The 56120-nt window shown below is 63.6% G+C and carries 53 protein-coding genes (1 of these 53 running past the window's edge); 35 read left to right on the forward strand and 18 right to left on the reverse strand.

Translation table 11 applies throughout. From position 1 onward, the window contains the following. Positions 1-682 carry the 5' portion of an MBL fold metallo-hydrolase gene (locus tag GKC28_RS00495; protein ID WP_174144502.1) on the reverse strand. 182 nt of this gene lie to the left of the window's left edge, so the window shows 682 of its 864 coding nt (coding positions 1-682); its start codon is at positions 680-682; its stop codon lies beyond the left edge, outside the window. 290 nt (positions 683-972) lie between these two features. Between GKC28_RS00495 and GKC28_RS00500 the strand changes: the two genes are divergently transcribed. Further along, positions 973-1188, forward strand: a complete 216-nt coding sequence (locus tag GKC28_RS00500; RefSeq protein ID WP_174144504.1) for a hypothetical protein — start codon at positions 973-975, stop codon at positions 1186-1188. A gap of 34 nt (positions 1189-1222) precedes the next feature. Here the strand turns inward: GKC28_RS00500 and GKC28_RS00505 are convergent, their stop codons facing one another. Further along, positions 1223-1441, reverse strand: a complete 219-nt coding sequence (locus GKC28_RS00505; RefSeq protein WP_174144506.1) for a hypothetical protein — start codon at positions 1439-1441, stop codon at positions 1223-1225. 206 nt (positions 1442-1647) lie between these two features. On the opposite strand from GKC28_RS00505, the gene GKC28_RS00510 reads away from it, so the two are divergent. The 4 genes from GKC28_RS00510 (at position 1648) to preA (ending at position 5446) form a co-directional block, all read left to right on the forward strand. After that, positions 1648-1911: a DUF2312 domain-containing protein gene (locus tag GKC28_RS00510; RefSeq protein ID WP_008553759.1), complete on the forward strand. Its 264-nt coding sequence runs from the start codon at positions 1648-1650 to the stop codon at positions 1909-1911. A 153-nt stretch (positions 1912-2064) separates the two neighbouring features. After that, entirely contained in the window at positions 2065-2463 is a 399-nt protein-coding gene (locus GKC28_RS00515) for a RidA family protein (protein ID WP_174144508.1), read from the forward strand. Positions 2464-2751: 288 nt separating this feature from the next. Continuing rightward, complete coding sequence (locus tag GKC28_RS00520) at positions 2752-4086, forward strand: NAD(P)-dependent oxidoreductase (RefSeq protein ID WP_174144510.1); 1335 nt, start codon at positions 2752-2754, stop codon at positions 4084-4086. Positions 4087-4141: 55 nt separating this feature from the next. Then, complete coding sequence (gene preA / locus GKC28_RS00525; RefSeq protein WP_174144512.1) at positions 4142-5446, forward strand: NAD-dependent dihydropyrimidine dehydrogenase subunit PreA; 1305 nt, start codon at positions 4142-4144, stop codon at positions 5444-5446. 146 nt (positions 5447-5592) lie between these two features. Here preA and GKC28_RS00530 read toward each other — a convergent pair whose 3' ends face one another. Next, entirely contained in the window at positions 5593-6207 is a 615-nt protein-coding gene (locus GKC28_RS00530) for a TetR family transcriptional regulator C-terminal domain-containing protein (RefSeq protein ID WP_174144514.1), read from the reverse strand. 266 nt (positions 6208-6473) lie between these two features. Here GKC28_RS00530 and GKC28_RS00535 point away from each other — a divergent pair, with 266 nt between their 5' ends. The 7 genes from GKC28_RS00535 (at position 6474) to GKC28_RS00565 (ending at position 14377) form a co-directional block, all read left to right on the forward strand. After that, complete coding sequence (locus GKC28_RS00535; RefSeq protein ID WP_174144517.1) at positions 6474-7724, forward strand: Zn-dependent hydrolase; 1251 nt, start codon at positions 6474-6476, stop codon at positions 7722-7724. Between the two features lie 131 nt (positions 7725-7855). After that, positions 7856-9310 (forward strand): dihydropyrimidinase, encoded by a 1455-nt coding sequence (gene hydA, locus GKC28_RS00540; RefSeq protein WP_174144519.1) that lies wholly within the window; start codon positions 7856-7858, stop codon positions 9308-9310. Between the two features lie 60 nt (positions 9311-9370). Further along, positions 9371-10210 carry an ABC transporter ATP-binding protein gene (locus GKC28_RS00545; RefSeq protein ID WP_174144521.1) on the forward strand — a complete coding sequence of 280 codons (840 nt, stop codon included), beginning with the start codon at positions 9371-9373 and terminating at the stop codon, positions 10208-10210. 99 nt (positions 10211-10309) lie between these two features. Then, positions 10310-11227, forward strand: coding sequence for an ABC transporter permease (locus GKC28_RS00550; protein ID WP_174144523.1), 918 nt, complete (start codon positions 10310-10312; stop codon positions 11225-11227). After that, on the forward strand, positions 11224-12069 hold the full coding sequence (locus tag GKC28_RS00555) for an ABC transporter permease (RefSeq protein WP_174144525.1): 846 nt from the start codon (positions 11224-11226) through the stop codon (positions 12067-12069). Before GKC28_RS00550 ends, GKC28_RS00555 begins: the two co-directional genes overlap by 4 nt. Before the next feature lie 148 nt (positions 12070-12217). Next, on the forward strand, positions 12218-13204 hold the full coding sequence (locus GKC28_RS00560; RefSeq protein WP_174144527.1) for an ABC transporter substrate-binding protein: 987 nt from the start codon (positions 12218-12220) through the stop codon (positions 13202-13204). Positions 13205-13528: 324 nt separating this feature from the next. Further along, a complete protein-coding gene (locus GKC28_RS00565; RefSeq protein ID WP_254604119.1) occupies positions 13529-14377 on the forward strand; it encodes an ATP-binding protein in 849 nt (282 codons plus the stop codon). Here GKC28_RS00565 and GKC28_RS00570 read toward each other — a convergent pair. From GKC28_RS00570 to acs, 8 genes are all read right to left on the reverse strand, one after another. Further along, a complete protein-coding gene (locus GKC28_RS00570) occupies positions 14337-14837 on the reverse strand; it encodes a flavin reductase family protein (RefSeq protein WP_174144531.1) in 501 nt (166 codons plus the stop codon). The genes GKC28_RS00565 and GKC28_RS00570 overlap by 41 nt on opposite strands. A gap of 60 nt (positions 14838-14897) precedes the next feature. Next, the gene (locus tag GKC28_RS00575) at positions 14898-16307 is read right to left on the reverse strand and encodes a 3'-5' exonuclease (protein ID WP_174144534.1); all 1410 of its coding nucleotides are present in this window, start codon (positions 16305-16307) and stop codon (positions 14898-14900) included. Between the two features lie 2 nt (positions 16308-16309). Continuing rightward, on the reverse strand, positions 16310-16828 hold the full coding sequence (locus GKC28_RS00580) for a hypothetical protein (protein WP_174144536.1): 519 nt from the start codon (positions 16826-16828) through the stop codon (positions 16310-16312). A gap of 86 nt (positions 16829-16914) precedes the next feature. Beyond that, positions 16915-18738, reverse strand: coding sequence for a DUF294 nucleotidyltransferase-like domain-containing protein (locus GKC28_RS00585; protein WP_174144538.1), 1824 nt, complete (start codon positions 18736-18738; stop codon positions 16915-16917). A 106-nt stretch (positions 18739-18844) separates the two neighbouring features. Beyond that, positions 18845-20629, reverse strand: a complete 1785-nt coding sequence (locus GKC28_RS00590) for a sodium:solute symporter family protein (RefSeq protein ID WP_174144540.1) — start codon at positions 20627-20629, stop codon at positions 18845-18847. Between the two features lies 1 nt (position 20630). Then, complete coding sequence (locus tag GKC28_RS00595) at positions 20631-20915, reverse strand: DUF4212 domain-containing protein (protein WP_174144542.1); 285 nt, start codon at positions 20913-20915, stop codon at positions 20631-20633. A gap of 185 nt (positions 20916-21100) precedes the next feature. Next, positions 21101-21784 carry an adenylate kinase gene (locus tag GKC28_RS00600; RefSeq protein WP_174144544.1) on the reverse strand — a complete coding sequence of 228 codons (684 nt, stop codon included), beginning with the start codon at positions 21782-21784 and terminating at the stop codon, positions 21101-21103. Between the two features lie 7 nt (positions 21785-21791). Continuing rightward, on the reverse strand, positions 21792-23753 hold the full coding sequence (gene acs, locus GKC28_RS00605) for an acetate--CoA ligase (RefSeq protein ID WP_174144546.1): 1962 nt from the start codon (positions 23751-23753) through the stop codon (positions 21792-21794). Between the two features lie 492 nt (positions 23754-24245). On the opposite strand from acs, the gene GKC28_RS00610 reads away from it, so the two are divergent. The 6 genes from GKC28_RS00610 (at position 24246) to GKC28_RS00635 (ending at position 30226) form a co-directional block, all read left to right on the forward strand. Continuing rightward, positions 24246-25262, forward strand: a complete 1017-nt coding sequence (locus tag GKC28_RS00610) for a C4-dicarboxylate TRAP transporter substrate-binding protein (protein ID WP_174144548.1) — start codon at positions 24246-24248, stop codon at positions 25260-25262. An 82-nt stretch (positions 25263-25344) separates the two neighbouring features. Beyond that, complete coding sequence (locus GKC28_RS00615) at positions 25345-25995, forward strand: TRAP transporter small permease subunit (protein WP_174144550.1); 651 nt, start codon at positions 25345-25347, stop codon at positions 25993-25995. 5 nt (positions 25996-26000) lie between these two features. Further along, positions 26001-27404 carry a TRAP transporter large permease gene (locus GKC28_RS00620; RefSeq protein ID WP_174144552.1) on the forward strand — a complete coding sequence of 468 codons (1404 nt, stop codon included), beginning with the start codon at positions 26001-26003 and terminating at the stop codon, positions 27402-27404. A gap of 70 nt (positions 27405-27474) precedes the next feature. Continuing rightward, on the forward strand, positions 27475-28476 hold the full coding sequence (gene dusA, locus GKC28_RS00625) for a tRNA dihydrouridine(20/20a) synthase DusA (protein WP_174144554.1): 1002 nt from the start codon (positions 27475-27477) through the stop codon (positions 28474-28476). An 87-nt stretch (positions 28477-28563) separates the two neighbouring features. Beyond that, positions 28564-29418 carry a sulfite exporter TauE/SafE family protein gene (locus GKC28_RS00630; protein WP_174144556.1) on the forward strand — a complete coding sequence of 285 codons (855 nt, stop codon included), beginning with the start codon at positions 28564-28566 and terminating at the stop codon, positions 29416-29418. Between the two features lie 10 nt (positions 29419-29428). Then, positions 29429-30226, forward strand: coding sequence for a hypothetical protein (locus GKC28_RS00635; RefSeq protein ID WP_174144558.1), 798 nt, complete (start codon positions 29429-29431; stop codon positions 30224-30226). 30 nt (positions 30227-30256) lie between these two features. Here GKC28_RS00635 and GKC28_RS00640 read toward each other — a convergent pair whose 3' ends face one another. From GKC28_RS00640 to ccmI, 4 genes are all read right to left on the reverse strand, one after another. Continuing rightward, positions 30257-30574: a hypothetical protein gene (locus tag GKC28_RS00640; protein ID WP_174144560.1), complete on the reverse strand. Its 318-nt coding sequence runs from the start codon at positions 30572-30574 to the stop codon at positions 30257-30259. A 210-nt stretch (positions 30575-30784) separates the two neighbouring features. Next, on the reverse strand, positions 30785-31018 hold the full coding sequence (locus GKC28_RS00645) for a DUF1289 domain-containing protein (RefSeq protein ID WP_039169861.1): 234 nt from the start codon (positions 31016-31018) through the stop codon (positions 30785-30787). Positions 31019-31021: 3 nt separating this feature from the next. Then, positions 31022-31495 carry a Holliday junction resolvase RuvX gene (gene ruvX / locus GKC28_RS00650; RefSeq protein ID WP_174144562.1) on the reverse strand — a complete coding sequence of 158 codons (474 nt, stop codon included), beginning with the start codon at positions 31493-31495 and terminating at the stop codon, positions 31022-31024. Then, a complete protein-coding gene (ccmI, locus tag GKC28_RS00655; RefSeq protein WP_174144564.1) occupies positions 31492-32730 on the reverse strand; it encodes a c-type cytochrome biogenesis protein CcmI in 1239 nt (412 codons plus the stop codon). Before ccmI ends, ruvX begins: the two co-directional genes overlap by 4 nt. A 188-nt stretch (positions 32731-32918) precedes the next feature. Between ccmI and GKC28_RS00660 the strand changes: the two genes are divergently transcribed. From GKC28_RS00660 to rarD, 11 genes are all read left to right on the forward strand, one after another. Further along, on the forward strand, positions 32919-34163 hold the full coding sequence (locus tag GKC28_RS00660) for a sarcosine oxidase subunit beta family protein (protein WP_174144566.1): 1245 nt from the start codon (positions 32919-32921) through the stop codon (positions 34161-34163). A 33-nt stretch (positions 34164-34196) separates the two neighbouring features. Continuing rightward, complete coding sequence (locus GKC28_RS00665; protein WP_174144569.1) at positions 34197-34538, forward strand: sarcosine oxidase subunit delta; 342 nt, start codon at positions 34197-34199, stop codon at positions 34536-34538. A gap of 49 nt (positions 34539-34587) precedes the next feature. Continuing rightward, the gene (locus GKC28_RS00670; RefSeq protein ID WP_174144571.1) at positions 34588-37620 is read left to right on the forward strand and encodes a sarcosine oxidase subunit alpha family protein; all 3033 of its coding nucleotides are present in this window, start codon (positions 34588-34590) and stop codon (positions 37618-37620) included. Beyond that, the gene (locus GKC28_RS00675; protein WP_174144573.1) at positions 37613-38179 is read left to right on the forward strand and encodes a sarcosine oxidase subunit gamma; all 567 of its coding nucleotides are present in this window, start codon (positions 37613-37615) and stop codon (positions 38177-38179) included. The genes GKC28_RS00670 and GKC28_RS00675 overlap by 8 nt, the downstream gene beginning before the upstream one ends. A gap of 187 nt (positions 38180-38366) precedes the next feature. After that, a complete protein-coding gene (locus tag GKC28_RS00680) occupies positions 38367-38801 on the forward strand; it encodes a hypothetical protein (RefSeq protein WP_174144575.1) in 435 nt (144 codons plus the stop codon). A 141-nt stretch (positions 38802-38942) separates the two neighbouring features. Beyond that, complete coding sequence (locus GKC28_RS00685; protein WP_174144577.1) at positions 38943-39347, forward strand: hypothetical protein; 405 nt, start codon at positions 38943-38945, stop codon at positions 39345-39347. A 51-nt stretch (positions 39348-39398) separates the two neighbouring features. Continuing rightward, positions 39399-39854, forward strand: a complete 456-nt coding sequence (locus GKC28_RS00690; protein ID WP_174144579.1) for a hypothetical protein — start codon at positions 39399-39401, stop codon at positions 39852-39854. Between the two features lie 203 nt (positions 39855-40057). Beyond that, entirely contained in the window at positions 40058-40657 is a 600-nt protein-coding gene (locus GKC28_RS00695; protein WP_174144581.1) for a superoxide dismutase, read from the forward strand. Positions 40658-40802: 145 nt separating this feature from the next. Continuing rightward, positions 40803-41003, forward strand: coding sequence for a hypothetical protein (locus GKC28_RS00700; protein WP_174144583.1), 201 nt, complete (start codon positions 40803-40805; stop codon positions 41001-41003). After that, on the forward strand, positions 41003-41458 hold the full coding sequence (locus GKC28_RS00705; protein WP_174144847.1) for a host attachment family protein: 456 nt from the start codon (positions 41003-41005) through the stop codon (positions 41456-41458). The genes GKC28_RS00700 and GKC28_RS00705 overlap by 1 nt, the downstream gene beginning before the upstream one ends. Positions 41459-41519: 61 nt before the next feature. Next, positions 41520-42431, forward strand: a complete 912-nt coding sequence (gene rarD, locus GKC28_RS00710; protein WP_174144585.1) for an EamA family transporter RarD — start codon at positions 41520-41522, stop codon at positions 42429-42431. Here rarD and GKC28_RS00715 read toward each other — a convergent pair. Then, positions 42368-42919 carry a TIGR00730 family Rossman fold protein gene (locus tag GKC28_RS00715; protein ID WP_174144587.1) on the reverse strand — a complete coding sequence of 184 codons (552 nt, stop codon included), beginning with the start codon at positions 42917-42919 and terminating at the stop codon, positions 42368-42370. The genes rarD and GKC28_RS00715 overlap by 64 nt on opposite strands. 124 nt (positions 42920-43043) lie before the next feature. On the opposite strand from GKC28_RS00715, the gene GKC28_RS00720 reads away from it, so the two are divergent. The 3 genes from GKC28_RS00720 (at position 43044) to GKC28_RS00730 (ending at position 47106) form a co-directional block, all read left to right on the forward strand. Next, positions 43044-44717 carry a LysM peptidoglycan-binding domain-containing protein gene (locus tag GKC28_RS00720; RefSeq protein ID WP_174144589.1) on the forward strand — a complete coding sequence of 558 codons (1674 nt, stop codon included), beginning with the start codon at positions 43044-43046 and terminating at the stop codon, positions 44715-44717. 97 nt (positions 44718-44814) lie between these two features. Beyond that, positions 44815-46644: an ABC transporter ATP-binding protein/permease gene (locus GKC28_RS00725; RefSeq protein WP_174144591.1), complete on the forward strand. Its 1830-nt coding sequence runs from the start codon at positions 44815-44817 to the stop codon at positions 46642-46644. 135 nt (positions 46645-46779) lie between these two features. Beyond that, positions 46780-47106: a hypothetical protein gene (locus tag GKC28_RS00730; protein ID WP_174144593.1), complete on the forward strand. Its 327-nt coding sequence runs from the start codon at positions 46780-46782 to the stop codon at positions 47104-47106. Between the two features lie 75 nt (positions 47107-47181). Here the strand turns inward: GKC28_RS00730 and GKC28_RS00735 are convergent, their stop codons facing one another. Continuing rightward, the gene (locus tag GKC28_RS00735; protein WP_174144596.1) at positions 47182-51018 is read right to left on the reverse strand and encodes an efflux RND transporter permease subunit; all 3837 of its coding nucleotides are present in this window, start codon (positions 51016-51018) and stop codon (positions 47182-47184) included. Continuing rightward, positions 51015-52130 carry an efflux RND transporter periplasmic adaptor subunit gene (locus GKC28_RS00740; RefSeq protein WP_174144598.1) on the reverse strand — a complete coding sequence of 372 codons (1116 nt, stop codon included), beginning with the start codon at positions 52128-52130 and terminating at the stop codon, positions 51015-51017. Before GKC28_RS00740 ends, GKC28_RS00735 begins: the two co-directional genes overlap by 4 nt. A 289-nt stretch (positions 52131-52419) precedes the next feature. On the opposite strand from GKC28_RS00740, the gene GKC28_RS00745 reads away from it, so the two are divergent. The 3 genes from GKC28_RS00745 (at position 52420) to der (ending at position 56002) form a co-directional block, all read left to right on the forward strand. After that, positions 52420-53091 (forward strand): hypothetical protein, encoded by a 672-nt coding sequence (locus GKC28_RS00745; RefSeq protein ID WP_174144600.1) that lies wholly within the window; start codon positions 52420-52422, stop codon positions 53089-53091. Between the two features lie 53 nt (positions 53092-53144). After that, entirely contained in the window at positions 53145-54467 is a 1323-nt protein-coding gene (locus GKC28_RS00750; RefSeq protein WP_174144602.1) for a PQQ-like beta-propeller repeat protein, read from the forward strand. Between the two features lie 71 nt (positions 54468-54538). Beyond that, positions 54539-56002, forward strand: a complete 1464-nt coding sequence (gene der, locus GKC28_RS00755) for a ribosome biogenesis GTPase Der (protein WP_174144603.1) — start codon at positions 54539-54541, stop codon at positions 56000-56002. The last annotated feature ends 118 nt before the right edge of the window (positions 56003-56120 follow it).

Below are 56120 nucleotides of genomic sequence, written 5' to 3' on the forward strand. Positions count from 1 at the left end.
CGTTCAGCGCCTTCTGCTCACCGACAGTGGTTTCCCAGGCATAGTTGTCACGCCCCGGGGCTTTGTAGTCGTGACCTACAAAGATGCGGGTATCATCCGGCAGGGACAGGATCTTCTGGATCGAGTTGTAGAGATCCGCGGAAGAGCCGCCGGGAAAATCGCAGCGGGCGGTGCCGAAATCGGGCATGAACAGGGTATCGCCGACAAAGGCTGCATCGCCGATCACGTAGGTGAGGCAGGCCGGCGTGTGGCCGGGCGTGTGCAGCACCTCGCCGCGCATCTGGCCGATCATGAAGCTGTCGCCCTCGCGGAACAGCCGGTCGAACTGGCTGCCGTCGCGCTGAAACTCGGTGCCTTCGTTGAACACTTTGCCGAAGGTGTCCTGAACCACAGTGATCTGGTCGCCAATGCCGATCTTGCCGCCCAGCTGGTCCTGCAGATACGGCGCTGCGGACAGGTGGTCGGCGTGCACATGGCTCTCCAGGACCCATTCGACGCGCAGGTTTTCGGACGCGATCCAGGCGATGATCGTATCCGCGGAGGCGGTGCAGGTGCGCCCCGCTGCCTGGTCATAGTCCAAAACCGAGTCAATAATGGCGCAGGCGGATCCTTCCGGTTCGCGCACCACGTAGGAAACGGTGTTGGTGGCTTCGTCGAAAAAGGCTTTGACGGCGGGGGTCATCAGGTAGTCTCCCTTGGGTTCGCAATTCATATAAAGATTTGAGAATATGTTTCAAGCCTGCCGGCGGGCGGCGCTGAAGGGTCGTTGAATCATCACCTCCAGCTGATTCAAGTCAAGGCGCAGGGATGCTGCGCTGCGATAAGCTTTCCGGGATGCCGCGAGGCCCTTGAAAACATCATTTGAACAGTAAAACTGCGTAAATAAGCGGCAACATGCTCAAATGGCGCAGGTATTCATACGCCTGTTGTGAAATACCGGGATAACCTCATCATGAGTCAGGGAGGACTGCTATGACACGTGAAGATCTGCTCAGCACCGTCGAGAGCCTGGAAACCCGGATCCGCAAGGAAAGCGGCGCCGAACGGCTGGCCATGCGGCCGGAGTTCATCCGCCTGCTGGACTACATGCGCAAGACCGGTGCCGAGGTTCCCGGCCGGCTGCGCCGCCTGGAGGCTGCGCTGTGCGAAGAAGCGGTTGAGGAGATGTTCGACAACGTGCCGGTCTGACCGGGGGCAGGGCCGCTATGGGGCGGCCCGGGCGTCAGCCCAGGAAAATGCCCACCATCACCAGCATCAGCCCCAGGACCGACAGCAGCAGGGCGCCCAGATTGTACGGCAGCACCGATTGCACGACGGCGCGCAGCGCCTCGTCGTCCAGTTGCTGGCGGCGGGCGCGGGCGACCTTGATGATGCACCAGACCAGTCCCAGCAGGCCGGACACGGACACGGCGGCTCCGGTCCAAACGATGAGATCGAACATGGGTAGGCTCCTGCGGGGTTTCGTGCTGCGATGCGCGTAGCCGATCCGGTCAGCGCGTGCAAGCGCGCGGGCTCCACTTGCGCCAGAGCGGCGCCGGATTTTGCCGCTTTGATCGCCTCTGCCGCTTTCCCGTCTTGCGGCGCAGCGGGCAGGGCGCTATCCCCTTGCTCCGACAGCAACTGACAGCATGTTCGACGGAGCCGCAGATGGACATCACAGAAGACGAAAAAAGCGAAAACTACCGCGTGACCGCTGGCGAGCTGCGCCAGTTCATCGAACGGTTCGAGCGGCTGGATGAAGAAAAGAAAACCATCGCCGAACAGCAGAAAGAGGTGATGGCCGAAGCCAAGGGCCGCGGCTATGACACCAAGGTGATGCGCAAGATCATCGCCCTTCGCAAGCGTGACGAGAACGACATCGCCGAAGAAGAGGCGGTGCTGGAAATGTACAAGGAAGCGCTCGGCATGTAAGCCGCGATTTCCCGTTGAGCTGAACAGCCGCGCAGGTCCCGCACCTGCGCGGCTTTGTTTTTGGGTATTCGCGGCTAGAAATTTTAAGCTTGAAATAAATGCTGCAGCGGCGCTAAAGTCAGCCCAGGCAGTAATCAGCAAAGGAGTTCCGCCATGCCGGCCATCAGCGTGCATCCCGAAGGGTGGAAGCCCGCAAAAGGCTATGCCAACGGCATGGTGGCGGAGGGCCGGCAGCTGTTTGTCGGCGGCCAAATCGGGTGGACTGCAGATCAGGTGTTCGAGGCGCAGGACTTTATCGGCCAGATGAGCCAGGCGCTGCGCAACATTCTGGAGGTCGTCAAGACGGCAGGCGGCTCTGCTCAGGATATCACCCGGCTCACTTGGTATGTGACGGACAAGGCGGAATACCTGGCCCATCAGGCGGAGGTTGGCAGGGCCTACCGTGCGGTAATGGGCTATCACTTCCCGGCGATGACCATGGTGGTGGTGTCCGCCCTGATCGAGGATGAGGCCAAAGTGGAAATTGAGGCCACCGCAGTTCTGCCGTCCTGACCCTGCAGAAAGACCGCGAGGACCTCGTTTGAAGGCGCCGGATTGCCCGGCAAAAGGGCGGAAAACGCGGCCTGAGCGGTCTCCGGTTGCTGGTGCGCCCCTGTTTTTAGAGCATAAGGCCGGAATTGGCCGAAAGGCGTTCCGGCATAAGTGCCTGATTTCAGGCCTTTGCAAGCCGCTCCTTCAGGGGCGGCATTTTTTTGCCCTGCGGAAAAATTTTACCAGTTGATAAAAAACGAGACTGTGGCACTCTGATATCAGAACAACAGAAAATCAGGGAGACACCCAATGGCGACCAGCCATCAGGCATCCGGCATTCAGGCAGCGCGGCTTGACGCTGCCGGGATCGCTGAGAATTTCTCGGACCTTCACCCAGCCTATGACGCTCACGAGGCAGCCGTGGCGGCGGACCGCTGCTATTTCTGCTATGACGCGCCCTGCATGACAGCCTGTCCGACCACCATCGACATCCCCCAGTTCATCCGGGAGATTCAGGCGGGCCACCCCGAAAGCGCAGCCAGGACCATTCTGGAGCAGAACATCCTTGGCGGCATGTGCGCCCGGGTCTGCCCGACGGAAACGCTGTGCGAGGAAGCCTGCGTGCGCGAAACCGCCGAAGGCAAGCCGGTCGAGATCGGCCGCCTGCAGCGCTATGCCACCGACACGCTGATGGAGAAGGGGGTGCATCCCTTCACCCGCGCTGCCGCCACCGGCAAGAAGATCGCCGTGGTTGGCGCCGGCCCCGCGGGCCTGGCTGCTGCGCACCGGCTGGCGATGCTGGGCCACGACGTGGTCGTCTATGACGCCAAGTCCAAGGCCGGCGGGCTCAACGAGTTTGGCATCGCGGCCTATAAGACCACCAATGACTTCGCCGCGCGCGAGGTCGACTGGCTGCTGCAAATCGGCGGCATCACCATGGATTACGGCAAGAAGCTGGGTGCGGAGCTGTCGCTGGACGGGCTGACGTCTGCTTATGACGCGGTGTTCCTGTCCATCGGCCTTGCCGGGGTCAACGCCCTGCGGGCGCCGGGCGAGGACAAGGACGGCGTGCGGGATGCGGTGGAGTTCATCGCGGAACTGCGGCAGGCCGAGGATTTGACCGCGCTGCCGGTGGGCCGCAACGTGGTAGTGATCGGCGGCGGTATGACCGCGGTGGATGCCGCGGTGCAATCCAAGCTTCTGGGCGCCGAAAATGTCACCATCGCCTACCGCCGCAGCCGCGAGGAGATGGGCGCAAGCCGCTTCGAACAGGATCTGGCGGCCTCCAAGGGCGTCAAACTGATGTTCAACGTTATGCCCAAGGCAGTGCTTGGCAATGGGTCGGCAGCCGAGATCGAATTGGAGTATACTGAGGTCGCGGACGGCAAGGTTTCCGGCACCGGCGAGACCGTGCGGCTGGCGGCCGATCAGGTGTTCAAGGCGATCGGGCAGACGCTGGAAGGCCAGCCCGATGCGCTGGCGCTGGAGGGCCGCAAGATCAAGGTGGACGCCAGCGGGCGCACCTCGGTGGCCGGGGTCTGGGCCGGGGGCGACTGCGCCTCGGGTGGCGAGGACCTCACCGTGACCGCCGTGGCCGAGGGCCGCGACGCCGCAATGGACATTCACTCCAGCCTGATGGGCTGAGCCAGTTCGGGTGCGGTTCCACTGCACCCAAGCTAGCCTTAAGAGGAGAGATCAAATGGCTGATCTGACAACAGAATTTCTGGGAATCAAATCCCCCAACCCATTCTGGCTGGCCTCTGCGCCGCCGACCGATAAGGAATACAATGTCCGCCGCGCATTCGAGGCCGGCTGGGGCGGCGTGGTCTGGAAGACCCTGGGCGCCGAAGGCCCGCCTGTGGTGAATGTGAACGGCCCGCGTTACGGCGCGATCTGGGGCGCCGACCGCCGCCTGCTGGGCCTCAACAACATCGAACTGATCACCGACCGCCCCCTGCAGACCAACCTGGAGGAAATCACCCGGGTCAAGAAAGACTACCCGGACCGTGCCGTCATCGTGTCGATCATGGTGCCCTGCGAGGAGCAGGCCTGGAAGGATATCCTGCCGCAGGTCGAGGCCACCGGCGCTGACGGGATCGAGCTGAACTTCGGCTGCCCGCACGGCATGGCCGAGCGCGGCATGGGTTCCGCGGTGGGGCAGGTGCCGGAATACATCCAGATGGTCACCGAGTGGTGCAAGAAATACTACTCCAAGCCGGTGATCGTGAAGCTGACCCCGAATATCACCGACATCCGCAACCCGGCCCGCGCGGCAAATGCGGGCAATGCTGATGCGGTCAGCCTGATCAACACCATCAACTCGATCACCTCGGTCGATCTGGACAATATGGCGCCGGAGCCGACCATCGGCGGCAAGGGCACTCACGGCGGCTATTGCGGACCGGCGGTGAAGCCGATTGCGCTGAACATGGTCGCGGAAATCGCCCGCGACCCGCAGACCCGCGGCTTGCCGATTTCCGCCATCGGCGGTGTTACCACCTGGCGCGATGCGGCGGAGTTCATGGCGCTGGGTGCCGGCAACGTGCAGGTCTGCACCGCGGCGATGACCTATGGCTTCAACGTTGTGAAGGAGATGATTTCCGGCCTGTCTACTTGGATGGACGAGAAGGGCTATGCCTCCACCCAGGACTTCATCGGCATGGCGGTTCCGAATGTGACCGACTGGCAGTATCTGGACCTGAACTATGTCACCAAGGCGAAGATCAGCCAGGACGACTGCATCAAATGCGGCCGCTGCTATGCCGCTTGCGAGGACACCTCGCATCAAGCGATTGCGATGAGCGAAGACCGGGTGTTTACCGTCAAGGACGACGAATGCGTCGCCTGCAACCTCTGTGTGAACGTATGCCCGGTGGAGGGCTGCATCACCATGGAGGAGGTGCCGGCTGGCCAAATCGACGAACGCACCGGCGAGGTGGTCTCGGGCGAATATGCCAACTGGACCACGCATCCGAACAATCCGTCGGCAACAGCCGCGGAGTAACTGAAACGCGCCCGGGCGGGCGCGCTGTCTCCCCGTTGGCTTTACGCCCCGGCTGCCTGGCCGGGGCTTTTTTCATCCGGCTTGGTTTTGGAAATAGGCAGGGCGGCGCAGTCCGTTCCGAAGTGTGAGCACACCGGAAGGCTGCGTCAGGTTTTAGGTGTAAGCATCCGCCGGTAAAGGGTTTCCAGATACTGCGGCGCGGCATCGAATGGGTCTTCGTCCCTCATCAGCGTGCGCACCTGGGCGTCGAAATCGGCGTAATGCTGGGTCAGCGACCAGATCGAGAATAGCAGGTGCTTGGGATGGGCGCGGTTGATCCGGCCGGCGTCCATCCAGCCCTGCAAGAGCTGCGCCTTTTCCTCGACCAGCACGTTCAGATCCGAAGCGATCACATCATGCAGCCGCGGTGCGCCTTGAACGATTTCATTGGCATACAGCCGGCTCTCGCGCGGGAAATCCCGGCTCATCTGCAGCTTGCGCTGCACATAGGCAAGGATCTCCTCCAGCGGCTCACCCTCCGGGTCCAGGGCCCGCAGCGGGTCCAGCCAGGTGTCCAGCAGCCCGGCCATCAGCTCGTTGAAGATCGCTTCCTTGGACGGGAAGTAATACAGCAGGTTCGGCTTGCTGAGCCCGGCCGCCTTGGCGATCTGGTCCACGGTGGAGCCGCGGAAGCCATGGCTGGAGAACACGTCCAGCGCGGCCTCCAGAATGGCGGCGCGATTCTTTTTCTGAATGCGTGTGGGCGCGCGGTCTGCGGGCATGTCCGTCCTTGTCTGATTTTGCCGCAGCCGCCAGCGGAAGCGCGGAATTTCACCTATTTCCGGCAAAAGCACCGATTTTTTCAAGAGCCACGCGGCAATTTCTTGACTGGTGGTGAGCCCGTGATAGCGTGAGTTTGACCAGTTGGTCAAATCAAAGGCGGGCGCGCAAAGACCACAGCTTTGATGAGACCGGCACTCAAAGCCACCTAACACGGCGCCAAGCCGGACAGCCCGCAAAGACGGGCGCACAGGGAAGGAAGCTGTTGATGACGTCGCTTGGACAGAATCTGAAAATCGATGGTGACAGGCTGTGGGACAGCCTGATGGAGATGGCCAAGATCGGCCCCGGCGTGGCAGGCGGCAACAACCGCCAGACGCTCACCGACGAGGACGGCGAAGGCCGCGCGCTGTTTCAAAAGTGGTGCGAGGAGGCAGGCTGCACCATGGGGCTGGACCAGATGGGCAACATGTTTGCGCGGCGTGAGGGCACCGACCCGGACGCGCTGCCGGTCTATGTCGGCTCGCACCTCGACACCCAGCCCACCGGCGGCAAATATGACGGGGTGCTGGGCGTGCTGGCGGGGCTGGAACTGATCCGCTCGCTCAACGACATGAACATAAAGACCAAGCATCCGATTGTGGCCACCAACTTCACCAACGAGGAAGGCACCCGCTATGCTCCGGCCATGCTGTCGTCGGGGGTGTTCGCGGGCGTGCACACGCAGGACTGGGCCTACGACCGGGAGGATGCCGAAGGCAAGAAATTCGGCGATGAGCTGAAGCGCATCGGCTGGCGCGGCGAGGAGGAAACCGGTGCCCGCAAGATGCACGCCTTCTTTGAGCTGCACATCGAGCAGGGACCGATCCTGGAGGCCGAAGGCAAGGACATCGGCGTGGTGACCCACGGCCAGGGCCTCAGCTGGACTCAGGTGACGATCACCGGCAAGGACGCCCATACCGGGTCCACCCCGATGCCGATGCGCCGCAACGCGGGCCTCGCGATGGCGCGCATTCTGGAGGAGGTGGACGCAATCGCCTGGAGCCACGCACCCCATGCAGTCGGAGCGGCGGGCCATATCGACGTCTACCCGAACTCGCGCAACGTGATCCCGGGCAAGGTGGTCTTCACCGTCGATTTCCGCAGCCCGGAACTGGACGTGATCACCGACATGGAAAGCCGCCTGCGCGAGAAGGGCACCCAGATTGCCGAGGCGATGGGGGTCGGGATCGAGTTCGAGAAGGTAGGCGGCTTTGACCCGGTGGCCTTTGACGAGGGCTGCGTCAGCGCGGTGCGCAATGCGGCGGACCGTCTCGGCTACTCGCATCTGGATATCATCTCCGGCGCCGGCCATGACGCCTGCTGGATCAACCGGGTGGCGCCGACCGCGATGGTGATGTGCCCTTGCGTCGACGGGCTCAGTCACAACGAGGCCGAGGAGATCAGCAAGGAATGGGCCGAGGCCGGCGCCAATGTGCTGTTCCACGCGGTGGTCGAAACAGCGGAGATCGTTGAATAGGGGGCGCTGCCCCCGCGGCCCCTTGGGCCGCTCCCCCGGAGTGCTTCGGGAAAGATGAAACAAGCTGCGCCAGACAGCGGAAGAGATAAGTGGAGGCGCCAAAATGCGCCCCGATTCAGGGAGTAATAACCATGAGTAAAGTCATCCGAGGCGGCACCATCGTGACCGCCGATCTGACCTACAAAGCCGATGTGCTGATCGAAAACGGGGTGATCACCCAGATCGGCCCGAACCTGAAAGGCGATGAGGAGCTGGACGCCACCGGCTGTTACGTGATGCCGGGCGGGATCGACCCGCACACCCATCTGGAGATGCCCTTCATGGGCACCTATTCATCGGACGATTTCGAGAGCGGCACCCGCGCCGGGCTGGCGGGCGGCACCACCATGGTAGTGGATTTTGCTCTGCCCAATCCGGGCGAGAGTCTGCTGGACGCGCTGAAACGCTGGGACAATAAATCTACCCGTGCCAACTGCGACTATTCCTTCCACATGGCGGTGACCTGGTGGGGCGAGCAGGTCTTTGACGACATCAAGACCGTGATCCAGGAGCGCGGCATCAATACCTTCAAGCACTTCATGGCTTACAAGGGCGCGCTGATGGTGAACGATGATGAGCTTTATGCCTCGTTCAAACGCCTCTCGGAACTGGGCGGCATCGCACTTGTGCATGCCGAAAACGGCGATGTGGTTGCGGAATTGCAGGCCAAGCTGATGGCCGAGGGCAACACCGGACCGGAAGCCCATGCCTATTCCCGTCCGCCGCAGGTGGAGGGCGAGGCCACCAACCGCGCGATCATGATCGCCGATATGGCGGGGGTGCCGCTGTATGTGGTGCATACCTCCTGCGAGGACAGCCACGAGGCCATCCGCCGCGCCCGGATGCAGGGCAAACGGGTCTGGGGTGAGCCGCTGATCCAGCATCTGACCTTGGATGAGAGCGAATACTTCAACAAGGACTGGGATCACGCCGCCCGCCGGGTGATGTCGCCGCCGTTCCGCAACAAGCAGCATCAGGACTCCTTGTGGGCTGGTCTGCAGTCGGGGTCGCTGTCGGTGGTGGCGACGGACCATTGCGCCTTTACCACCGAGCAGAAGCGCTATGGGGTTGGCGATTTCACCAAGATCCCGAACGGCACCGGCGGCCTTGAGGACCGGATGCCGATGCTGTGGACCCACGGGGTTGAAACCGGCCGCCTGACCCCGAACGAGTTTGTGGCCGTTACCTCAACAAATATCGCCAAGATCTTGAATTGCTACCCGAAAAAGGGTGCGGTTCTGGTTGGCGCCGATGCCGATCTGGTGGTCTGGGACCCGGAAAAGCGCAAGACGATTTCCGCCGCCAGCCAGCAGTCCTCGATCGACTACAACGTGTTCGAAGGGCATGAGGTGAAGGGCCTGCCGCGCTTTACCCTGACCCGCGGCCATGTGGCGGTGCACGATGGGGAGATCCGCTGCCAGGAGGGCCACGGCGAATTCGTTGCCCGGGAGCCCAACACCACGGTGAACAAGGCGCTGTCGACCTGGAAAGAGCTGACGGCGCCGCGCCCGGTGGAGCGCACCGGCATCCCGGCAACAGGCGTGTAAATCAGGAGCGGGCTGCCGGTATCGGCGGCCCGTTTTCCTGTGTGAAATCAAGGCGAAGATATGAATATGGAACCGACCACCCAGGCAATCCGACCCGAGGCCGCCGCTTCCGCTCCTGTCCCCGCAAACTGCGTGATCGAGGCCCGGAACCTGGACCTGACCTTCCAGACCAACGATGGCCCGGTGCACGCGCTGAAGGATGTGAGCCTGGAGATCAGCAAGGGCGATTTTGTCTCCTTCATCGGCCCTTCGGGCTGCGGCAAGACCACCTTTCTGCGCTGTATCGCGGCGCTGGAAACACCAACCGGCGGCAGCCTGAGCGTCAACGGCATGACCCCGGATGAGGCGCGGCGCAACCGCGCCTACGGCTATGTGTTCCAGGCGGCGGGGCTGTACCCCTGGCGGACCATCTCCAAGAACATCAAGCTGCCGCTGGAGATCATGGGATATTCCAAGGCGGAGCAGGAAAAGCGCGTTAACCAAGTCTTGGAACTTGTTGAATTGTCAGGCTTTGGCGGCAAGTTTCCCTGGCAGCTGTCCGGCGGCATGCAGCAGCGGGCCAGCATCGCGCGGGCGCTGGCGTTTGATGCCGACATCCTGCTGATGGACGAGCCTTTCGGGGCGCTGGATGAGATCGTGCGCGACCATTTGAATGAGCAGTTGCTGAAGCTGTGGGCGCGGACCAACAAGACCATCGGCTTTGTCACCCACTCAATCCCTGAGGCGGTGTATCTGTCCACCAAGATCGTGGTGATGTCACCGCGGCCGGGCCGCATTCACGATGTGATTGACAGCACCTTGCCCAAAGAACGGCCGCTCGATATCCGCGACAGCCCGGAGTTCATCGAGATCGCCCACCGGGTGCGCGAGGGCCTGCGGGCGGGGCATGGCGATGACTGATATTGCCAGCACGACCCGCCGGAACAGGGGGGTGTCCTGCGTGCACCCCTTGTGCACCGCCTGTGCACCGGGCGGCAGCCAAATGGGGAGGGCGCGGTCATGAAAAGCCTTGTTGCCGTCCTCACCGTGCTCGCCGCCATCATCGCTTTCTGGTACGCGGCCTGCGTGCCGATGAACATCAAGGGCGTTCTGGACCAAGCAGAGCGGGCAGGGATTGAAGTCACCCCCGCGACCGCCAAGGAACGCCGGGACAGGGGCGAGATCGGGCTGGTGGTGAACAACACATTTGCCATCGGCGAGACCTGGGTGCAGGAGCGCCCGCGGCTGCCCGCGCCGCATCAGGTGGCGGTGGAACTGTGGGAGACCACGGTGGAGAAGAAGATCACCTCCAAGCGCAGCCTGATCTATCACGGGGAGGTGACGCTGAGCGCCACTTTGCTGGGCTTTGCCATTGGCACCGGGCTGGGCATTCTGCTGGCGGTGGGCATCGTGCATAGCCGGGTGATGGATATGTCGGTGATGCCCTGGGCGATTGTCAGCCAGACCATCCCGATCATCGCACTGGCGCCGATGATCATCGTGGTGCTCTATTCTATCGGGGTGCAGGGGATCATTCCCAAGGCGGTGATCTCGGCCTACCTCAGTTTCTTCCCGGTTGTTGTTGGCATGGTGAAGGGGCTTCGGGCGCCGGATGCGATGCAGCTGGATCTGCTGAAAACCTACAATGCCAATACGAACCAGGGGTTCTGGAAGCTGCGGCTGCCGTCCTCGATGCCATACCTGTTTGCGTCGCTGAAGATCGGCATTGCTGCGTCACTGGTGGGGGCCATCGTGGGTGAGCTGCCGACCGGCGCGGTTGCGGGCCTTGGCGCGCGGCTTTTGGCGGGCAGCTATTACGGGCAGACCGTGCAGATCTGGTCGGCGCTGTTTGCGGCGGCAATTCTGGCGGCGGCGCTGGTGGCGCTGCTGGGACTGATTGAAAAGCTGGTGCTGAACCGGATGGGGGTGCGGGCATGATACTGGTGATCCTTGCAATCCTTGTCTGGTGTTTGGGCTGGTGGCTGAACAGCCGGCTGGCAAACAGCCCGGCCTCGAAAACCCGCGCGGTGCAGCTGCTGGTGCCGGCCATCTTCGGCATCACCGTGCTGGTGGTCTGGGAGCTGCTGGTCAGGGGGCTGGCGGTGTCGCTGGTGATCCTGCCTGCGCCCACGGTCATTGCAGCGCGCTTTACCTCCAGCCTGCCGATCCTGTGGGAGGATTTTGCCCAGACCATCCTGAAAGGTGCGCTTGGCGGCTATGTGATCGGCTGCGGCGCGGCGTTTCTGACTGCGATTCTGGTGGACCGCAGCGATTTCCTGCGCCGCGGGCTGCTGCCGGTCGGCAACTTCGTGGCGGCGCTGCCGATTGTCGGCACCGCGCCGATCCTGGTGATGTGGTTCGGGTTCGACTGGCAATCCAAGGCCGCGGTGGTCGTGGTCATGGTGTTTTTTCCGATGCTGGTGAACACCGTGGCGGGGCTGCGTGAGACCTCGGCCATGCAGCGCGATCTGATGCAGACTTATGCGGCGACCTACTGGCAGGCGTTTTTCAAGCTGCGCTTGCCGGCGGCGCTGCCGTTTGTGTTCAACGGGCTCAAGATTTCGACCACCCTGGCGCTGATCGGCGCGATTGTGGCGGAGTTTTTCGGATCGCCCACCGTTGGCATGGGCTTCCGCATTTCCACCAGCGTCGGCCAGCTGGCGCTGGATATGGTCTGGGCGGAGATCGTGGTGGCGGCGCTGGCCGGGTCGGCCTTTTACGGGCTGGTGGCGCTGGTCGAGAAGAGCTTTACCTTCTGGCATCCGTCACAGCGGGGCTGAAAGTTGAACCGTCCCGCCGGCTGCGGGGCGGTTTTTGCGGAAATCTTGCGCGGGGTGCCTGCAAAGGCTGGCCTCATAAAGAAAAAACTTTGAACGAATGGTCAAACCCGGGCAAGCTTCACATCATAATCAATAGGGAGAACGAGACATGAAACATCTGATGACGGCGGCAGCGCTAGCACTGGGGGCCGCGGGGGCGGCGCAGGCGGCGGATGACGTGACGCTGCAGCTGAAGTGGGTGACCCAGGCGCAGTTCGCGGGCTATTATGTGGCGCTGGACAAGGGGTTCTATGAGGAAGAGGACCTGAATGTCACCATCCTGCCGGGCGGCCCGGATATTGCGCCGACCCAGGTGATTGCCGGCGGCGGCGCCGATGTGACGGTGGAATGGATGCCGGCGGCGCTGGCGGCGCGGGAAAAGGGCCTGCCGCTGGTCAATATCGCACAGCCGTTCAAATCCTCCGGCATGATGCTGACCTGCTGGAAGGATGCCGGCATCGAGAGCCCCGAGGATCTGAAGAACCGCACTTTGGGGGTCTGGTTCTTTGGCAATGAGTTCCCCTTCATGAGCTGGATGAGCCAGCTGGGCATCGACACCGATGGCAAGGACGAAAACGGTGTCGAGGTGCTGAAGCAGGGTTTCAACGTTGACCCGCTGCTGCAGCGCCAGGCGGACTGCATTTCGACCATGACCTATAATGAGTACTGGCAGGTGATCGATGCGGGCGTGTCCCCGGATGAATTGGTCACCTTCAAATACGAGGATCAGGGCGTCGCAACGCTGGAAGACGGCCTGTATGTGCTGGAAGAGAACCTGAGCGATGAGGCCTTCACGGATAAGATGGAGCGCTTTGTGCGCGCCTCGATGAAGGGCTGGAAATACGCAGAGGAGAACCCGGATGAGGCAGCGGAAATCGTGCTGGACAATGACGCCTCCGGCGCGCAGACCGAAACCCATCAGAAACGGATGATGGGCGAGATCGCCAAGCTGACCGCAGGCAGCAACGGCGCGCTGGACACGGCGGACTATGAGCGCACTGTGGCGACTCTGATGGGCGGCGGCTCGGACCCGGTGATCACCAAGCAGCCGGAAGGCGCCTGGACCCATGCCATCACGGATGCGGCGCTGAAGTAAACCTTGGGAACGGCCAAAGGCCTTGCAGCCCCGCCGGATCCGGTCCGGCGGGGTTTTGCGTGAAAGGTTCAAGGTTTGGTTAAAATTGCAACAAAATTCCAGCCGAGAGAATAAACGCCCTCAGGTTGTTTAAATTTATGTTAGCATGACCTTATGGGAGAGGTGTGCGAACATATCCCTGAACGGCAAGGGCCTGCTGGCAGTGCGCCGCAGTATTTGTGCCTTTGCTCTCAGCCTGACGCCGCCGAATGCCGGTCCAGGTATGCGGTCAAGGGCCGGTTTGCCTTGCTGGATGTGGCCAGCCGGAGCAGCGCCTTGCCTTTGATGGCGCTGTGCCAGGCGGCGCATGACCGGAAACTGGCGACTGGCCGGGCGCAGATTCTGGTGCTGTATGAGCTGGAGCCGCCGGGGCTGGCAGAGGCTGGCGCAGGACACAGCGATGTTGTGCCTGTTGCGGTGTGCAAGCTTGAAAGAATCGCCCATGCCGACCTGCTGCATGCGCTGGCCAGCGGCTTTGACGTGATCTACTTGCAGGCCTGTTCCGCGCCGCAAGGGCAGGATCTGCAACGGCTGGAAGTGGACCTGGTGCGGACCCTGGGCGGATTGGGCCGGATCCTGCTGTTCAACGGCGCTGCCGGGCTGGACCGACGGCTGGCAGCGCGGCTGCTGCCGTTTCCCTCGGTCGCGCCTGAGGTGCTGGCGGTGGGCAGCCGCCGGGATACGGCCCGTGCAAGCGCCGCAGCACTGCTGCCTGCAAGCACCGGCCATGCTGATCTGCCGGATCAGGCGCCGTACGGCTCTGTCAGCCTGGATGAAGGCCTGTGCAACACCTGCAGCAGCTGTGTCTGGGTATGCCCGTCAGATGCGCTGAGCCTGACCGAGAACGGAGGCGCGCTGAGTTTTGTTGAGTCGCTGTGCACGCAATGCGGCTTGTGCGTTTCGGTCTGTCCGCAGCGGGCGCTGAGCATGACGCCCGGGATGGATCTGACAGCCTATGCCGTGCTGCCGCATCTGCTGACCGGAGAAGACGGGCAAACGGGCGGTCCGGCGGCAGCTGGTGGTGCTGGGGAAGTCACCGCAGCTGAGCCGGATCCTTGCTCTGAGGCTGGTTTGCCCTTTGCCGATCCGGTGGTCAGCCCTGTTCCAGAAACCCGCCATACTGGCCGCGCTTGAAGATCAGTCCCTTGCCCGGACGGGTGGTCACGCGGGCAACTTCGCCGATGACGATGGTGTGGTCGCCTGCCGGATGGGCGGCATGGCGGCGGCAGTCGAACCGGGCGATCACCCCCTCCAGCGCCGGCGCCCCCAGTTCGTTCGGCTGCCAGGCCGCGGCGGAGAAATCCTCGCCGAAGGCGGCAAAATGCTTGGCCAAGGCAAGCTGGTCCTCTGCCATCACATGAATCGCAAAGTTGTCCGCCGCTACAAAGGCATCGTGGCGCAGCGAGGCCTTGGCCGGGCACCACAGCATCAGGGGCGGGTCGAGGGAGACTGAGGTGAAACTGTTGACGGTAATGGCCAGCGGGCCGCGTTCCGTCCGGGTGGTGACAACCGTCACCCCGGTGCCAAAGCAGCCGAGCGCATCGCGGTAGGCCCGGGCGGTGTCCGGCCCGGGAATAAAGCTGGTGTCGGCCATCTCGCGCGCCTTTTGTTCGTTCCGGGCCGTGACCTGCCACGCATGGCCCCGATTGTCTACCTAGTTCATGTCCGCAATGAGGCGGCCGTGCCTGCGGGTTTCCTCCAGCACCGCGCCAAAGGTGGTGAGCCCGCGGGCTTCCAGCATCGGCAGCATCTTGCAGAAGACCTCAGCCGTGGCGCGGGCATCCCCCATGGCGGTATGGCGCAGGGCAGGCGGAATGGTGACATCCAGACGGTCGCACAAGGCATCCAGCGTGTGTTCCTGCGATGCGCCGAACAGCACCGCACTGAGCAGCACGGTGTCCAGAACCGGTTGGTCCCAGGTCACGCCGGTGCGTTTGGCGTGCCGGTGCAGGAACGCCATGTCGAAGGGTGCGTTATGGGCGACGATCACCGCGTCGGAGGCAAACCGGTGAAACTGGCGGGCGGCGCTGGCTATTCCCGGGCGGCCGCGCACCATGGTATCAGTGATGCCATGCACTTTGGTCGCCGCCGCCGGGATTGGACGGCCGGGATTGACCAGGGTCTCAAACCTTTCGCTTTCGATGATCCGGCTGCGCACCACCCGCAGGGCGCCGATCTGCACGATTTCATCCTTGTGCGGCAGCAGGCCGGTTGTCTCGGTATCGAACACCACGTAACTCAGGGCGCTGAGCTTGCGGCCGTTCAGCTCCGTATGCTCAGCATCGAGCAGCGCAAAATCATAGACCAGCGGGCGGGACTCATCCGGTGCAAGGCCAGCATGGGCGCCTTCGAACAGGATGATATAGCCCGGGGCGCCGCCAAGGGGTTTCAGGCGGAGGTCGAACACCTGGCTGCCGCTGGCGCTTTTGACTTCCGCCTCAACCTCCTTGCCGCTGCGCACCAGACGGCCGTAGGCCGCCTCCAGGCCGGTCTGGTCCAGGTAGTCCGACAGCGGCGCATTCAGCCGCGGCAGCGCCTCCTGTGCAAGCACCGCGGCGGCCTGGCCGTCATAGAGCACGATCTGATGCGCCGGGCTGGCCATCACGGTGGCGATGGGAATGTCGGTGAGCAGCGCCGCCAGCCGGGCCTTCTCGGCTTCCAGATGTTCGGTTTCGCGGGCGATAGCCTCTGCCGCGTTCAGCGCCGAGGTGCCCAGCTGTCCAGCCAGGCCTTCGGCGGCGGCGGCCAGGTCGCCCAGGTAGCGGGCGCCGTGGGTATCCAGTTCCTTGCTCACCCCGGCATGGGCGCGGGCCCGCATGCCCGCAGCCAGGCGTTCGATCGGTTTGGCGACGTTTTCGTCGAACAGCAGCCAGATCCCGGCGCAAAGGCCAAGAATGGCAAAGCCGCTGAGCAGGCCGGAGAAGAGGAAGGCGTCGACCAGCGCAGGCTGGCCCGCACGGCTGTAGCCGAGCCACAGCGCGCCGCCGGTGACAGCGATGCCGCCAAGCGCCAGAAGGCAGAAGAACAGGAAGATCCGCAGCCGCAGCGACAAGCGAGTGTGCATGGCTATCCTCCGCAGGCGGTGGTCAGAATGGCATCATCGGCCTCTGCCGCGACCCAGTCCAGCCCCTTGGGCAGCCCGTCGCCGGAGAACGCCGCTGTGCCCGCGGCCAGCGCCCGGCGCCACTTGCCGCAGTCCAGCACTGCGGCCTTCTTGCTGACGGGCGCCCAGCGGCCGAAAAAGTAGAGATTGGCCAGAAAGACCTGCGGGTGCGCCGGGTGGCTTTTCATCGTAGCGGTGTCAACCGCGGCGAAACGGTCCACATAAGGCACCGCGTGCGTCCAGGGTCGGTAGAAGCTGCGGTTCTTGACGGTTTCCGCCACCACCAGCCCTTCGGGCAGTGCGGCCTTGGTGCGCGCGTACCAGCCGTATTCCGACGCGATGGTGACGCCGATCATCGCCAATCCCGCTGCCACCGGTGCAAACCAGCGAGGCAGCCGGCCCTTCAGCGTCCGGTTCAGCAGCATCACCACGCCGGCCGCGGCGATGCCCGCAAAAATCACCGCAATCAGTTCCAGAAACATTCGCTCTCCCCGCAGGCCTCCGGCCTTTTCATCTTTCTCAAAAAAACTCTCCCCGCGGGCTCCCGCATTCTCCGCAGGCGCAGCCGTCAGCTCAGCATTCCCTTACCGTGGCCTACCGCCGATTGCATTGTTTTTACCACAACAAAGGCGTCGCGCAGATGGCTTCTCTCAAAATCCGACAGATCCGAGGGTGCCAGGTAGTTATCCGGCGCCTGGCCGCCGCGGATCTGCGCCGCCTGATGCTCCAGCCGGGTCTGGGCGATCAGGTCGTAGGCATCCAGCAGGTCCCGCGCGCCGGAGGGGCTGAGCACGCCGGCGGCCTCCGCGGCCTCCAGCCGGGCGCGGGTGTTGACCCCGTCCAGCTGGCCTTGCAGGGCATAGACCCGGCCCAGGTCCACCACCGGCACCACGCCGTTGTGCTTCATGTCCAGCGTGTTGCGGTGCTCGCCCGAGCGGATGGTGGCCAGCCCGCGCAAGAGGCCCAGCGGCGGCGTGTGCTTCAGCGAGTTGGCGATCATATGGGCGGTGAAGATCGAATTGGCGCTTGCCGCCTTCAGCGTCTCCTGCTGCAGATCGGCAAACAGCGCCGCGTCGCCGCCGATGGGGCGCAGGTCGAACATCACCGAGGCGAGCATCTGCGCCTCCGGGTCCGGCTTGGCGATCCAGCCGCGGAAGTAGTTGCGCCAGGCGTGCAGCGGCTGCCGCCAGCGGGGATTGGAGGCCATCATGTCTCCGGGGCAATAGACATAGCCGCAGGTGTTGAGCCCGTCGCAGACGAACTTGGCGAGCTGCTCGAAATAGGGTTCGTCGCCCTCGGCCAGATCGTCGGACAGGATCAGGCAGTTGTCCTGGTCGGAGACGCCTGTCTGTTCGCGCCGCCCTTGCGAGCCGCAGGCGAGCCACAGGTAGGGCACCGGGGCGGGGCCCAGTTTCGCCTCGGCCAGCGCCAGCAGACGGCGGGTTGCGGTGTCGGCGATGTCGGTGATCAGGCGGGTGACCACCTCGTGCCGGTTGCCGCCCGCCACCAGCTGCACCAGCAGGCGGGGGATTTCGGCGGTGACCTTGGCCATCTCCCCGGCGGATCCGGCGCGGGCGATGGCAGAGACCATCTCGCCCGAGCTGACAGCCTGGAAACGGGTGAGGTCGGTTTGGGTCACGATGCCGGCGAGCTTGCCTGCCTCGACCACCGGGATGTGGCCGATGCCGTGCTCCATCATCATGTGCAGCACGTCGGAGCCGATGGCGGAGGGCGCCAGCGTCAGCGGGTCCGGGGTCATCACGTTGCAGACCGGGGTGGAGATCGGCTTGCCCTCGGCCAGGATCCTGGCTGTCAGGTCGCGGGTGGTGAGAATGCCTTGCAGGGTGTCCCCGTCGGTCACGCAGACGGAGGAGATGCGGCGGTCCCTCATCAGCTGCGCCGCACCCTGGCAGGTGAGGCCGCCGGAGCAGGTGACGGGATCGCGCGCCATGATCGCCTCGACGCGTGTGGTGGCCAGGCTGCCGGTGTCCGTGCTGCCGGGGCGGCGGCGGTCGAAGAATTTCGCGACCTTCGGCTGGCTGGCCATCAGGGCGTGGAAATCCGCCTTGGGCAGCAGCAGCAGCAAGGTGTCAGCGGTGGCCTGGGCCGAGGTCGCCGCCCGGCCGCCGCGGGTCAGCCCGCGTTCGCCAAAGGAATTGCGGGGGCCGAGAATGGAGACGGGGATGCCGTTCTCATCGGTCACTTCGACCTCGCCGGTGTGGACCAGGTAGAGCCCCTGCAGCTCCTCGTTCAGCGCATAGACGGGGTCGCCCGCGGCGGCCTCGATCTGGCGGAACTTGGGGGCCAGCTCCTGCAGCAGCGCCGGTTCCAGGCTGTCGTAGGGGTGGACCGAGGTCAGGAAGCGGAGCAGTGCGGCGTCAGATAGGGGCATGGTGGTACCTGCGTGAAATCAGGAAAAAAATGGTCCCGCCGAGTGTGAACCGGACGGGACCATGAGGAAAGAGGCGGGCCGCTGGGAGCAGCCCGCCCAGGGGAGTTTAGTGGTCCTGTGCGGCCCCGGCGCCGCGCGGGATGCGGACGCTTTCCACCAGCTCTTCGATCTCGGCGGGGATCGCCTCGGTCGATTTCGACACGAAGTAGGCCACCGCGAAGTTCACCATCGCGCCGATCGCACCGAAGGAGGTGGATTTGACGGTGCCCAGCAGGGGGTCCGCATCGGTGAAGGAGTTGGTGTCCGGGATGAACAGCCAGCCCTTGTGCAGGAAGATGTAGACCAGGGTCACGATCAGGCCTGCCAGCATGCCGGCCACGGCGCCCTTGTTGTTCACCTTGGTGAAGATGCCCATCATCAGTGCCGGGAAGATCGAGGCTGCGGCCAGGCCGAAGGCCAGTGCAACAGTCTGCGCGGCAAAGCCCGGCGGGTTCAGACCCAGGTAGGTTGCCACACCGATGGCCACGGCCATGGCGATACGGGCCGACAGCAGCTCGCCTTTTTCCGAGATGTTCGGGTTGATCGAGCCCTTGATCAGGTCGTGCGACACTGCCGAGGAAATCGCCAGCAAGAGGCCCGCAGCGGTGGACAGAGCAGCTGCCAGGCCGCCAGCCGCCACCAGACCGATCACCCAGCCCGGCAGGTTGGCAATCTCAGGATTGGCCAGAACCAGGATGTCGCGGTTGAAGTTGGTCAGCTCATTGCCGGCCCAGCCGTTGGCGTCGGCAGTTGCCTGCAGATCGGCGTTCTGGTCGTTGTAGTACTGGATCGCACCGTCGCCGTTCTTGTCTTCCCAGCCCAGAAGGCCGGTCTGCTGCCAGGTCGCCATCCAGTCGTACTTGGGATCTTCTTCGATCTGCTGCACGGTCACGGCGCCGCCTTCGATGCCGCCGTTCGGCCACATCATCTCGGTGATGTTCAGGCGGGCCATGGCGCCAACTGCCGGAGCGGTCAGGTAGAGCAGGGCAATGAACACCAGCGCCCAGCCGGCCGACCAGCGGGCATCAGCCACTTTCGGCACGGTGAAGAAGCGCATGATCACGTGGGGCAGGCCCGCGGTGCCGATCATCAGCGACAGGGTGAAGAGCACCATGTTGAAGGTGTCGGCGTGATGCGCGGTGTACTCGTTGAAGCCGAGCTCGGTCACGATGGCGTCCAGCTTGGCCAGCAGCGGCTCACCCGAGGCGGCATGATCGCCGAACAGGCCCAGGGCCGGGATCGGGTTGCCGGTCAGCTGAAGCGAGATAAAGATGGCCGGAATGGTGTAGGCCATGATCAGCACGCAGTACTGCGCTACCTGGGTGTAGGTCACGCCCTTCATGCCGCCGAACACGGCGTAGGCGAAGACCACACAGGCGCCGATCAGCAGGCCCGCGGTGTTGGAGACCTCCAGGAAGCGGCCGAAGGCCACGCCGACGCCGGTCATCTGGCCGATCACGTAAGTGGTCGAGGCCACGATCAGGCAGATCACAGCCACAACGCGCGCGGTGGGCGAATAAAACCGGTCGCCGATGAACTCGGACACGGTGAACTTGCCGAACTTGCGCAGGTAGGGCGCCAGCAGCAGCGCCAGCAGCACGTAGCCGCCGGTCCAGCCCATCAGGAAGGTGGAGTTGTCATAGCCGGTAAAGGCGATGAGGCCCGCCATCGAGATGAAGGAGGCCGCCGACATCCAGTCGGCCGCGGTGGCCATGCCGTTGGTGACGGGGTGAACGCCCCGGCCCGCGGCATAGAATTCAGATGTGGAGCCCGCGCGGGCCCAGATCGCGATGCCGATGTAAAGCGCAAAGGACGCGCCCACAAACAGCAGGTTGATGGTAAACTGGTCCATCTTATTCTTCCTCCACGCCGTATTCGCGGTCCAGCTTGTTCATCCGGAACGCGTAGAAAAAGATCAGCCCCAGGAACACCAGGATCGAGCCTTGCTGGGCGAACCAGAAGCCCAGATCGCTGCCGCCGACCTTGATGCCGGCAAGCATCGGGCGCAGCAGGATGCCGAAGCCGAATGAAACAACAGCCCAGATGATCAGGCTGATGATGATGATGCGTACATTGGCCGCCCAATAGCCCTTATCGGCTTCGGCGGCCTTTGCGGCGTTTGTGGTTTGATCCGCCATGGCGGCTCCTCCTTCTTCCTCCATGCCTGCCGTGCGGGAGCGCAGGGCAGACCTCCTCTGTTTGCCTGCCGCCGGGTTCACGGGCGTGCAGGCATGACTCCTCTGGTCCCGCAAGCGGGTCCATCGGGTATTCCAATGTCAGGGGACGGGGTCCTGCGGGTCAGGCAGGCCCCGTTTCTTGGTTGTTAGCTGGTGGCCTCGGTCACGATGGCCGCCATGTCCTGGGCGATGTCGTCGATACCGCCCATGGCATCTGTGGTCTCCAGAACGTCCTTGCTGCCGTAGTAGGCAATCAGCGGCGCGGTCTGCGCGTGATAGGCCTCCAGCCGGCTGGCAACGGTTTCCGCGTTATCGTCGGCGCGGCGTTTCATTTCGGTGCCGCCGCACTTGTCGCATTTGCCGGCTTCGGCGGGCTGCTTGAAGCTGTCGTGGTAACCCTCGCCGCAGCCAGCGCAGGTGTAGCGGCCGGAAATCCGCTCGACCATCGCGGCGTCGTCCACTTCGAGGCTGATCGCGGCGTTGATCTTCTGCCCGGTTTCCGCCAGCAGACCGTCCAGCGCCTCGGCCTGCACGGTGGTGCGGGGGAAGCCGTCGAGGATCACGCCCTTGGCGCAGTCCGGTTCCACCAGACGGTCGCGCAGGATGTTGATCACGATCTCGTCGCTGACCAGCTGGCCTGCTTCCATCACTGCTTTTGCGGCCAGCCCGGCGGGGGTTCCGGCGGCAACCGCCTCGCGCAGCAGGTCGCCGGTTGAGAGCTGCACATAGCCGAATTTTTCCTCCAGCATCCGCGCCTGGGTGCCCTTGCCGGCGCCCGGGGGGCCCAGCAGGATCAGAACGGCGGGACGGGTCATTACTTCCGTGGTCATCGTTCAATCACCCCTTGTTCGCGCGGTTTTCGATCAGGTCCTCGACCACCGACGGATCGGCGAGGGTCGAGGTGTCGCCCAGGGAGCCGAAGTCGTTCTCGGCGATCTTGCGCAGAATGCGGCGCATGATCTTGCCGGAGCGGGTTTTCGGCAGGCCGGGGGCCCACTGGATGACGTCCGGGGAGGCAATCGGGCCGATCTCGGTGCGGACCCAGGTGCGCAGCTCCTTCAGCAGCTCATCCGACGGCTCGCGGTCGTTCATCAGGGTCACGTAGCAGTAGATGCCCTGGCCCTTGATGTCATGCGGATAGCCCACGACGGCGGCCTCGGCCACGGCGGCATGGGCCACCAGCGCGCTTTCGACTTCAGCGGTGCCCATACGGTGGCCGGAGACGTTGATCACGTCGTCGACACGGCCGGTGATCCAGTAGTCGCCGTCCTCGTCGCGGCGGCAGCCGTCGCCGGTGAAGTAGTAGCCCTTGTAGTCCGAGAAATAGGTCTTCTCGAAGCGTTCATGGTCGCCCCAGACGGTGCGCATCTGGCCCGGCCAGCTGTCCTTGATGCACAGCACGCCTTCGACGCCGTTGCCGTCGATCTCGACACCGGACTGCGGGTCCAGCACCACCGGCTGGATGCCGAAGAAGGGCTTCATCGCGGCGCCGGGTTTGAGCGTGTGCGCGCCCGGCAGCGGGGTCATCAGATGGCCGCCGGTTTCGGTCTGCCACCAGGTGTCGACGATCGGCACGGTGCCTTTGCCGATCACGTTGTGATACCACTCCCAGGCTTCCGGGTTGATCGGCTCGCCCACGGTGCCTAGCACCTTGAGGTCGCTCAGGTCGCATTTCTCGACCCATTTGTCGCCCTGGCCCATCAGCGCGCGCAGCGCGGTGGGGGCGGTGTAGAACTGGTTCACCTTGTGCTTTTCGCAGACCTGCCAGAAGCGGGAGGCATCCGGGTAGGTCGGCACGCCCTCGAACATCAGGGTGGTGGCGCCATTGGCGAGCGGGCCGTAGACGATATAGCTGTGGCCGGTCACCCAGCCCACGTCCGCCGTGCACCAGTAGATGTCACCGTCATGGTAATCAAAGGTGATCTCATGGGTCATCGCGGCATAGGTCAGGTAGCCGCCGGAGGTGTGAACCACGCCCTTGGGCTGGCCGGTGGAGCCCGAGGTGTAGAGGATGAACAGCGGATCCTCGGCGTTCATTTCGGCCGGTTTGCAGTAGTCGTCCGCCTCCAGCGCCATCTCGTTGTAGTCATAGTCGCGCCCGTCCACCCAGGTGGTCTGGCCGCCGGTGCGCTTTACCACCAGGCATTTCACGCTGTCCTTGGTGTGCAGCAGGGCGGCGTCGGCGTTCGATTTCAGCGGGGTCTTACGGCCGCCGCGCGGCGCCTCGTCGGCGGTGATGATCACCTTGGCGTCGCAGCCGTTGATGCGGGCGGCCAGGGCGTCGGGGGAGAAACCGGCAAACACGATCGAATGAATGGCGCCGATGCGGGCGCAGGCCAGCATGGCATAGGCCGCTTCGGGGATCATCGGCAGATAGATGACAACCCGGTCGCCCTTGCGCACGCCCATCGACTCCAGGATGTTGGCCATCCGGCAGGTGCGGCGGTGCAGCTCCTTGTAGGTGATGTGCTGCGCGGCTTCCTCCGGGTCATCCGGCTCCCAGATGATTGCGGTCTGACCGCCGCGGGTGTCCAGGTGGCGGTCGATGCAGTTGGCGGAAACGTTCAGGGTGCCGTCGGCGTACCAGTTGATCGAGACATTGCCGAAGTTGTAGTTCACGTCCTTCACCTGGGTGAAGGGCTTGATCCAGTCGATACGCTTGCCCTGTTCGCCCCAGAACCCTTCGGGATCGGACAGCGAGGCCTCGTACATCTCCTGATACTTGGCGGCATTCACATGCGCCCGGGCAACGGTTTCGTCGGACGGCGGATAGACAGCGTCTGCGTGCAGCGCGTTCATTCGGTTTCCTCCCAGAATTTCATTGGCAAGACAAACGACAACGCTGTGCCGTGGCTGTCAAACCGTTTCCTCCTGAGACCAGATAATACCGCAGTCTGAAAATTTGTGAATAAAATGCCGGTATCAAAGGATTTATCTGTAAACGAATTTCAGGAATCCGGCGCTGGTTGAAAACAAATTTGCATGCGGACGCATACCGGCGCTTGTTTTCAAGGGCTTTTCTGTAAATTCCAGTGCGGCGCAATTGCCGCCTGCCGGCCTGATATTGGCCCGGGGGCGGCGTCCTGCCGCAGGGCGGGGCGGCCAGCCGCCTGCGGCATATTGTGCCCAGGGGCGGAGAAGGCGCCAGCCGCGCCGCGCGAGTCGCTGCGTCATCTTTGCAGCCGGGGGGCTTGGCAGGGCGCATCCCTGCCGCTAGCCTGACTGACAAGCGTCCAGGCCGGATTTCCGTTTGCCGGCAGTCACAAGGGCGCAATTCGGGAGAGTTACATCATGAACAGATTTCTGACTGCCGCCGTGGCGGCTGCTGCGGGTTTTGCCATCGCCGGGGAGGCCGCAGCCACCGAGTGGAACGTGTCCCTGTGGGGCAAGCGCCGGGCCTTTACCGAACATGTGGAGAAACTGGCGGAGCTGGTTTCCGAGAAAACCGGCGGCGAGTTCACCCTGAACATCAGCTATGGCGGGCTGTCGAAGAACAAGGAAAACCTCGACGGCATCTCCATCGGCGCCTTTGAAATGGCGCAGTTCTGCGCCGGCTACCACCGCGACAAGAACCCGACCATCACCGTGCTGGAGCTGCCGTTCCTGGGCGTGAACACGCTGGAAGAAGAGGTGGCAGTGTCCCATGCGGTCTATGCCCATCCGGCGGTGCAGGCGGATCTGGCGCGCTGGAACGCCAAGCTGCTGATGACCTCGCCGATGCCGCAGTACAATATCGTCGGCACCGGCGAGCCGCGCGACGAGCTGGTAGAGTTCAAGGACATGCGGGTGCGCGCCACCGGCGGCATCGGCCAGGCGTTCTCCGCCGTGGGCGCGGTGCCGACCTCGGTGACCGCCACCGAGGCCTACAATGCGATGGAATCCGGCGTCGTCGACACCGTCGCCTTTGCCCAGCACGCGCATCTCAGCTTCGGCACCATCAACAAGGCCGACTGGTGGACCGCCAACCTGAACCCCGGCACCGTGAACTGCCCGGTGGTGGTCAACACCGATGCCTATGACGCCCTGAGCGATGCCGAGCGCGAGGCGCTGGACAGCTCGGTGGATGAGGCGATTGCCCATTACCTGGAAAACTACGGCGCGCTGCTGACCAAATGGGACAGCGTGCTGGAGGAGAAGGGCGTCGAGAAGGTGATGATCTCCGACGAGCAGCTGGCCGAGTTCCGCAAGGTGGCCGCTGACCCGATCCGCGAAAAGTGGATCGAGGATATGAGCGCTCAGGGATTGCCGGCGCAGGAACTCTATGACCTGGTGCAGAAAACCCTGAGCGACGTGCGCTCGGGCAGCTGAGGCTGATAGAACTGGAAGGGGCCGGGCAGGACAGCACCGGCCCTTTCTGTCTTTGGCGATACGGAAATGACGGGGGCAGGGCATGGCAGGCAGCGCGGCGGTGCTGGAGGATGGCAGCCTGATCAGCAGGCTGGACAGGGGATTGCTGAAGGCGGAGCAATTGCTGGCGCTGCTGAGCGGCATTGCGGTGTTCTCGCTGATGATCCTGGCGGTGGTTTCGGTTGGCGGGCGCAATGCGATGAATGCGCCGCTGCCCGGCTATGTCGACTGGATCGAGCAGATCATGCCGCTGATCGCCTTCATGGGCATCGCCTATGTACAGCGTCAGGGCGGCCATATCCGCATGGACATCTTCATCGGCGCTTTGAGGGGCCGCGCGCTGTGGCTGTTTGAGCTGGTCTCAGTCGTCCTGATCCTCTTGCTGATTCTGGCGCTGGTCTGGGGCAGCTGGTCGCATTTCCTGCGCTCCTTCGACTTCGCTGCGCCGCTGTGGAGCCGCGACAGCTCCATCGACATCGGCCTGCCGATCTGGCCCGCCAAGCTGCTGGCGCCGGTGGCCTTTGCGGTGCTGGCCCTGCGGCTGATGCTGCAGGTCTGGGGCTACGGGCGGGCGCTGGTGCTGGGGCTGGAGGCGCCGGTGGCGGTGCCGCTGATCCAKAGCGCGGCAGAGCAGGCGGCAGCTGAGGCGGACCAGCTGGCCGGCCATGACACAAACGGCAGCGGGCAGGGATAGGGCTGATGGAACCGATTGAAATCGGCCTGTGGGTCACGGGCGGTCTGCTCGTGATGGTGGTGCTGGGGATGCGGGTGGCCTTTGCGGCCGGGCTTGCGGGGCTTGCGGGCCTCATCTGGATCTTCTGGGCCAAGTTCGGCTATGATCCGGGGCGGTTCGGCAAGGCGCTGACCATTGCGGTGAAGACCGCAGGCCAGGTGCCGCACTCCAAGGTTTCCAGCCAAGCGCTGAGCCTGATCCCCACCTTCATCCTGATCGGCTATCTCGCCTACTATGCGGGCCTGACCCGCGCGCTGTTCGAGGCTGCGAAACGCTGGGTTGCCTGGCTGCCGGGCGGGCTGGCGGTGTCTACCGTTTTTGCCACCGCGGGCTTTGCCGCGGTGTCGGGCGCGTCCGTGGCCACCTCAGCTGTCTTTGCCCGCATCGCCATCCCGGAGATGCTGGAGATCGGCTATGACAAGCGCTTCGCCGCCGGGGTGGTCGCGGCCGGCGGCACCCTGGCGTCGCTGATCCCGCCCTCTGCCATCCTGGTCATTTACGCGATCATCGTTGAGCAGGATGTGGGCAAGCTGCTGCTGGCGGGTTTCATCCCGGGCGCCTTCTCAGCTGTGGTCTACGGGCTGCTGATCGTTGGCATCGCGGTGATCTTCAAAACCGTCGGCCCGCCGGTCAAGGGCTTCACCTGGGGCCAGCGGTTTGCGGCGCTGCCCGGCGCGCTGCCGATCGTTTTGGTGGTGCTGATTATTATCTGCTTTGTCTACAACCCCTTTGGCGGCGATGCCTGGGGCACCCCGACCGAAGGCGGCGCCATCGGCGCCTTCATCGTGTTCCTTTATGCATTGAAGGAAGGGATGAAATGGGGGGAACTGAAATCAGCGCTTCTGGAGACAGCCAAGCTGACGGTGATGATCTTCACCATCATCTGGGGCGTCCTGATTTATGTGCGCTTCCTCGGCTTTGCCGATCTGCCGGGGGCGTTTTCGGACTGGATCACCTCTCTGGAGATGTCGCCGATGCTGATCCTGATCTGCATCCTCTTGGCCTATGCAGTGCTGGGGATGTTCATGGATGCCATCGGCATGCTGCTGCTGACACTGCCGGTGGTCTACCCGGCAGTGATGGCGCTGAACGGCGGCGAGAGCGTTGCCGCAGTAGACAGCGCCTTTGGCATGAGCGGCACCATGTGCGCGATCTGGTTCGGCATCCTGGTGGTGAAAATGGCCGAGTTCTGCCTGATCACCCCGCCGATCGGGCTCAACTGTTTCGTGGTGGCAGGCGTGCGCCCTGACCTGAGCGTGCAGGACGTGTTCCGCGGCGTGACGCCGTTCTTCATTGCGGATGCGGTGACCATCGCCCTGCTGGTGGCGTTCCCCGGGATTGTGCTCTACCTGCCGTCCTTGGCCGGGTAGAGAAGGGCGCTCAGGCTCTCCGAAGCAGATCGGCTTGGCAGCGGGCGGCGCAGGGCCTATATGGCGCGGCATGAGAGATTTTGCCCCACTGCACCAGGCTGCGCGTTTGAGCGTGGCGCCCATGATGGACTGGACCGACCGGCACTGCCGCTATCTGCACCGGCTGCTGAGCCGCGAGGCGCTGCTGTACACCGAGATGGTGACCGCGCCGGCGCTGGTGCGGGGCGGGGCGCTGCATTTGCTGGAGTTCAACGCCGACGAACACCCGGTGGCGCTGCAGCTGGGCGGCTCGGACCCGGAGGAGCTGGCAGAGGCGGCGCGGCTGGGTGCCGAGGCCGGCTATGATGAGATCAACCTCAACTGCGGCTGCCCCAGCGACCGGGTGCAATCCGGCGCCTTCGGGGCGGTGCTGATGCAGACGCCGGAGCTGGTGGCCGATTGTGTGGCTGCCATGCGCGAAGCGGTGGATGTGGAAGTCACCGTCAAATGCCGTATCGGCGTGGATGAGCAGGAGCCGGAACAGGTGCTGCCGGATTTCCTGGAGAAGATCCGCGCAGCCGGCTGCAAGCGGGTCACCATCCACGCGCGCAAGGCCTGGCTGCAGGGGCTGTCGCCGAAGGAGAACCGGGACATTCCACCGCTGGACTATGACCTTGTACACCTGATGAAGGCGGCGTTTCCGGATCTGCATGTCTCGATCAACGGCGGTATTGCCACGCTGGCTGAGGCCAAGGCGCATCTGGAGCGGGGGCTGGACGGGGTGATGGTGGGGCGTGCGGCCTATCACCAGCCAGCCGATGTTCTCTGTGCGGCGGATCCTGAGATCTACGGCACCGGCGCGGTGAGTGACGCGGGCGAGGCGGTTCGGCAGATGCTGCCCTATATCGAGGCGCGGCTCAGCGAGGGGGCCAAGCTCAACCAGATCACCCGCCACATGCTGGGGCTGTTTGCGGGCAAGCCGGGTGCGCGGCAATGGCGGCGGATGCTGTCCGAGGGCGCCTGCCGGGCCGGGGCCGGTCCGGATCTGGTGCAGGAGGCGCTGGCACAGGTGGAGACCCGCGCCGCAGCGTGACTGTACGCCTCACGCGCTAGTGCCTTGTGCAGGCGGGGAACCGCCGCTAACCCTTTGCCGGAGACGCAAAAGCCCGAGGTACCCCGCATGACCGATCCTGCCATCACCGCAGCCTTGTTGCCAGAGCCCGCGCTGCTGTTGCAGATGGCGGGGCTTCTGGTGGTGATCGGCGCCTTTGCGGGCGTTCTGGCCGGTCTTTTGGGCGTTGGCGGCGGCATCGTGCTGGTGCCTGCTTTCTTTTATGCGTTCCAGACGCTGGGCTATGGCGGCGATCAGCTGATGCAGATCTGCCTGGCCACCTCTCTGGCGACGATCATCGTGACCTCGCTGCGCTCTGTCATGAGCCACAACAAGAAGGGCGCGGTGGATTGGGAAATCCTGCGCGGCTGGGGCATTGGCATCGCGCTCGGCGCCGTGGTGGGCGTGCTGGCGGCCTCCGCCCTGCGCTCCACCGTTCTGCAGGGGGTGTTTGGCGGGCTGGCGCTGGTCATTGGCTGCTACCTGGGGCTGGGCCGGTCTGAGTGGCGGCTGGCCGAAGCGATGCCCAAGGGCGTCAAGCGGATGGCGCTGTCGCCTGCGGTCGGCTTCCTGTCGGTGCTGATGGGGATCGGCGGCGGCAGTTTCGGGGTGCCGTTGATGACCCTGCACGGGGTGGCGGTGCACCGGGCGGTGGCGACCGCTGCGGGCTTTGGCGTGATCATTGCGGTGCCCTCGGTTGCCGGTTTCCTGCTGCTGGAGGTGGATCCGGCCGCGCGTCCGCCCTTGACCATCGGCGCGGTCAATCTGGTGGCGTTCTTCATCGTGATTGCGATGACGCTGATCACCGCGCCCTGGGGGGTGAAGCTGGCCCATGCGATGGATCCGAAGCCCTTGAAGCGGGTGTTCGGGGCCTTCCTGGTGCTGGTGGCGCTCAACATGCTGCGCAAGGCCTTTGGCTACTGAGGGTATGAAGATGCAGGATCCGTTTGCGCAGTATCAGGACAAGGGCTGGGTGCGGTTCGGCCATGATCCGCAGATCGCGGCCTGGGCCGCCGATGCCCTGCCGCACGGAGTGGTCTCGCTGGAGGATCCGGCCTGCGCCGAGTGGTTCCAGTGCGAGCGGACCTGGTTCATCGGCGTTGATGCGCTGCCGAATGATGCGCGTGGCCGATTGCCTGATGGGCCGCCGCTGGCTGGTGCACCTGTCGATTTCATCAGGCGTTACCTCGGCCCTATTCCGGACCTGCACCGGGCGCAGGTGTCGTCAGTGTTTCCGGGCTATCCGCGGCCGCGCCCGGGCGAGGGCGAGGCCGCTTTCCGCTACCGCGTCAAGCGCGATGCGGCGCATGTGGACGGGGTCAAGATGTACGGCGGGCACCGCCGCCGCAAGGTGGAGGAGCCGCATGCCTGGGTGCTGGGCATCCCGCTGAATGAAAGCAGCCCGGATGCGGCGCCGCTGTCGGTCTGGGAGGGCAGCCACAGGATCATGCGCCGCGCCTTTGCCGCCGCGTTCGAGGGGGTATCTCCTGCGGACTGGGCGGAAGTGGATGTGACCGATGCCTACACGGCAGCCCGCGCCGAGGTGTTCGAGACCTGTCCGCGGATCACGGTGCACGCAAGGCCCGGCGAGTCCTACTTGATGCACCGGTTGTGCCTGCACGGGGTCGCGCCCTGGGGTGAGGGGGCAAGCGCGCCGGCAGAGGGCCGCATGATCGCCTATTTCCGCCCGGAGCTGGCGGATTGGACCAAGGGGTGGCTGGCGAAGGGGTAGCCGGCAAAGCCTCACCAGTCTGGAGACATTCTAGCCCTCGATCCACATGAGTGTTCCCCAAAAGGAGAGGCACATCACCGTCCACTCGGCGGATACAGGCAGGGCGTGATTGAAGTTCATCAGCCTGCCAGGCTCTCGGTTTTCTTGCCGTGTTTCGGGCGGCGATTTCAGAAAAAGCGAGAAGTTAGCAAGTGCCCTGATTGAGAATGCTGTAACCCCGATCCAGAAAAGCAAAGGCGCAATACGAAACATGAGGGCCATGGTGAATCCACCAATACAAAGAGCAGTAACAACAAGCAGCTTATTGCCGTAAGACAGAAGTCGGGAGCTGTTTTGTGCAGTCATCATAAATCCATGCCTGTCAATGGAAGTGGCTTCGAAATTGGCCCTGTAGCTTACACAACGCCACAAGTAACCGGTATGACGTGCTGCCAGTTCACGGGAGTGGCCCACTAATTTCAAATAGGTCAGCAATTCTACCCAATGTTTCGCGCGCGAAACATTGGGTCAGTGCTTATTCCGAATGTTTGACAAACGCTTACCCATCCGCGCGCCGCGTTAGCTGCGCTTTAACCTTGCGCCGCGGCCGCCGCGGCGCTTGACCAGTTTGCTGGCGCGGGCGGGCAGGTCGTTCATGATGCCGGCGCGCTCCTCGTTGGTCATCTTGGACCAGTCGCGGATCTCGTCGATGGAGCGGTAGCAGCCGGTGCAGATGCGGGCCTCGGGGTGGACGACGCAGATCTTGATGCAGGGGGACTGGATCTCGTCCCGTTTCCAAACGTCGTCAGTCATCATTCACCCGTTCTTCAAATGCCGCATCCGGTCCAATGCGCCTTGCAAGATATAGGAGGCCGCGACGTGGTCGATAACCTCTGCGCGGCGTTTGCGTGTCGTATCTGCTTCAAGAAGCGCTTTTTCTGCCGCCACGGTGCTGAGGCGCTCGTCCCAGAAGGAGATCGGCAGATCGGTGAGCTGGCCCAGATTGCGGGCAAAGGCGCGGGTGGATTGGCAGCGCGGGCCCTCGGTGCCGTCCATGTTGCGGGGCAGGCCCATGAGGATGCCGCTGATGTCGCGGGCTTGGATGATTTCCAGCAGGCGGTCGGCATCGACGGAGAACTTCTTGCGCTTCACCGTTTCCAACGGTGTCGCCACTGCGCCGATGCGGTCGGAGACGGCGACGCCGATGGTCTTGGTGCCGAGGTCCAGCCCCATCAGAGCGCTCATCGGCGGCAGGGCGGCGGCGAAGTCTTCGAATGCGTCGTGGATCATTCTGCAATCCCTGCCTGGGCGGCGATAGTCTCCAGGAGCGCCAGCGCCTCTGCGTCGGCCTCGAAGGCGCCGCGGGCCTCGTCATAGACGGTGCGGGCGCGGTCGGTTTCGCCCAGCACCGACAGGGCGCCGATCAGGCGGGCCCATTCCTCGGCGCTGCCGCCCTCGGTCGCCAGCCGGTCGGACAGGCGGGTGACCATGCCGCGGATCATTTCCTGCTGCTCTTCGGCAGAAAGTTCGCTTGCACCGGCCATGTCTTCGGCGCTGGGGCCGGGCAGGGCGGGGGCGGTGCCGCCGCCGGGGGTGATGGGCCGGTATTCAACACCGGCGCGGAAGGCCATTTCCTCGATCTGGCCCTGGATGCCCTTGACCCAGGGTGCCTCCGCCGGGCCGTCGCGCAGGGTCGCGGCCCATTCGCGGTAGGCGAGATCGGGGCGGCCGATCTGACCCAGCATCAGACCCCAGTAATAGCGGGCCGGGCCGTGGCTGGGATCGATCGCGCGGGCCTTCTGCAGGTCGGTCTGCGCCTCGGGTGAAACATAGCCGCCTGCGGCCATGATCTTGAGCTCGGCCAGTTCGGTGAAGTCTCGGGCGTTCACTTTGCCCTCTGCCAGCCGGATGTAGTTGGTCTTGGCCTCATAGGCGGCCTTGAAGTTACCGAGGTTGGCCTCGTGCTGGGCCAGCAGGGCCTGGCCGCGGGCGTCACCTTCGCGCTCGCCTGCAGTCTTGCGCAGCTGTTCGACCAGCTTGAGGTAGCCTTCCTCCACCTGCGGGTTTGCGATCTCGGGCACCTCGGCCTCAGCCTCGGCCTGCGAGGGGCGGTTTGCGGCGCGCTCGCCGGCCATCCGGATACGGTCCTGCAGGCCCAGGTCGCTGTAGCCCGGCGCGCCCAACTGCCAGTAAAGCCCGAGGGTGCCCCCGGTGACCAGCAGGGCGGTGGCGATGGCAAAGCCCAGCGACAGTGCGCGGGGCTGGGCGGGGCCGGACTTGCGCTTTTGCAGCTGGGCATCGGCGGCCAGGATGCGGCGCGAGATTTCGGTGCGGATGCGTTCCGCGTCGGCTTCCGCGATGACGCCGCGGGCCAGATCCTTATCAACTTCGCGCAATTGCTGGCGGTAGACGCGCAGGTCGTAGGCCGCGGCAGGTTCGCCTTGCTCACGGGCGCGAATGATGATCATTGCCAGCAGCAGCGCGGCCGCAAAGGCGATTAGGGCGGTGACTGTCCAGAAAATCATGCCGTCTCCGAAGTTTGGTTTTCATCTATATGCGGGGCGGGCTGAACAAAAGGGCCAATCTGCCGCGGGATGCTGCAATGCGTCATTTGGATATGTCGCAATAACGCAGAAACAGGGCGATAAACGGCACTGGTAAGCCATGCGTTTCGGGCATACCCGCTAACAGACACGAACCATCGGATTCGCTCATGAAACGCTATTCAGTCTTTGCTGTTGCGCGGGAAGCCCTGCGCTATCACACCGGATGGGAGCGCGCCTGGCGCTCGCCGGAACCCAAACGCCACTACGATGTCGTCATCGTGGGTGCGGGCGGGCATGGCCTTGCCACTGCCTACTACCTGGGTAAGAACTTCGGCATTACCAATGTCGCAATCATCGAGAAAGGCTGGCTGGGTGGCGGCAATACGGGCCGGAACACCACCATCATCCGCTCGAACTACCTGCAGGATCCCTCGGCTGCGATCTATGAAAAGGCGCGCAGCCTGTATGAGACGATGTCGCAGGACCTGAACTACAACGTGATGTTCAGCCCGCGCGGCGTGATCATGCTGGCCCAGACCGAGCATGAGATCCGCGGCTACAAGCGCACCGCGCATGCCAACCAGCAGCAGGGCGTTCAGACCGAGTGGATCACCCCGGAGCGGGTCAAGGAGATCGTGCCGATCATCAACCTGCACGGTCCCCGCTACCCCGTGCTGGGCGGCCTGTGGCAGGAACGCGGCGGCACCGCCCGTCACGACGCCGTGGCCTGGGGCTATGCGCGTGCGTGCTCCGACATGGGCATGGACATCATCCAGAAGTGCGAAGTCACCGGCGTGCGCACCGAGAACGGCCGCACCGTGGGCGTCGACACCACCAAAGGCCCGATCGACTGCGACAAGATCGGCATGATCGTGGCCGGCAACGCCTCTGTTCTGTCGGAAATGGCGGGCTTCCGCCTGCCGATGGAATCGGTTGCCCTGCAGGCGATGGTGTCCGAGCCGATCAAACCCTGCATGGACGTGGTTGTGATGGCCAACACCGTGCACGGCTACATGTCCCAGTCGGACAAGGGCGAGATGGTGATCGGCGGCGGCACCGACGGGTTCAACAACTACACCCAGCGCGGCAGTTTCCACCATATCGAGGAAACCGTCCGCGCCCTGGTCGAAACCTTCCCGATGGTCAGCCGCCTGAAGATGCTGCGCCAGTGGGGCGGCATCGTGGATGTGACCGGCGACCGTTCGCCGATCATCTCGAAAACCCCGGTGCAGAACTGCTTCATCAACTGCGGCTGGGGCACCGGCGGCTTTAAGTCGATCCCGGGCTCCGGCTGGGCGATGGCGGAACTGATGGCCACCGGCCACTCGCCGCTGACCGAGGAGTTCTCGATTAACCGCTTCAAAGAAGGCAAGTTCATCGACGAGAGCGTCGCCGCCGGTGTGGCGCACTAACGCTGCAAAATTCAATACTATGGAGCAAGCACCATGCTGATCCTTGAATGCCCCTATTGCGGCGTCAAAGCCGAAGAAACCGAACTGGCCGCGGGCGGTGAAGCGCATCTGAAGCGCTATGGCCCCGGCTCCTCGGATGATGAGTTCCATGACTACCTGTTCATGCGCGAAAACCCCAAAGGCGTTCACTTTGAACGCTGGCGCCATGCCAACGGCTGCGGAAAGTGGTTCCACGCCGCCCGCTGCACCATGACGCTGGAGGTCTTTGGCACCTACACCGCCCAGACCAGCGTGCCGACGCAGGAGATCATGGACAAGATCGCTGCCAAACGCCCGGGCTGGACCTGGCGCGAATTTGCGGACGGGAAGAAATGAACCTCCGCCTGACTGAAACACCCGCTTTTCTCTTGAAAGGTCTGCGCCCATGAGCACGCGTCTTGCCAAGCACGGCCGGCTGATCGACCGCTCCAAACAGATCGCCTTCACTTTCAACGGCAAGTCCATGAAGGGCTTTGCCGGTGACACGCTCGCATCCGCCCTCTTGGCCAACGGCCAGGTGATGATGGGCCGCTCGTTCAAATACCACCGCCCGCGCGGCGTTGTCGCATCCGGTTCGGAAGAGCCCAATGCGCTGATGCAGCTGGGTGTGGGCGACCGCTACGAGCCGAACCAGCGCGCCACCACCACCGAGCTGTTCTCGGGCCTGACCGCGCAGTCGCAGAACCACTGGCCGAGCCTGGAGTTCGACGTTCTGGCGGTGAACAACAAGCTGAGCCGCTTCCTGACCGCCGGCTTCTACTACAAGATGTTCATCCACCCGCGTCCGCTGTGGAAACACGTCTATGAGCCGATCATCCGGAAGTCCGCCGGTCTGGGCGCGGCCCCCGACAAGGAGCTGAAGGACGCCGATACCTACGAGCACTTCTACTTCTTCGCGGATGTGCTGGTAATCGGCGGCGGCGTTGCCGGCCTGCAGGCGGCCAAGGCGGCTGCGGCCTCCGGCGCCAAGGTTCTGGTGCTGGAGCAGAACAGCCACTGGGGCGGCCGCGCGCCGGTCGACGGCGGCACCATCGACGGCGAAGCGCCCGAGGTCTGGATCGAAAAGACCCTGGCAGAGCTGAAGGCGATGGACAACGTCACCCTGCGCGACCGCTGCATGGGCTCCGGCGTCTATGACCACGGCTATGCCCTGGGCTATGAGCGCCTGACCGACCACGCGCCGGGCCAGGGCGGCCCGCGCCACCGCCTGTGGCGGATCCGCGCCTCCCAGATCGTCACCGCAACCGGTGCGATCGAACGTCCGCTGTCCTTTGCAGGCAACGATGTGCCGGGCGTGATGCTGGCGGCCTCGATGCGCGACTATGTGGTGAACTGGGGCATCAACCCCGGCCAGAAGGTCGTGGTTGCCACCAACAACGACGATGCCTACCGCACCGCGCTGGTGCTGCATGACGCAGGCGTCGAAGTGGTCCGCGTGGTTGACACCCGCGAAACCGGCGGCGGCGCGCTGATGGAAGCAGTCCGCGAAAAGGGCATCCGGGTCGAATTGGGCCGCGCCATCGCCAAGGTGAAGGACGGCAAATGCGTGACTGAGGTCGCCATCTGCGCCCAGAACGGCGAAGGCGGTGCCCGCGAGACCGTGCAGGCTGACGCGGTTGCCATGTCCGGCGGCTGGTCGCCGGTTGTCCACCTGTGGTCCCACTGCGGCGGCAAGCTGATCTGGGACGAGGTGAACGCCAACTTCCGCCCCGACGCCTCCCGTCCGCCGCTGGGCCACGACGGCAACGGCTTTGTGGTTCCAGCAGGTGCGGCGAACGGCGAGTTCGGCCTGGGCGCGCTGCTGGAAGATGCAGCCGCGGCTGGTGCCAAGGCGGCCGAAGCGGCTGGCTTCCCGGCGAAATCCGTGGCGGCTGCCAAGGGTGAGTCCGAGGAAGAAGCCCGCATGGAAGCGGTTTGGCTGATGCCCGCCAAGGCAGACATCAAGCTGCGCATGAAGTCCTGGCTGGACTATCAGAACGACGTGAAAGTGTCAGACGTGCAGCTGGCTGCGCGCGAAGGCTACGAGAGCGTCGAGCACACCAAGCGTTACACCACGCTGGGTATGGCCACCGACCAGGGCAAACTGTCCAACATCAACGGCCTGGCCATTCTGGCCGACAGCCTGAACTCGGAAATCCCGCAGGTTGGCACCACCACCTTCCGTCCGCCGTACCACCCGATCTCGCTGGGTGCGATCGCCGGTGAGGCACGGGCCGAGATCTTCCAGCCGGTGCGCAAGACGCCGATCTACGACTGGTTCGACAAGAACGGCGCGGATTGGGAACCGGTTGGCCAGTGGCGCCGTCCGTTTTCCATCAACAAGCCGGGCGAGGACCGTCATGCCGCGGTGAACCGCGAGGTGAAGAACACCCGCGAGAACCTGGGCCTGCTGGATGCTTCGACCCTTGGCAAGCTGGTTGTCAAGGGCCCCGACGCAGGCAAGTTCCTGGACATGCTGTACACCAACATGATGTCCACGCTGAAGCCGGGCAAATGCCGCTACGGCCTGATGTGCACCGAGAACGGCTTCCTGATGGACGACGGTGTGGTTGCCCGCATCGACGAGGACACCTTCCTGTGCCACACCACCACCGGCGGTGCCGAGCGCATCCACGGCTGGATGGAAGAGTGGCTGCAGACCGAATGGTGGGACATGAAGGTCTACGTCGCCAACGTGACTGAGCAGTATGCCCAGATCGCAGTGGTCGGCCCCAACGCCCGCAAGGTGCTGGAGAAGCTGAACGCGGCAGCAGGCGGCGGCATGGATGTCTCGAAAGAGGCGCTGCCCTTCATGGAATGGCGTGACGGCAAGATCGGCGAGTTTGACGCCCGGGCTTACCGGATCTCGTTCTCGGGCGAACTGTCCTACGAGATCGCGGTTGCGGCCTCCGAAGGCCAGGCGTTCTGGGACGCGCTGATGGAAGCAGGCAAGGAATTCGGCGTCATGCCTTACGGCACCGAGACCCTGCACATCCTGCGCGCCGAGAAGGGCTTCATCATGATCGGCGACGAGACCGATGGCACCGTGATCCCGCAGGATCTGGGGCTGCATTGGGCGCTGTCCAAGAAGAAGGAAGATTACCTGGGCAAACGCGCGCAGCAGCGTTCGCACATGGTCGATCCGGAGCGCTGGCAGCTGGTTGGCCTGGAAACCGTCGACGGTTCGGTGCTGCCGGACGGTGCCTATGCGGTGGGTGAAGGCGTCAACGCCAACGGCCAGCGCAACATGATCGGCCGGGTGACGTCGACCTACCACTCCGCTACCCTGGGCCGCGGCATCGCAATGGGCCTGGTCAAGCACGGTCCCAAGCGCATGGGCGAAGTGATCGAGTTCCCGGGCACTGACGGCAAGACCTACAAAGCCAAGATCGTTGATCCGGTCTTCTACGATAAGGATGGAGAGAAGCAGAATGTCTAAGGCTGTTTCCGTACTGAACGGCGCCCGTTACTCGGGTCTGGCCACCGTCGAGGATGCCGGTCTGCAGGGGATGATCACCCTGCGCGGCGATCTGGGCTCCAAAGCGCTGAAGGCGGCTGTTAAAGCCGCCACCGGCGCCGAGGTTCCGGCCCAGGGCTCCATCTCGGTTGCCGAAAACGGCGCCGCTGCCTGGATGTCCCCGGATGAGCTGCTGCTGCTGGTTCCTTATGAGGACGCAGTTGCCAAGACCGCGGAAGTGGCTGAGGCGCTGAAAGGCGAGCACGCGCTGGCAGTGAACGTCTCCGACGCCCGGGCCTTCTTCCGCCTGTCGGGCGAGGGCGCGCGCGAAGTGCTGGGCAAGGTGAGCCCGGTGGACTTTGACGCCGCCGCCTTCAAGGCAGGCCAGTTCCGCCGCTCGCGCCTGGCGCAGGTGGCTGGCGCCTTCTGGTTGAACGGCGATGGCAGTTTTTACATCATCTGCTTCCGCTCAGTGGGTGAATATGTGTTCAAACTGCTGAGCGCAGCGGCGCATCCGCAAAGTAAAGTGGGTGTTTATTAAAATTATTACTCGCTTTATGCTTGTGACGCCTTTGCGCGTCATTTACGGTGCCCTGGAGATTTTCCGGGGCACCGTTTTTTGGGTGCCGGTTCCAGGAGGATCGCCATTGCAATAACTGCAGGCGGTTGAATTAGAGCTGGTTCCTAGGGGGGAGGTGGCTTCGTGACGATGTTACAGGGAGCTGCCCATGGGTCTGCGGCTATGCGGGGTCTTTGCACTGTTTTTAACGCTCGGCGTGGCAGACGCGACGGCGGGACCCAGCTTTCATTGCAGCCTGAAACCAATTTCCGGAACTGCTTGGATCCCCAGCATGGTGAGTTTAACATTCGCCGATGATTTCAGCCATGCCGAGGTCAGCGAAACCGCCTTTGGCATCCCGGTCAGCGCCAGGGTGGTGCAGCACAGCGGCACTTCCTATGCGCTGAGCTGGACTATGCCGGGCCTCGCTGTTTCCGGTGAAGCCGGACGGCCCCGGCCGGCGTTCCGGGCCATTCTGAACACCTCGAATTTGAAGATGAGCATCCAGTCGGTCTGGAAAGACCTGGAAGGAAAGCTGCCGCGCGGCAGCGGCCGTTGCCAACTGGACCGCGGTCTACCGCTGCTGGCGCAGAATGAAGGCTGACCTGCCGACCTAGACAGCGTGTGCGGAGTGCGTCGCATGGAAACGCAAGAAGAGCAAATGTGCCTTAGTGACGCCGGATAACACTTGCATTTCACAGTTTTGGTTGAAATCAACCCCGGGATGAAATCGGAGAATAAACTGATGAAACGTATTGCACTTTCTACGATTGCAGCTGCCGTCAGCCTCGCGGGCCAAGTAGCCTTTGCCGAAACGGTCTACGACTGTGAGATTAAAGTCTTCACAAACAATGGCTGGATCGCGCCAAGGGTCATTGTCATGTGGAACGAGGAAGACAAGTCCGCGCGCGTATATGACCATTATGTTCATAAGCTGGTGGGGGAGCCGCTCCAGGTAAAGGTCGAGCCGCGCAACGAGGTGTCATACGATTTGGATTGGCGGGTGAACGACATTCCGGTCAGCAACGCCCGGATGACAATGGATGGACTGTATGCTGCAGTTCTCAACGTTCAGAAGAACACACTGTCTATTAGGAACGTCAGAACTGGTGCCCGCGGACGCGGCAAGTGCAAGGTGAAGAAGGGCTGAAGTGCTTTGGAAGCCTTGAACGACAGAAACTCTTAGAAAAAGAAGACAGTTATGAAGGCATTTTGTGTATGCGTGGGCATCGCAGGACTGGCAATTGCAGGCCCGGCTGAGAGAGTAGAGGCAGCGGCTTCAGGCCCTGCCTATCTTTGCAAGATTGTTCCCTACGGGGGAGGCAAATCCGTTTCTCAAGGCGGAGGTGGGTGGATCCCCGGAAGCTCATATTTTGAGTTTTCTGAAAGTCTTGAAACAGTGCGTATCGAAAACGCTGCAGTAGAAGCTTCAGAGGAAGGGGCAGCTGTTGCGAAAGTCAAGCAGCTCAAAGATGGGCGTTTGCGTTTCAAGTGGCGCTTGAGCCTGCCCACGAACTTGGATTTTCCGACGCCTGTCGGCTTTCGCACCGACTTGGACCCCGCAGATATGACCGGGGTAATGCGTGCAACCGTATCTTTGGGTTACCGTTCGCGAATTGGTGGTGAGATGACCTGTGAAAAGGTTCGCGAACGCTAGCAAAGCGCGCCGCAGGTAACCTGCTGCGGCGCTGCAATCAGGCTGCAGACTGTTTCGCAGCGGCCGCCCGCTGCCGTGCTGCCGCTTCATGCACGGCTGCACATAGGCCTTGCACGGTTTTCATTCGCCGGCCTCTTGACCTGATAGCGCGCACACAGCATGTATCTGCGCAGGAACGCAAACTTATTTCACAGGGGGCCCAAATGGCTTTTGAACTTCCCGATCTTCCTTATGCACACGACGCCCTGGCTGCCAAAGGCATGTCGGCGGAAACCCTGGAATACCACCACGACCTGCACCACAAGGCTTATGTCGACAACGGCAACAAGCTGATCGCCGGCACCGAGTGGGACGGCAAGTCGCTGGAAGAGATCATCAAGGGCACCTACGACGCGAACGCGGTCGCCCAGAACGGAATCTTCAACAACATTTCCCAGCTGTGGAACCACAACCAGTTCTGGGAAATGATGGGCCCGGGCGAAAGCAAGATGCCAGGTGAGCTGGAGAAGGCTCTGGTTGAATCCTTTGGCTCGGTCGATGAGTTCAAGTCGCAGTTCTCCGCCGCGGGCGCGGGCCAGTTCGGCTCCGGCTGGGCGTGGCTCGTCAAGAACGCTGACGGCTCGCTGGCAGTGACCAAAACCGAAAACGGCGTCAACCCGCTGTGCTTCGGCCAGACCGCGCTGCTGGGCTGCGACGTGTGGGAGCACTCCTACTACATCGACTTCCGCAACAAGCGCCCGGCCTACCTGTCGAACTTCCTCGACAACCTGGTGAACTGGGAAAACGTCGCCTCGCGGATGTAAAGCACGCGCCGTATACTGGCTTTTCAGGCCCGCCGGAGGTTTCCGGCGGGCTTTTTCGTGCTGAGTTTCCGCCACCTTTCGGTGGCTGCTCCGGAACGCGGGCCGGGTTTCGAACGTTGGTTCGATGTACGAAAGGAGGACCATCATGGCCGAACGCAAGAGGTCCAAGGACGGACACCGTGAAACCAAGGACATCCTGGGCGAGAAGGGCCGCGTTTCCCACGGCGGCCGCACCGGCGGCCGGCTGGCCCGGGAAATCGGCAGCAAGGACGAGGAAAAGCGCTCCAGGGAACGCCCGGCGGGGGCGACCCGGGTACGCAAGTCCAATGAACAGGAGGAAAAATGATGACCCGGCTTGCCCATGGCACCTTCGTCCTGGTCGCGGACAGCGAAAAGGCGCTGTTCCTGGAAAACACCGTGGATGGGGATGACCCGTATCTGCAGGTGCGCCGCAAGGATGAGCAGGACAACCCGCCCGACCGGGAGCAGTCGGCCAACCGTCCGGGACGGTTCAACGACGGACCAAGCGTGCACCGGTCAGCGGTTGCCGACACCGACTGGCACGAACTGGCCAAGGAGCGGTTCGCCAGGGACCTGTCGGATAAACTGTACGAAATGGCCCACCGCGGCGAGTTCGATAAGCTGGTTCTGGTGGCCGCCCCGGAGGTTCTGGGGGAACTGCGCAAGAACCTGCACAAGGAAGTCAGCGATTGCGTGATCGGAGAAATCAGCAAGAACCTGACCGGCCATGAGATCAGTAAGATCGAGGAAATGATCAAAGACGCGCTGCGTCACAGCTGACCGGACTTGACCCGCACGCCTGCCCGGTGTCTGTGAGACAAAAGCCGGGCAGGAGCTGTTTATGGGCGAGGCACAAAAAGGCGTTCTTGCACTCTGTGCCTCCTGCACCGTCTGGGGGCTGTCGGGCATTTACTACAAGGCATTGTCGCATGTGCCGCCGGAGCAGGTTCTGTCGCACCGGGCGCTGTGGTCGTTTGTTTTTTTCGCCATTGTTCTGCTGTGTCAGGGCCGCATCGGCGCGCTTGGCGCAGCGCTCTCCACCCGCCGCAGTGCGCTGCTGCTGGCGTTCGCGTCGGCGATGATTTCCCTTAATTGGTTCATCTTCATTTCAGCCGTGCAGCTGGGCTATGCAACTGAGGCAAGCCTTGGCTATTACGTCTTTCCGCTGCTGAGCGTGCTGCTGGGACGGCTTGCCTTCGGCGAGCGTCTAGCACCAGCACAGGGTGTGGCGGTAGTCTTGGCGGGTCTCGCGGTAGCCGTGCTGTCCTTTGGTCTGGGGGCCGCCCCCTGGATTCCGCTGGCGCTGAGCTTCAGCTTCGCCCTTTACGGTGTTGTTAAGAAGCAATTGCCGCTGGGACCGGTGGTATCTGTGACCGCCGAGGTTGCGCTGCTGTTGCCGGTTGCGCTGACGATCATTTGGATGACCGGCGGCGCAGGTTTTCTGGGAGGCTTCCAGGATGCGCTGATGCTAATGTTCTCCGGCATCTTGACCGGGCTGCCGCTGATCCTGTTCGCCTATGCCGCCCGCCGGGTGAGGCTGGGAACCGTCGGGGTGCTGCAATACCTGAACCCGACGCTGCAGTTCCTGGTGGCGGTGCTGGTTTTTGCAGAGCCCTTTACCCCCTGGCACGGCACTGCCTTTTCGCTGATCTGGAGCGCGGTTGCGGTGTTCTCCTTCTCGGCGCTGCGTCAGGAGCGGGCGTCGCGCAGGGCGGCGATGGCAGCCACCGGGGTGTCTGCCCAGATCAGGTAGTCCGACGTCTCCCGGCCGGCAAAGCCCTGGCTGACCACATGTCCCAGCAGGTCGCGCAGCTTGTCCCAGTAGCCTTCGGTATTCAGGATCACGATCGGCTTGGAATGCAGTCCCAGCTGGCGCCAGGTGAGGGCCTCGAACAGCTCATCCAGAGAGCCGGCTCCGCCAGGCAGCACAACGACCGCATCGGCGTTCCACAGCATCACCTTCTTGCGCTCATGCATGGTCTCGGTCACCACATAGGTGGTGAGGTCGGATTTCCCCACTTCACGCCGCTCCAGGTGGCTGGGGATCACTCCGAAGGTCTCCCCGCCGGCCTGCTGCGCCGCGCGGGCGACCTCGCCCATCAGCCCGACATCACCGGCGCCATAGACCAGCCGCATGCCGTTCTCGGCCAGCGCAGCACCGAGTGCGCGGGCGGCTTCGGCGTAGGCGGGCAAGGCTCCGGCGCGGGATCCGCAGTAGACACAGACGGATTTGATGCTCATCGGCCAGCCTTTCCGTGGAATTTCAAGGTGAAAACCAATTGGTGTTTTGACCCGTGATAGCGGGGTTGCTAGATTCCCTCAACTAAGCGGAAGGTCACATTCCGCAATTGCCGAAGGGAAAGACATGGCGGATGCATCTGGAAGCGGGGGTCTTGGGGCCCTCACACTTGGCGGTATTGCCGGCGTGGCCGTGGTTGTGGGCGGCGTTGTGCTGTACCAGCTGGGCATGTTTGGCACTGTCGCGCCCGAAGGCGCGGTGGTGAGCGAACAGACGGCCGGACTGGCCGCAAACAGCAACGGTGCGTTTTCCGGTGACGGTGCGGAATCCGGCCAGCCGTTGCAGAACCGCGCCGTGCAGGAAGCCGCGGGCAATCAGGTAGAAGCTGTTGAGGCGGTAGAGCAGCCGGAGACTGGCGCGTCAGGAGAGGCAAGCGGGCAGGAACGTCAGGTTCAGGATCAGGGTGAAACCGTAACTGACCTGCCTGAAACGGAAGCTGCAGTTGAAGAAAGCACGATACCAGAACCTGACTCAGCCGGAAACGAAGAGAACACTTCAGATCAAGGCACCGAGCTTGCAGCCTTGGCGGAGCCTTCGGTTGCTGCGCCAAAGGGTCAGCCGGAACCTGAAACCCAAACCAGAAAAGACGATGTTTTTGTCCTTCAGGCGCCGGAGCTGGATCTGGTGCGGGTGGACAGCGAAGGTGCTGCGGTGATTGCCGGGCGGGCCCAAGAAGGTGTGCGGGTCTCGGTTCTGCTGGACGGTGAAGTGCTGGAACAGCTGGAGGTGCCCGCCGGCGGCGAGTTCGTCTCGCTTGCGACAATTGCGCCCAGCTCGGTTGCAAGGGTCGTGTCGCTGCGTGCTGAACATGAGGGGGAGCAAGCCGCCTCTGGCGCGACCTTCATCCTGGCGCCGGTCAGCCCGGTCGCTGCCGTTTCCGCAGAGACGCCGGAGGACGCGGGTGAAGAACAAGTCGCTGCGCTGGAGCAGGATGGTCCAGCAGAGGAGCCGGCAGCAGCGGGGCAGGAAGCTGAACAGGCCGGTGGAACTGACACTGCACAAGGGCCGGAATCAGCTGCGCAGGCGGACACCACCTTCGACGCGGCTAATGAGGCACCAGCGACCGAAGAAGCAATGGTTGGCGAAGGGGTCGGCCAGGGGGCGGCTGCGACTGCAGCAGCCGAGCCCGCGGAGGAGAATCAGGAGGCCGCAGCAGAGCCGGAGGCCTCTCAGACCCAGGGGCAGACCGTTGCGGTGCTGCGCGCGGATCAGGACGGGGTCGAGGTTGTGCAGCCTGCTGTTCCTGCCGATCCTGAACTGAGCAAGGAAGTTGCTCTTGACGCGATCAGCTACAATGGGACTGGCGGGGTTGAGCTGTCGGGCCGGGCGCGCCCGAATGCCCGCGTGCGGGTCTATGTGGACAATCAGCCGGTTGCGGAAGTGGATGCTGCAGAGAACGGTCAGTGGAACGGGCGGCTGGAAGATGTGGCGCCCGGTGTATACACCCTGCGCCTGGATGAGATAGAAGCCGCCACCGGCAAGGTTGTGAGCCGCCTTGAAACCCCGTTCAAGCGCGAAGCGCCGGAGGTGCTGCCGCAGCCTGAGCGAGAGGCGGATCCAGAGCAGCCTGTGCCGCTGGTCAGGGCGGTGACGGTGCAGAAGGGCGATACGCTCTGGGCCATCTCGCAGGAAAAATACGGCAGCGGGTTCCTGTATGTGCGGGTGTTCGAAGCCAACCGTGGCGCGATCCGCGATCCGGACCTGATCTATCCAGGACAGGTCTTTACGATCCCCGAATAATCCACGGAAAACGCGCCCTTGAGGCGCGTTTTTTCTGCGCGCCCCTCGCAAAACCGTGAACAGGTGAATATCTGGAGGTGTCTAGCCAGGAACAGCCATGACCCAGACAGACCAGGCCGCCGCGCCGCGCCAAGCCGACATCGCCCAGGACGAACGCCGTTCCGGCCTGCGCACACTGCGCAAAGTCGGGCCGTATCTCTGGCCCGAGGGCAACCGCGCGGTGAAGGTCCGGGTGGTGCTGGCCCTGGCAGTGCTGGTTCTGGCCAAGCTGATCGCGGTCTATACGCCGATGCTCTACAAGGGCGCGGTGGACAGCCTGGCGGGCGAGGGCGTGCCGCCGCTGGCGCTGGGGGCGGTTGGCCTGACGGTGGCCTATGGCGTGTCGCGGATCCTGACCACCGGGTTTCAGCAGCTGCGCGATGCGGTCTTTGCCCCCGTGGGACAGCGCGCCCTGCGGCGCCTGGCGCTGGAGACCTTTACCCATATTCACCGCCTGTCGATGCGCTATCACATCACCCGCAAGACCGGGGGCCTCAGCCGGATCATCGAGCGCGGGGTGAAGGGCGTCGAGTTCCTCTTGCGCTTCATGCTGTTTTCCATCGGCCCGCTGATCCTGGAGCTGACCCTGGTCGCGGTGATCCTGACGGTGCTGTTTGACGCCTGGTATCTGGTCGTGGTGGCGGTCACAATCGGGCTTTATGTCTGGTTCACCTTTGCGGTCACCGAATGGCGGGTGAAGCTGCGCCGGGAGATGAATCAGCAGGACACCGACGCCAACCAGAAGGCCATCGACAGCCTGCTGAACTTCGAGACCGTCAAGTATTTCGTCGCCGAGGAACGGGAGGCCGAGCGCTATGACAGCGCGATGCGCGGCTATGCGCGGGCAGCGCTCAAGACCGCCTATTCGCTGGCAGCGCTGAATTTCGGCCAAAGCGTGATCATCACTGCGGGCCTCATCGGGGTGATGGTGATGGCGGCCATCGGGGTGGAGCAGGGCAGGCTGACCGTTGGCGATTTTGTCATGGTCAACGCCTACATGATCCAGATCACCGTGCCGCTGAACTTCCTCGGCACTGTCTACCGCGAAATCCGCCAGAGCCTGGTGGACATGGGCGAGATGTTCGATCTGCTGGAGCAGCCCGCCGATGTCAGCGACCGTCACGGCGCCGGGGAGCTGAAGGTCAATGGCGGGCGCATCACGCTGGAGAACGTGCGGTTTTCCTATGATGCCGGGCGGGAGATTCTGAAGGGGATTTCGCTTCAGGCGGAGCCGGGGCAGACGGTGGCGATTGTCGGCTCCACCGGGTCCGGCAAGTCGACCATCGGGCGGCTGCTGTTCCGGTTCTATGACGTGACCGGCGGGGCGCTGAAGATCGACGGGCAGGACGTGCGGGACGTGACCCAGAAGAGCCTGCACCAGGCGATCGGGGTGGTGCCGCAGGACACGGTGCTGTTCAACGACACCATCCGCTACAACATCGCCTATGGCCGTGACGGGGCCACCCAGGAGGAGGTCGAGCAGGCGGCGCGCGATGCGCAGATCCACGACTTCATCGTCGCGCTGCCGGAAGGCTACGACACCCAGGTGGGCGAGCGCGGGCTGAAGCTGTCGGGCGGCGAGAAGCAGCGTGTGGGGATTGCCCGGACGCTGTTGAAGAACCCGCCGGTGCTGCTGCTGGACGAGGCGACCTCGGCGCTGGACACCGATACCGAGCAGGAGATCAAGGAGGCGCTGGCGCGGGCCGGACAGGGGCGCACGGTGCTGACGATTGCGCACCGCCTGTCGACCATCGCCGAGGCCGACAGGATCGTGGTGCTGGAGCAGGGCGAGATCGCCGAGACCGGCACTCATGAAGAGCTTCTGGCCCGTGAAGGCCGTTATGCCCGGCTGTGGCAGCGCCAGCAGGCGGATCAGGATGCGGCTTGAGAACCTGCAAAGCGTTACTTCGGGGAAGCCATCTTTGGCTTTCCCCATTGACCGCTTGTCGTCCGTGCCTAATGTGCGCCCATTCAGGGAACCAGAGGCATCAGCGCTTGCCAGCCCGCAAACAAGGACATGTTTATGAAGACCCTTCTGACCGCAGCCTCCGCGGCTGCCCTGCTTGCCTTTCAGGCGCCCGCCTATGCCGAAGACCTCGAGTTCCTGCTGGTGAATGACAGCAGTGCCGATCTGGTTGAGTTCAACGTCTCGCCCGCATCTTCGGACAACTGGGAAGGCAACCTGATGGAAGGTGGCTATCTGGCACCGGGTTATGAGATTGGCGTCCTGATTGCCGATGGTGCAACCACCTGCGTCTACGACATCCGCGGCAGCTTTGCCGATGGGTCCGAGGCTGAGGATTATGGCCTCGATCTGTGTGATCTGGGCGAGTACACCTTCACTGACTGATTTTGCCTCCCGCCGGGACGCCAGGCCCGCTGCAATGAAAAGCCCCGCCGGAGCGGGGCTTTTTTGTTTGCCTGGTTATTCTGCGGCGCGCAGGCGGCCGCGCGGGGCGGGCGGCTGCGGCTCGTCCTCTTCAGGGTCAGCTTCCCCTTCGCTTGTCTCAGGAGCAGTATCCTCGACCCACTGGATTTCCGTGCTGGGCAGCTGGCGTGCCTTTTTGAACAGCTTGGAGTCCTGCGCGATGCGGCTGGAGCGTCCGCGGGTGATCCGCGACAGCATCCGGCCCAAGGCGCGCATGTAGGTGGAGAACCACACCCGGATCGACAAGAGCGAGGGCGTGACCACCAATGTCAGCACAGTGGCGATACCCAGGCCAAAGACCACGGCGGTAGCCAGCTGCTTCCACCACAGCGCGGTGGGGCTGTCGATGGAGTAGCCGCCGTTGATGAAGTCCAGGCTGACGCCGAACATCATCGGCGTCAGGCCCGCCATCGTGGTGATGGTGGTCAGCAGAACCGGGCGGATACGCGCCTCGGCGGTGCGGATGATCGCCTCGATCCGCGGCATCTGCTGGCTGAACTCCTGATAGGTGTCTATCAGCACGATGTTGTTGTTCACCACGATGCCTGCCAGCGCGACGATGCCGGTGCCGGTCATGATGATGGAGAACGGCTGCTGCATCACCATCATGCCGATCAGCACGCCGGTGGTGGACAGCACCACCGCCAGCAGCACCAGCACCGAGTTGTAGAAGCTGTTGAACTGGGCCAGCAGGATCACGAACATCAGCGCCAGCGCGCCCGCAAAGGCCTTGGACAGGAAGGCGCCGGATTCCTCCTGCTCCTCCTGGTCACCGGTCCACTCCCAGCCGATGCTGCGCGGCAGCGGGTCGGTCTCCAGCCATTCGGTCAGGACGGCGATCCGCTCATTTGCGTTCATCGGGCTGATCTTGGCACCGTCTTCCAGCGCGGTTTCCACTGCTTCAAAGCTGTCGGCACCAGTCAGTTGCACCAGTTGCATTGTCTTGCCATTTGGCGCGGTCAGGGATTGGCCGGTAGCGGTGGTTCCTTCCGGAACCTCCTTCAAAACCGCCAGGCGGGTCATTTCACCACTGTCGGCATCCTCGATCACAACCTTGTTGAGGCCCGGCTCCACGTCGGCTTTCACGTCATAGAAACGCTCCTGGCCGATACGGTTGATTTGCGCCAGTTTCGGCACCGGCTGGCGGGTCACGAAGTTGGACAGCGGAACCAGGCCGTCCGAGGTGCGGACCTTGAGGTTGTCGAGCGTTGACAGCACCCGGTCCTGTTCCGGCAGCCGGACGCGGATCTCGATCTCCTCGTCGGAGCTGTCGACCCGCATGGTGTCCAATAGGATGCCGCGGGTAACCAGCTGCACCATTGCGCCTACTGTTGCCACATCGGCGCCGTATCGGCCGGCCTTCTCGACATCCACGTTGATCTGCCAGTCGATGCCGGGCAGGGGCAGGCTGTCCTCGATCAGGATCAGGCCGGGGGTATTCTCGAAGTGCTCCCGAGCAGCCAGGGTTGCTGTGGTCAGGTCTTCCCAGCCGTCGCCGCGCAGGCGCAGATGCACCGGTTTGCCGGAGGCAGGGCCTTGTGCCAGGGCGCGGACCTCGACCTCGAACCCCGGCAACTCGCCAAGCACAGCATTCAACTCATCGATCACGGTGTTGCCGTCGTATTCCTCGGCGATCACTTTCTTCTCAAAGCCGAGGTACTTGCTCAGCAGTCCGCCGAACCAGCCGTCCAGCGGCTCGCTCTCGGTCGGGCGCTCCTCCCACGGGATGATCTCGAACTGGACCTGGCCTATGGTGTCCGGTGGCAGCTGCGCGCCGGAACTGTCGGTGTTGAGGCCGCCGTCACCGGCAAAGGAAAACACATTAATCACCGCGTGGTGGTCAAGGATGACCTCCTCGGCCGCGCGCACCATTTCGTCCTTTTCATGCAGGGAGATGTTGCCGCGGGCGCGGACATAGGCGGTGGCCTGTTCCGGTTCCGAATCGACGAAGAATTCAACTCCGTAGTTGTTCTCACTGAACGTTGAGAACACGGTCATGATGGCAAAGCCCACGGCAGCGATGGTCACAATCGGCATCACCGGGTTGCCGGCGATGAACTTGATCACGTAGCCGAACGGGGTGTGGTGGTAGCCGGGGGCGACCTCCTTCTCCTCGCGCTCCACTTTGACCGAGCTGAGGGTGATCGAGGCGGCAAAGGACGAAAGCGTGAACACCAGCCCGCCGAACAGTACACCGGCCATCGGGCCAGTGCCCTCACCCAGCAGGTAGGAGGGGTTCAGCATCTGCATGGCGCCCGCAAACATGCCCCACATGGAGACCGGCACCAGCAGCGCGCGCAGCCACCAGGGCGCGATCATGCGCAGTGCGCGCGAGGCGCCCTCGAAAGTGCGGCTGATGCGGCCGGTGACGCCGCCCATGACGGGCAGGTAGATCAGCGCCACCACCAGCGAGGCGGACAGCACGAAGATGAGGGTCACGGGCAGCATGCCCATGAACTCACCCGGCACACCGGGCCAGAACAGCATCGGCAGGAAGGCGCAGAGAGTGGTCGCTGTGGAAGAAACGATCGGCCAGAACATCCGCTGCGCGGCCTCGACATAGGCGTGCATCGGGCCGGTGCCTTCCTTGATCCGCTTGTCGGCGTATTCCACCACCACGATGGCACCATCGACCAGCATCCCCACGGCGAGGATCAGGCCGAACATCACGATGTTGGAAATCGAGATGCCCATCAGTGCCAGCAGTGCGAAGCACAGAAGGAAAGAGGTCGGGATTGCAAAACCCACCAGCAGCGCGGCGCGGCTGCCAAGCGCCGACAGCACAACGATCATCACCAGCGCGATAGCAGTCAGCACCGAGCCTTCCAGCTGGCTGACCATCGAGCCGACCACCCGGCTCTGGTCGTTGGAGGTGCCGACCTCAACCGCGGTCTGCAGTTCCGGCGGCCACTTGGACTTGGATTCTTCCAGGGTCTGCTTCACCAGATTGACGGTGTCGATCAGGTTGTAGCCCTTGCGCTTGACCACCTGCAGGGCAACCGTGTCCTCACCGTTGAAACGGGCGGTGCCTTCGCGGTCCTCGAAGGTGAAGTTGATCTGCGCCAGCTCCCCAAGCTTGACCACCCGGTCGCCGTTGGTCTTGACCGGCAGCTGGTAGATGTCCTTCACATCATCAAAGGAGGAGGGGATCTTGACCGAGAACGCACCCTGGCTGGTCTCGACCTCACCCGCCGCGATCAGCTGGTTGTTGTTCTGCACCACATTGATCAGCTCGAGCGCGGTGACGTTATAGGCCTCCAGCCGCAGCGGGTCGATCAGCACCTCGACCATCTCGTCTCGGTTGCCGGCGATCCCGGCCTCCAGCACCGCGTCCAGTGCCTCAAGGTCGTCCTGCAAGTCCTTGGCGATGCGCGCCATCGTGCGTTCCGGAACGGCGCCGGTCAGGTTCACGATGACAATCGGGAATTCGGAGAAGTTGATCTCGGTGATCGAGTATTTCTCGGCGCCTTCCGGGAACTCGGCCTCGGCCTTGTCCATGGCGTCGCGCACGTCGGCCATGATGGCGGTCTTGTCCCAGCCGAACTCGAACTCCAGCGCCACCCCGGCATAGCCTTCGGCGGCGGTGGAGGTCATCTTGTCGAGCCCGTCGAGGTCGGCAAGCTCGGTCTCCATCACCTTGACCATCAGGGATTCGGCGTCCTCGGCGGAAATGCCGGGGAAGGGGACCGAGATGAACAGGGCCGGGATTTCAATGTCCGGCTCGCCTTCCTTGGGCAGCATCGAATAGGCGAAACCGCCGACAAGCAGTGAGATTGCGATGAACGCAAGGACCATCCGGGCGCGGCCGGCGGCCCAATCGACGATGCCAATCACTGTTCAGTCTCCCGGTAGGTGGCCGCCACGGCGACGCCTTCGGTTACGAAATCCTGTCCCACGACGATCACATCCGCGTTTTCAGGAAGACCGCCCAGCCAGACGCCATCCACATCATCCCGCAGAAGCTGCACGGGGTAGAATACCACGGTGCTGTCGGATCCGACAACGCGCACGCCCAGCTGGCCTTCGTTGTTCAGCGTCAGCGCCGATTGCGGTAGCTTGTGCGCCAGCGCGCCGGCCGAGGAAATCGCGATGTCGGCGGTCTGGCCGTCGCGGATGCTCAGGTCCGGATTGGGCACGGTGATCTCGACCTCAAAGGTGCGGGTGGTCGGATCGGCCGAGCGGCTGAGGAAGGTGACCTCGCCCTGCACCTGCTGGCCGGTGGACAGTTCCGCGCCTGCAATGGCGCCCAATTCCACCTTGTTGACCTCAGCCTCCGGCACATAGCCGACCAGCTTGATGGTATCGAGCTGAATCACCGTGCCGCAGAGGCTACCGGGCTGCAGCAGGCTGCCCAGTTCCGCGGTGTCGCTTTCCAGAAGGCCGTCGAACGGTGCGGTGATGGTCAAATGCCCGATTTCCCGCTCTGCCGCGGCGACTGCGGCCTGCGCGGAACGCTCTAGGGCCTCAGCCGAGGCCAGCCGGGTTTCAGACGCATAGCCGCCCTCCGACAGTTTGGCGGCGGCGGTGAGATTGATCCTGGCTTCTTTCAGCTGTGCCTGCGCCTGCAGCAGAGATGCCGGGCGGGTGCCGGGGTCCAGCTCGCACAGCAGATCACCCTTTTTGACGTGGGCGCCTTTGCGCAACGGTTCGGAAATCACGGTTGAGGTGGTTTCGGCCCGCACCTCCACCTGGCGGATGGCCTGGGTTTGACCGCGCAGGATAACAGCGTTGCCGATGGTGCGCGCCTTGCTTTGCAGCGCCACCACACCGACGCGCGATTCTCCGGCATCGGCCAGTTGCTGGCCTTCGGAAGTTGCAGCTTCTTCCTCTGCAGCCTCGGTTGCATCTTCTCCGCGGGCAAAGGCCATCAGATCGTCACGCTCGAAAACCACCAGATAAAGACTGGCGGATACCGCCACTGCGGTCAGTATCGGTATAATGCGCATGTCGGGCCTTTCCTGTTCTCTGTCATTATCCACGTGCGATCGGTCCTTGGCCGTCGGGTCGGCAGGCCTGTTCACAGCGGGAGTCGCGCGTATGTGATAGGGCTGATATAGGAGATGTCCATTCTAAACTAAGTGGTTTAGTTCACATTTCTTGCTTTTCTGGCCCAAATGGCGAAGTTTCTGGTGCAAACGGGCCACTTGGCTTGGCCCTTGAGCCGGGGTAAGAGGGGCGCGACGTATTCAATACCGGGGCGGGCGGCAGCCCGGACCGCGCATACCAGGGGCTTTCATGAGCGATACCGACAGCTTTATCGACGAAGTGACCGAAGAGGTCCGCCGTGACCGGCTATTCCTGATGCTTAAACGCTATGGCTGGATCGGCGGCGCCGCGGTTGTGCTGATCGTCGGCGGCGCCGCGTTCCGGGAATACAATAAGGCCAAGGAGCAGTCTGCGGCTGAGAAGCTTGGCGACGGCATCACCGCCGCGCTGGAGATCGACGGAAGCGAAGGACGTGCTGAGGCGCTGAACGCTGTACCGGCGGAAAGCGCCGGCGGGGCAGCCATCCTGAACATGCTCGAAGCTGGAGCGCTGGCTGAGGCAGGCAAGACCGCTGAAGCGGTGGCCCGGCTGGAGGCGGTTGCCGTTGATGGCGAGCTGCCGCTGATCTACCGTCATGTCGCCAGCTTCAAAGCGCTGGCGCTGCAGGCAGGCAGCCTGAGCGTTTCAGACCGCCGTGTGCAGTATGAGGCGCTAGCCCAGCCCGGCGCGCCGCTGGCGCTACTGGCTGCCGAACAGCTGGCACTGCTGGATGTGGAAGAAGGCAACGCCGAGGCGGCCATTGCCCGGCTGCGGGACATCGTTGCGGATGCAACGGTCACTGCAGACTTGAAAGACCGCGCGTCTCAGGTGATTGTGGCGCTTGGCGGCTCCGTTAACGGGAACGCTGCGCCTGAGGGGTAAGGCGCTCCGCGGACTGGAATTTGCGGAACAAGAACGGCAGACAGGGCAGGGCAATGACAATAAGCAAAACTTTCTCCCGGGCACGGGCTCTTCTTTGCACTACTGCGGCTGCGGCCCTTCTGGCGGCCTGCGCAGAGGAAGAGGTAATCCTGCGCGGTGAGCGCGAGGACATCCGGCCGGACGCCGCTGTGGAGATTGTCAATCAGTCCCGGGCGATCTCCCTGCCGCAGCAGGTTGCCAATGCCAGCTGGGAACAGGGCCATGGGGCCGAGGCCGTGCGCACCGCGCATCCGGCACTGGCGGCCGTCCCTCAGAGGATCTGGTCGGCTTCGATCGGTGCCGGCGACAGCCGCCGCCAGCGGATTACCGCAACCCCGGTTGTCGGCGGCGGGCGCATCTACACCCTGGACAGCGCTGCACGGGTCACCGCGGTTTCACCGCAGGGCCAGATCCTGTGGCAAAGCGAACTGACCCCGGCCGCTGATGATGAAGGCCAGGCCACCGGCGGCGGGTTGGCCTTTGCCGACGGTGTTCTTTACATCTCCTCCGGTTTCGGTGTTCTGACGGCGCTGAATGCTGCGGATGGCAATCCGATCTGGCGGCAGGAGCTGGATGCCACCGGTTCCGGCCAGCCTCGGGTCAGCGGCGGGCTGGTCTACCTGGTCGCTGGTGACGACACCGGCTGGGCAGTGAATACCAAGGATGGCCGCATCGCCTGGCAGATCGACGCCGCCCCCTCTGCGGCCAATGTCCTGGGCGCACCGGCGCCGGTGGTGACAAGCGACCTTGCGGTATTTGCCTTCGGGTCCGGCGATCTGATTGCCACCTTCCGCCGCGGCGGCCTGCGCCGCTGGAGCGCGTCTGTTGCGGGCAAGCGCACGGGCCAAACCCTGTCGCGGATCAGCGACGTCACCGGCGCGCCAGTGGTGTCGGGCAACCGACTTTACGCTGGCAACAACTCCGGCCGAACCGTTGCCATCGACCTGGAAACCGGCGACCGGCTGTGGACCGCGCGCGAAGGTGCAGCCGGCACGGCCTGGCCGGCGGGCGGCAGCCTGTTCCAGGTCAGCGACCTGAACCAGCTCTTGCGCCTTGATGCCGGCAGCGGTGAGGTTATCTGGGCTGTGGACCTGCCGGGCTACCTGAAGGACAAGCCTCGGAAGCGCGGCCAGATTCATGTGCACCATGGTCCCATTGTGGCCGGCGGTCAGGTGGTTGTTGCTTCCAATGACGGGCTGCTTCGCTTCTTCAACCCGCAGGACGGCAGCCTGACCCGCACGGTGGAAGTGCCCGGCGGCGCGACCACAGCACCGGTTGTTGCGGGGCGCACGCTCTATGTGGTTTCCACCAAGGGCGATTTGCTGGCATACCGCTGACGGTGTTTCCGGGTGGCACTAGCCGCGCGGATGCGCTATGAGCCGCGTCTGAATCGCAGAAAGCTGGTCTGATGTCCTTTACCCTCGCCATCGTGGGCCGTCCCAATGTGGGCAAGTCCACCCTGTTCAACCGCCTTGTGGGCAAGAAGCTGGCCCTGGTCGACGACCAGCCGGGCGTGACGCGCGACCTGCGCGAAGGCGCGGCGCGGCTGGGCGACCTGCGCTTCACGGTGATTGACACCGCGGGTTTGGAAGACGCCACCGACAATTCTCTGGAGGGCCGCATGCGCCGCCTGACAGAGCGGGCGGTGGATATGGCCGACATCTGCCTGTTCATGATCGACGCCCGCACCGGCGTGACGCCGACGGACGAAATTTTTGCCGATATCCTGCGCCGCAAGTCCGCGCATGTGATCCTGGCCGCCAACAAGGCCGAGGGCAACGCCGCCGAGGCCGGCGTGCTGGAAGCCTACGGTCTCGGCCTGGGCGAGCCGCTGCGGCTGTCCGGCGAGCACGGCGAGGGGATGCCCGACCTCTATGGCATCCTGCAGCCGCTGGCCGAGAAATTCGAAGCCGCTGCCGAAGACCATGCGCCGGTCACCGATGTCGAGCTCTATGAAGAGATCGGCGAGGACGAGGAAGAGGTCATTCCGGTCCCGACCGACGCCAAGCCCCTTCAGGTCGCCGTGGTTGGCCGCCCGAACGCGGGTAAATCCACCCTGATCAACAAGATCCTTGGCGAGGAGCGGCTGCTGACCGGCCCGGAGGCCGGGATCACCCGCGATGCGATCTCTTTGAAGATCAACTGGAAAGACACGCCGATGCGCGTGTTCGACACCGCCGGCATGCGCAAGAAGGCCAAGGTGCAGGAGAAGCTGGAGAAGCTTTCCGTCTCCGACGGCCTGCGCGCGGTGAAGTTTGCCGAGGTCGTGGTGGTTCTTTTGGACGCCAGCATCCCGTTCGAGCAGCAGGATCTGCGGATTGCCGACCTGGCCGAGCGCGAGGGGCGCGCGGTGGTGGTGGCGGTCAACAAATGGGACGCCGAAGAGCACAAGCAGGAAAAGCTGCGCGACCTGAAGGAAGCCTTCGGGCGCCTGCTGCCGCAGCTGCGCGGCGCGCCGCTGGTGACGGTTTCCGCCAAGACCGGCAAGGGGCTGGACCGGCTGCATGAGGCGATCATGCGCGCCTATGGCACCTGGAACCGCCGGGTGCCGACCGCGGCGCTGAACCGCTGGCTGGTTGGCATGCTGGAACAGCACCCGCCGCCGGCTCCGCAGGGCAAGCGCATCAAGCTGCGCTACATGACCCAGGCCAAGAGCCGCCCGCCGGGGTTCGTGGTGATGTGCTCGCATCCCGACAAGCTGCCGGAAAGCTATACCCGCTATCTTGTCAACGGGTTGCGCGAGGATTTCGATATGCCGGGCACCCCGATCCGATTGTACATGCGCGGGCAGGGCGACAAGAACCCCTACAAGGGCAAGCGGGCCAAGAACGCAGGCGCGCTGGAAAAGCACTTGAAAAAGCGCGGCAGCTGACCGGCAAGGGGCGGGCGCTCCCGCCCGGCCCGCGGCATTCAAAGAATACCTAGGCCCGTTGGGCCCGGCGCCGCCCTGACGGGCGGCGCTTTCCGTGCTGCGCCCAGCCGGGCAGCCG

The organism is Leisingera sp. ANG59, from assembly GCF_013317235.1.
Taxonomy (GTDB): domain Bacteria; phylum Pseudomonadota; class Alphaproteobacteria; order Rhodobacterales; family Rhodobacteraceae; genus Leisingera.

Bases quoted from the DNA above. Each gene is read 5' to 3' on its own strand.
- GKC28_RS00500 (WP_174144504.1), top strand. From the start codon at position 973: ATGACACGTGAAGATCTGCTCAGCACCGTCGAGAGCCTGGAAACCCGG.
- GKC28_RS00505 (WP_174144506.1), bottom strand. From the start codon at position 1,441: ATGTTCGATCTCATCGTTTGGACCGGAGCCGCCGTGTCCGTGTCCGGC.
- GKC28_RS00510 (WP_008553759.1), top strand. From the start codon at position 1,648: ATGGACATCACAGAAGACGAAAAAAGCGAAAACTACCGCGTGACCGCT.
- GKC28_RS00515 (WP_174144508.1), top strand. From the start codon at position 2,065: ATGCCGGCCATCAGCGTGCATCCCGAAGGGTGGAAGCCCGCAAAAGGC.
- GKC28_RS00520 (WP_174144510.1), top strand. From the start codon at position 2,752: ATGGCGACCAGCCATCAGGCATCCGGCATTCAGGCAGCGCGGCTTGAC.
- preA (WP_174144512.1), top strand. From the start codon at position 4,142: ATGGCTGATCTGACAACAGAATTTCTGGGAATCAAATCCCCCAACCCA.
- GKC28_RS00530 (WP_174144514.1), bottom strand. From the start codon at position 6,207: ATGCCCGCAGACCGCGCGCCCACACGCATTCAGAAAAAGAATCGCGCC.
- GKC28_RS00535 (WP_174144517.1), top strand. From the start codon at position 6,474: ATGACGTCGCTTGGACAGAATCTGAAAATCGATGGTGACAGGCTGTGG.
- hydA (WP_174144519.1), top strand. From the start codon at position 7,856: ATGAGTAAAGTCATCCGAGGCGGCACCATCGTGACCGCCGATCTGACC.
- GKC28_RS00545 (WP_174144521.1), top strand. From the start codon at position 9,371: ATGAATATGGAACCGACCACCCAGGCAATCCGACCCGAGGCCGCCGCT.
- GKC28_RS00550 (WP_174144523.1), top strand. From the start codon at position 10,310: ATGAAAAGCCTTGTTGCCGTCCTCACCGTGCTCGCCGCCATCATCGCT.
- GKC28_RS00555 (WP_174144525.1), top strand. From the start codon at position 11,224: ATGATACTGGTGATCCTTGCAATCCTTGTCTGGTGTTTGGGCTGGTGG.
- GKC28_RS00560 (WP_174144527.1), top strand. From the start codon at position 12,218: ATGAAACATCTGATGACGGCGGCAGCGCTAGCACTGGGGGCCGCGGGG.
- GKC28_RS00565 (WP_254604119.1), top strand. From the start codon at position 13,529: ATGGCGCTGTGCCAGGCGGCGCATGACCGGAAACTGGCGACTGGCCGG.
- GKC28_RS00570 (WP_174144531.1), bottom strand. From the start codon at position 14,837: ATGGCCGACACCAGCTTTATTCCCGGGCCGGACACCGCCCGGGCCTAC.
- GKC28_RS00575 (WP_174144534.1), bottom strand. From the start codon at position 16,307: ATGCACACTCGCTTGTCGCTGCGGCTGCGGATCTTCCTGTTCTTCTGC.
- GKC28_RS00580 (WP_174144536.1), bottom strand. From the start codon at position 16,828: ATGTTTCTGGAACTGATTGCGGTGATTTTTGCGGGCATCGCCGCGGCC.
- GKC28_RS00585 (WP_174144538.1), bottom strand. From the start codon at position 18,738: ATGCCCCTATCTGACGCCGCACTGCTCCGCTTCCTGACCTCGGTCCAC.
- GKC28_RS00590 (WP_174144540.1), bottom strand. From the start codon at position 20,629: ATGGACCAGTTTACCATCAACCTGCTGTTTGTGGGCGCGTCCTTTGCG.
- GKC28_RS00595 (WP_174144542.1), bottom strand. From the start codon at position 20,915: ATGGCGGATCAAACCACAAACGCCGCAAAGGCCGCCGAAGCCGATAAG.
- GKC28_RS00600 (WP_174144544.1), bottom strand. From the start codon at position 21,784: ATGACCACGGAAGTAATGACCCGTCCCGCCGTTCTGATCCTGCTGGGC.
- acs (WP_174144546.1), bottom strand. From the start codon at position 23,753: ATGAACGCGCTGCACGCAGACGCTGTCTATCCGCCGTCCGACGAAACC.
- GKC28_RS00610 (WP_174144548.1), top strand. From the start codon at position 24,246: ATGAACAGATTTCTGACTGCCGCCGTGGCGGCTGCTGCGGGTTTTGCC.
- GKC28_RS00620 (WP_174144552.1), top strand. From the start codon at position 26,001: ATGGAACCGATTGAAATCGGCCTGTGGGTCACGGGCGGTCTGCTCGTG.
- dusA (WP_174144554.1), top strand. From the start codon at position 27,475: ATGAGAGATTTTGCCCCACTGCACCAGGCTGCGCGTTTGAGCGTGGCG.
- GKC28_RS00630 (WP_174144556.1), top strand. From the start codon at position 28,564: ATGACCGATCCTGCCATCACCGCAGCCTTGTTGCCAGAGCCCGCGCTG.
- GKC28_RS00635 (WP_174144558.1), top strand. From the start codon at position 29,429: ATGCAGGATCCGTTTGCGCAGTATCAGGACAAGGGCTGGGTGCGGTTC.
- GKC28_RS00640 (WP_174144560.1), bottom strand. From the start codon at position 30,574: ATGATGACTGCACAAAACAGCTCCCGACTTCTGTCTTACGGCAATAAG.
- GKC28_RS00645 (WP_039169861.1), bottom strand. From the start codon at position 31,018: ATGACTGACGACGTTTGGAAACGGGACGAGATCCAGTCCCCCTGCATC.
- ruvX (WP_174144562.1), bottom strand. From the start codon at position 31,495: ATGATCCACGACGCATTCGAAGACTTCGCCGCCGCCCTGCCGCCGATG.
- ccmI (WP_174144564.1), bottom strand. From the start codon at position 32,730: ATGATTTTCTGGACAGTCACCGCCCTAATCGCCTTTGCGGCCGCGCTG.
- GKC28_RS00660 (WP_174144566.1), top strand. From the start codon at position 32,919: ATGAAACGCTATTCAGTCTTTGCTGTTGCGCGGGAAGCCCTGCGCTAT.
- GKC28_RS00665 (WP_174144569.1), top strand. From the start codon at position 34,197: ATGCTGATCCTTGAATGCCCCTATTGCGGCGTCAAAGCCGAAGAAACC.
- GKC28_RS00670 (WP_174144571.1), top strand. From the start codon at position 34,588: ATGAGCACGCGTCTTGCCAAGCACGGCCGGCTGATCGACCGCTCCAAA.
- GKC28_RS00675 (WP_174144573.1), top strand. From the start codon at position 37,613: ATGTCTAAGGCTGTTTCCGTACTGAACGGCGCCCGTTACTCGGGTCTG.
- GKC28_RS00680 (WP_174144575.1), top strand. From the start codon at position 38,367: ATGGGTCTGCGGCTATGCGGGGTCTTTGCACTGTTTTTAACGCTCGGC.
- GKC28_RS00685 (WP_174144577.1), top strand. From the start codon at position 38,943: ATGAAACGTATTGCACTTTCTACGATTGCAGCTGCCGTCAGCCTCGCG.
- GKC28_RS00690 (WP_174144579.1), top strand. From the start codon at position 39,399: ATGAAGGCATTTTGTGTATGCGTGGGCATCGCAGGACTGGCAATTGCA.
- GKC28_RS00695 (WP_174144581.1), top strand. From the start codon at position 40,058: ATGGCTTTTGAACTTCCCGATCTTCCTTATGCACACGACGCCCTGGCT.
- GKC28_RS00700 (WP_174144583.1), top strand. From the start codon at position 40,803: ATGGCCGAACGCAAGAGGTCCAAGGACGGACACCGTGAAACCAAGGAC.
- GKC28_RS00705 (WP_174144847.1), top strand. From the start codon at position 41,003: ATGACCCGGCTTGCCCATGGCACCTTCGTCCTGGTCGCGGACAGCGAA.
- rarD (WP_174144585.1), top strand. From the start codon at position 41,520: ATGGGCGAGGCACAAAAAGGCGTTCTTGCACTCTGTGCCTCCTGCACC.
- GKC28_RS00715 (WP_174144587.1), bottom strand. From the start codon at position 42,919: ATGAGCATCAAATCCGTCTGTGTCTACTGCGGATCCCGCGCCGGAGCC.
- GKC28_RS00720 (WP_174144589.1), top strand. From the start codon at position 43,044: ATGGCGGATGCATCTGGAAGCGGGGGTCTTGGGGCCCTCACACTTGGC.
- GKC28_RS00725 (WP_174144591.1), top strand. From the start codon at position 44,815: ATGACCCAGACAGACCAGGCCGCCGCGCCGCGCCAAGCCGACATCGCC.
- GKC28_RS00730 (WP_174144593.1), top strand. From the start codon at position 46,780: ATGAAGACCCTTCTGACCGCAGCCTCCGCGGCTGCCCTGCTTGCCTTT.
- GKC28_RS00740 (WP_174144598.1), bottom strand. From the start codon at position 52,130: ATGCGCATTATACCGATACTGACCGCAGTGGCGGTATCCGCCAGTCTT.
- GKC28_RS00745 (WP_174144600.1), top strand. From the start codon at position 52,420: ATGAGCGATACCGACAGCTTTATCGACGAAGTGACCGAAGAGGTCCGC.
- GKC28_RS00750 (WP_174144602.1), top strand. From the start codon at position 53,145: ATGACAATAAGCAAAACTTTCTCCCGGGCACGGGCTCTTCTTTGCACT.
- der (WP_174144603.1), top strand. From the start codon at position 54,539: ATGTCCTTTACCCTCGCCATCGTGGGCCGTCCCAATGTGGGCAAGTCC.